Origin of the sequence: Shewanella sp. 5_MG-2023, from assembly GCF_030547465.1 — a bacterium.
GTDB lineage: Bacteria > Pseudomonadota > Gammaproteobacteria > Enterobacterales > Shewanellaceae > Shewanella.
The window spans coordinates 57672-115342 of record NZ_JAUORC010000016.1; the positions used below are offsets into that span (position 1 = coordinate 57672).

The 57671-nt window shown below is 39.1% G+C and carries 49 protein-coding genes (2 of these 49 cut by a window edge); 35 read left to right on the top strand and 14 right to left on the bottom strand.

Translation table 11 applies throughout. The annotated features are described in order from the left end of the window. The 3 genes from nrdA to ubiG form a co-directional block, all read right to left on the bottom strand. A protein-coding gene (gene nrdA, locus Q4557_RS11110) for a class 1a ribonucleoside-diphosphate reductase subunit alpha (RefSeq protein ID WP_303412699.1) crosses the window boundary here: on the bottom strand, nucleotides 1–2174 show its 5' portion. The gene continues 115 nt to the left of window position 1, outside the view; only the first 2174 of its 2289 coding nucleotides appear in the window; the start codon lies at nucleotides 2172–2174; the stop codon falls past the left edge of the window. 463 nt (nucleotides 2175–2637) lie between these two features. Beyond that, nucleotides 2638–3306 (bottom strand): HAD family hydrolase, encoded by a 669-nt coding sequence (locus tag Q4557_RS11115; RefSeq protein WP_303412804.1) that lies wholly within the window; start codon nucleotides 3304–3306, stop codon nucleotides 2638–2640. A 149-nt stretch (nucleotides 3307–3455) separates the two neighbouring features. Then, entirely contained in the window at nucleotides 3456–4181 is a 726-nt protein-coding gene (gene ubiG, locus Q4557_RS11120; protein ID WP_102439817.1) for a bifunctional 2-polyprenyl-6-hydroxyphenol methylase/3-demethylubiquinol 3-O-methyltransferase UbiG, read from the bottom strand. A gap of 356 nt (nucleotides 4182–4537) precedes the next feature. Between ubiG and gyrA the strand changes: the two genes are divergently transcribed. Then, nucleotides 4538–7240 carry a DNA gyrase subunit A gene (gene gyrA, locus Q4557_RS11125; RefSeq protein WP_102439818.1) on the top strand — a complete coding sequence of 901 codons (2703 nt, stop codon included), beginning with the start codon at nucleotides 4538–4540 and terminating at the stop codon, nucleotides 7238–7240. 80 nt (nucleotides 7241–7320) lie between these two features. Here the strand turns inward: gyrA and Q4557_RS11130 are convergent, their stop codons facing one another. Then, a complete protein-coding gene (locus Q4557_RS11130) occupies nucleotides 7321–8466 on the bottom strand; it encodes a serine hydrolase (protein ID WP_102476835.1) in 1146 nt (381 codons plus the stop codon). Nucleotides 8467–8777: 311 nt separating this feature from the next. Between Q4557_RS11130 and serC the strand changes: the two genes are divergently transcribed. Then, nucleotides 8778–9869 carry a 3-phosphoserine/phosphohydroxythreonine transaminase gene (gene serC, locus Q4557_RS11135; protein WP_102439820.1) on the top strand — a complete coding sequence of 364 codons (1092 nt, stop codon included), beginning with the start codon at nucleotides 8778–8780 and terminating at the stop codon, nucleotides 9867–9869. A 109-nt stretch (nucleotides 9870–9978) separates the two neighbouring features. On the opposite strand, the gene Q4557_RS11140 is transcribed toward serC, so the two are convergent. Then, complete coding sequence (locus Q4557_RS11140) at nucleotides 9979–11169, bottom strand: amino acid aminotransferase (RefSeq protein ID WP_303412704.1); 1191 nt, start codon at nucleotides 11167–11169, stop codon at nucleotides 9979–9981. Between the two features lie 423 nt (nucleotides 11170–11592). Here Q4557_RS11140 and aroA point away from each other — a divergent pair, with 423 nt between their 5' ends. The 11 genes from aroA to Q4557_RS11195 all read left to right on the top strand — a co-directional run bounded on the left by aroA (nucleotide 11593) and on the right by Q4557_RS11195 (nucleotide 22529). Next, nucleotides 11593–12873, top strand: a complete 1281-nt coding sequence (gene aroA, locus Q4557_RS11145) for a 3-phosphoshikimate 1-carboxyvinyltransferase (RefSeq protein ID WP_102439822.1) — start codon at nucleotides 11593–11595, stop codon at nucleotides 12871–12873. A gap of 175 nt (nucleotides 12874–13048) precedes the next feature. Continuing rightward, entirely contained in the window at nucleotides 13049–13726 is a 678-nt protein-coding gene (gene cmk, locus Q4557_RS11150; protein ID WP_102439823.1) for a (d)CMP kinase, read from the top strand. Between the two features lie 92 nt (nucleotides 13727–13818). After that, on the top strand, nucleotides 13819–15507 hold the full coding sequence (gene rpsA, locus Q4557_RS11155) for a 30S ribosomal protein S1 (RefSeq protein ID WP_277869102.1): 1689 nt from the start codon (nucleotides 13819–13821) through the stop codon (nucleotides 15505–15507). Between the two features lie 72 nt (nucleotides 15508–15579). After that, nucleotides 15580–15867, top strand: coding sequence for an integration host factor subunit beta (gene ihfB / locus Q4557_RS11160; protein WP_076536501.1), 288 nt, complete (start codon nucleotides 15580–15582; stop codon nucleotides 15865–15867). Between the two features lie 122 nt (nucleotides 15868–15989). Further along, the gene (locus Q4557_RS11165; protein ID WP_102439825.1) at nucleotides 15990–16289 is read left to right on the top strand and encodes a LapA family protein; all 300 of its coding nucleotides are present in this window, start codon (nucleotides 15990–15992) and stop codon (nucleotides 16287–16289) included. A gap of 1 nt (nucleotide 16290) precedes the next feature. Continuing rightward, on the top strand, nucleotides 16291–17451 hold the full coding sequence (lapB, locus tag Q4557_RS11170) for a lipopolysaccharide assembly protein LapB (protein ID WP_102476829.1): 1161 nt from the start codon (nucleotides 16291–16293) through the stop codon (nucleotides 17449–17451). A gap of 27 nt (nucleotides 17452–17478) precedes the next feature. Next, nucleotides 17479–18174 carry an orotidine-5'-phosphate decarboxylase gene (gene pyrF, locus Q4557_RS11175; protein ID WP_102439827.1) on the top strand — a complete coding sequence of 232 codons (696 nt, stop codon included), beginning with the start codon at nucleotides 17479–17481 and terminating at the stop codon, nucleotides 18172–18174. Between the two features lie 86 nt (nucleotides 18175–18260). Then, nucleotides 18261–19064 (top strand): SDR family oxidoreductase, encoded by an 804-nt coding sequence (locus Q4557_RS11180; RefSeq protein ID WP_303412712.1) that lies wholly within the window; start codon nucleotides 18261–18263, stop codon nucleotides 19062–19064. Nucleotides 19065–19091: 27 nt separating this feature from the next. Then, nucleotides 19092–19643 carry a DUF2058 domain-containing protein gene (locus Q4557_RS11185; protein WP_102439829.1) on the top strand — a complete coding sequence of 184 codons (552 nt, stop codon included), beginning with the start codon at nucleotides 19092–19094 and terminating at the stop codon, nucleotides 19641–19643. A 112-nt stretch (nucleotides 19644–19755) separates the two neighbouring features. Beyond that, nucleotides 19756–20556 (top strand): CLCA_X family protein, encoded by an 801-nt coding sequence (locus tag Q4557_RS11190; protein ID WP_303412715.1) that lies wholly within the window; start codon nucleotides 19756–19758, stop codon nucleotides 20554–20556. A 215-nt stretch (nucleotides 20557–20771) separates the two neighbouring features. After that, nucleotides 20772–22529, top strand: coding sequence for an acyl-CoA dehydrogenase C-terminal domain-containing protein (locus tag Q4557_RS11195; RefSeq protein WP_303412717.1), 1758 nt, complete (start codon nucleotides 20772–20774; stop codon nucleotides 22527–22529). A gap of 66 nt (nucleotides 22530–22595) precedes the next feature. On the opposite strand, the gene dacB is transcribed toward Q4557_RS11195, so the two are convergent. Next, nucleotides 22596–24047 carry a D-alanyl-D-alanine carboxypeptidase/D-alanyl-D-alanine-endopeptidase gene (dacB, locus tag Q4557_RS11200; RefSeq protein WP_303412719.1) on the bottom strand — a complete coding sequence of 484 codons (1452 nt, stop codon included), beginning with the start codon at nucleotides 24045–24047 and terminating at the stop codon, nucleotides 22596–22598. Nucleotides 24048–24507: 460 nt separating this feature from the next. On the opposite strand from dacB, the gene pssA reads away from it, so the two are divergent. The 5 genes from pssA to Q4557_RS11225 all read left to right on the top strand — a co-directional run bounded on the left by pssA (nucleotide 24508) and on the right by Q4557_RS11225 (nucleotide 29503). After that, nucleotides 24508–25821, top strand: a complete 1314-nt coding sequence (gene pssA / locus Q4557_RS11205; RefSeq protein ID WP_303412721.1) for a CDP-diacylglycerol--serine O-phosphatidyltransferase — start codon at nucleotides 24508–24510, stop codon at nucleotides 25819–25821. A 77-nt stretch (nucleotides 25822–25898) separates the two neighbouring features. Further along, entirely contained in the window at nucleotides 25899–26669 is a 771-nt protein-coding gene (locus tag Q4557_RS11210) for a tRNA-uridine aminocarboxypropyltransferase (RefSeq protein ID WP_102439847.1), read from the top strand. 44 nt (nucleotides 26670–26713) lie between these two features. Further along, the gene (locus Q4557_RS11215) at nucleotides 26714–27037 is read left to right on the top strand and encodes a hypothetical protein (protein WP_102439834.1); all 324 of its coding nucleotides are present in this window, start codon (nucleotides 26714–26716) and stop codon (nucleotides 27035–27037) included. Between the two features lie 179 nt (nucleotides 27038–27216). Next, entirely contained in the window at nucleotides 27217–29223 is a 2007-nt protein-coding gene (locus tag Q4557_RS11220; protein ID WP_303412724.1) for an ATP-dependent DNA helicase RecQ, read from the top strand. A 1-nt stretch (nucleotide 29224) separates the two neighbouring features. After that, nucleotides 29225–29503 carry a hypothetical protein gene (locus Q4557_RS11225; RefSeq protein ID WP_102439836.1) on the top strand — a complete coding sequence of 93 codons (279 nt, stop codon included), beginning with the start codon at nucleotides 29225–29227 and terminating at the stop codon, nucleotides 29501–29503. A 112-nt stretch (nucleotides 29504–29615) separates the two neighbouring features. On the opposite strand, the gene eco is transcribed toward Q4557_RS11225, so the two are convergent. After that, entirely contained in the window at nucleotides 29616–30179 is a 564-nt protein-coding gene (gene eco, locus Q4557_RS11230) for a serine protease inhibitor ecotin (RefSeq protein ID WP_303412726.1), read from the bottom strand. A gap of 201 nt (nucleotides 30180–30380) precedes the next feature. On the opposite strand from eco, the gene Q4557_RS11235 reads away from it, so the two are divergent. Continuing rightward, a complete protein-coding gene (locus tag Q4557_RS11235) occupies nucleotides 30381–31355 on the top strand; it encodes a GGDEF domain-containing protein (protein WP_303412807.1) in 975 nt (324 codons plus the stop codon). On the opposite strand, the gene Q4557_RS11240 is transcribed toward Q4557_RS11235, so the two are convergent. Together Q4557_RS11240 and Q4557_RS11245 are read right to left on the bottom strand one after the other, a co-directional pair. Then, complete coding sequence (locus Q4557_RS11240; RefSeq protein ID WP_303412728.1) at nucleotides 31352–34096, bottom strand: bifunctional acetate--CoA ligase family protein/GNAT family N-acetyltransferase; 2745 nt, start codon at nucleotides 34094–34096, stop codon at nucleotides 31352–31354. The two genes, Q4557_RS11235 and Q4557_RS11240, sit on opposite strands and share 4 nt — an antisense overlap. A gap of 19 nt (nucleotides 34097–34115) precedes the next feature. Continuing rightward, complete coding sequence (locus Q4557_RS11245; protein WP_102439839.1) at nucleotides 34116–34913, bottom strand: LysR family transcriptional regulator; 798 nt, start codon at nucleotides 34911–34913, stop codon at nucleotides 34116–34118. Between the two features lie 195 nt (nucleotides 34914–35108). On the opposite strand from Q4557_RS11245, the gene Q4557_RS11250 reads away from it, so the two are divergent. Both Q4557_RS11250 and Q4557_RS11255 read left to right on the top strand, forming a co-directional pair. Further along, nucleotides 35109–35594: a magnesium transporter gene (locus Q4557_RS11250; RefSeq protein ID WP_102439840.1), complete on the top strand. Its 486-nt coding sequence runs from the start codon at nucleotides 35109–35111 to the stop codon at nucleotides 35592–35594. Continuing rightward, nucleotides 35591–36664 (top strand): HlyD family secretion protein, encoded by a 1074-nt coding sequence (locus Q4557_RS11255; RefSeq protein WP_102439841.1) that lies wholly within the window; start codon nucleotides 35591–35593, stop codon nucleotides 36662–36664. The genes Q4557_RS11250 and Q4557_RS11255 overlap by 4 nt, the downstream gene beginning before the upstream one ends. A gap of 138 nt (nucleotides 36665–36802) precedes the next feature. Here Q4557_RS11255 and Q4557_RS11260 read toward each other — a convergent pair whose 3' ends face one another. From Q4557_RS11260 to Q4557_RS11270, 3 genes are all read right to left on the bottom strand, one after another. Beyond that, nucleotides 36803–37459, bottom strand: coding sequence for a YgjV family protein (locus Q4557_RS11260; protein WP_303412732.1), 657 nt, complete (start codon nucleotides 37457–37459; stop codon nucleotides 36803–36805). 296 nt (nucleotides 37460–37755) lie between these two features. After that, entirely contained in the window at nucleotides 37756–39012 is a 1257-nt protein-coding gene (locus tag Q4557_RS11265) for a Y-family DNA polymerase (protein ID WP_102439842.1), read from the bottom strand. A 40-nt stretch (nucleotides 39013–39052) separates the two neighbouring features. Then, nucleotides 39053–39460 carry a LexA family transcriptional regulator gene (locus Q4557_RS11270; protein ID WP_102476820.1) on the bottom strand — a complete coding sequence of 136 codons (408 nt, stop codon included), beginning with the start codon at nucleotides 39458–39460 and terminating at the stop codon, nucleotides 39053–39055. Nucleotides 39461–39868: 408 nt separating this feature from the next. Here Q4557_RS11270 and Q4557_RS11275 point away from each other — a divergent pair, with 408 nt between their 5' ends. After that, a complete protein-coding gene (locus Q4557_RS11275) occupies nucleotides 39869–40273 on the top strand; it encodes a hypothetical protein (protein ID WP_102531371.1) in 405 nt (134 codons plus the stop codon). A 166-nt stretch (nucleotides 40274–40439) separates the two neighbouring features. Next, the gene (locus tag Q4557_RS11280) at nucleotides 40440–41252 is read left to right on the top strand and encodes a RecX family transcriptional regulator (RefSeq protein WP_303412738.1); all 813 of its coding nucleotides are present in this window, start codon (nucleotides 40440–40442) and stop codon (nucleotides 41250–41252) included. Nucleotides 41253–41286: 34 nt separating this feature from the next. Here the strand turns inward: Q4557_RS11280 and Q4557_RS11285 are convergent, their stop codons facing one another. Then, nucleotides 41287–41466, bottom strand: a complete 180-nt coding sequence (locus Q4557_RS11285) for a DUF6435 family protein (protein WP_102476817.1) — start codon at nucleotides 41464–41466, stop codon at nucleotides 41287–41289. 281 nt (nucleotides 41467–41747) lie between these two features. Here Q4557_RS11285 and Q4557_RS11290 point away from each other — a divergent pair, with 281 nt between their 5' ends. Beyond that, nucleotides 41748–42719, top strand: coding sequence for a bile acid:sodium symporter family protein (locus Q4557_RS11290; protein WP_241905018.1), 972 nt, complete (start codon nucleotides 41748–41750; stop codon nucleotides 42717–42719). 35 nt (nucleotides 42720–42754) lie between these two features. Then, complete coding sequence (locus tag Q4557_RS11295; protein ID WP_303412743.1) at nucleotides 42755–43483, top strand: DUF4937 domain-containing protein; 729 nt, start codon at nucleotides 42755–42757, stop codon at nucleotides 43481–43483. A 51-nt stretch (nucleotides 43484–43534) separates the two neighbouring features. Here the strand turns inward: Q4557_RS11295 and Q4557_RS11300 are convergent, their stop codons facing one another. After that, nucleotides 43535–43963: a hypothetical protein gene (locus Q4557_RS11300; protein WP_102438617.1), complete on the bottom strand. Its 429-nt coding sequence runs from the start codon at nucleotides 43961–43963 to the stop codon at nucleotides 43535–43537. A 365-nt stretch (nucleotides 43964–44328) separates the two neighbouring features. Here Q4557_RS11300 and Q4557_RS11305 point away from each other — a divergent pair, with 365 nt between their 5' ends. The 10 genes from Q4557_RS11305 to Q4557_RS11350 form a co-directional block, all read left to right on the top strand. Next, entirely contained in the window at nucleotides 44329–45081 is a 753-nt protein-coding gene (locus Q4557_RS11305) for a hypothetical protein (RefSeq protein ID WP_303412745.1), read from the top strand. A gap of 43 nt (nucleotides 45082–45124) precedes the next feature. Next, the gene (locus Q4557_RS11310) at nucleotides 45125–45814 is read left to right on the top strand and encodes a pseudouridine synthase (RefSeq protein WP_102438621.1); all 690 of its coding nucleotides are present in this window, start codon (nucleotides 45125–45127) and stop codon (nucleotides 45812–45814) included. A gap of 199 nt (nucleotides 45815–46013) precedes the next feature. After that, nucleotides 46014–46316: a YkgJ family cysteine cluster protein gene (locus Q4557_RS11315; RefSeq protein WP_303412749.1), complete on the top strand. Its 303-nt coding sequence runs from the start codon at nucleotides 46014–46016 to the stop codon at nucleotides 46314–46316. Nucleotides 46317–46619: 303 nt separating this feature from the next. Further along, on the top strand, nucleotides 46620–47003 hold the full coding sequence (locus Q4557_RS11320) for an STAS/SEC14 domain-containing protein (RefSeq protein ID WP_102476814.1): 384 nt from the start codon (nucleotides 46620–46622) through the stop codon (nucleotides 47001–47003). 181 nt (nucleotides 47004–47184) lie between these two features. Further along, on the top strand, nucleotides 47185–48408 hold the full coding sequence (locus Q4557_RS11325; protein WP_303412754.1) for an EAL domain-containing protein: 1224 nt from the start codon (nucleotides 47185–47187) through the stop codon (nucleotides 48406–48408). Beyond that, nucleotides 48395–51781, top strand: a complete 3387-nt coding sequence (locus Q4557_RS11330; protein ID WP_303412757.1) for a PAS domain S-box protein — start codon at nucleotides 48395–48397, stop codon at nucleotides 51779–51781. The genes Q4557_RS11325 and Q4557_RS11330 overlap by 14 nt, the downstream gene beginning before the upstream one ends. A gap of 111 nt (nucleotides 51782–51892) precedes the next feature. Then, nucleotides 51893–53182, top strand: coding sequence for a site-specific integrase (locus Q4557_RS11335; protein ID WP_303412759.1), 1290 nt, complete (start codon nucleotides 51893–51895; stop codon nucleotides 53180–53182). A 355-nt stretch (nucleotides 53183–53537) separates the two neighbouring features. Next, on the top strand, nucleotides 53538–54890 hold the full coding sequence (locus Q4557_RS11340) for a site-specific integrase (RefSeq protein WP_303412762.1): 1353 nt from the start codon (nucleotides 53538–53540) through the stop codon (nucleotides 54888–54890). Further along, nucleotides 54887–56434: a hypothetical protein gene (locus Q4557_RS11345; RefSeq protein ID WP_303412764.1), complete on the top strand. Its 1548-nt coding sequence runs from the start codon at nucleotides 54887–54889 to the stop codon at nucleotides 56432–56434. The genes Q4557_RS11340 and Q4557_RS11345 overlap by 4 nt, the downstream gene beginning before the upstream one ends. Then, nucleotides 56431–57671 carry the 5' portion of a hypothetical protein gene (locus Q4557_RS11350; protein ID WP_303412766.1) on the top strand. 1195 nt of this gene lie beyond the right edge of the window, so 1241 of the gene's 2436 nt are visible here — the first part of the coding sequence; the start codon lies at nucleotides 56431–56433; its stop codon lies off the right edge, out of view. Before Q4557_RS11345 ends, Q4557_RS11350 begins: the two co-directional genes overlap by 4 nt.

Below are 57671 nucleotides of genomic sequence, written 5' to 3' on the forward strand. Positions count from 1 at the left end.
CCAAGCTTATAAGCGGTGAGCAAATCTTTCAGTAAGGTTTGCATAGGCACTTTTTGATTATCAAATCGTGTCGGGTCGTAATTGGTATTTGATGAGATTGCTTGGTCCACAAACTTCTGCATCAAACCGACTAACTGTAAGTAACCCTCATTATTCGGCATATTCCAAAGTAATTCATACTTATCTTTAAGTTCATCAAAGTCAGGTACAACTTGCTTTAATTGACCATCTTTACTGGCTTTAACACTGATCAGGCCACGTGGTGGTTCAATGCCATTGGTTGCATTAGAAATTTGCGATGATGTTTCAGACGGCATTAATGCCGAAAGAGTGGAGTTACGCAGGCCGTGCTGTTTAATATCGGCACGTAAACCTTCCCAATCCATGTGTAATGGCTCGTCACAAATTTTATCCAAGTCACGTTTATAGGTATCAATGGGTAAAATACCTTGAGCGTACGTTGTTTCATTGAACAAAGGACATGCGCCTTGCTCTTTTGCTAAATTGTTTGATGCTTTCAATAAGTAAAATTGAATTGCTTCAAAGGTTTTATGGGTCAAGTTATTACCTGAGCCATCAGAATATTTCATGCCATTCTTAGCAAGGTAATTAGCGAAGTTAATCACACCTATGCCTAGAGTACGACGATTCATAGAACCAAGTTGCGCTGAAATGATTGGGTAATCTTGATAATCAAGCAAGTTATCTAATGCACGTACTGCTAAGTCAGCTAATGGTTCTAGCTCTGATAAATCTTTGATAGCACCAAGGTTTAATGCTGATAATGTACAAAGGGCAATCTCACCATTTGGATCATCAATATTCTTCAACGGTTTAGTTGGCAAGGCGATTTCTAAACAAAGGTTTGATTGCTTAATTGGCGCAACTTGCGGATCAAATGGGCTGTGAGTATTGCAGTGATCAACATTTTGAATGTAGATTCGGCCTGTTGATGCACGCTCTTGCATCATCAATGAAAATAATTCAACTGCTTTAATCTCTTTACGACGAATGCTTAAGTCAGCTTCATACTGAAGGTATAGACGTTCAAATTCGTCTTGATCAGCGAAGAAAGCGTCGTATAAACCTGGCACATCAGATGGGCTGAATAGGCTGATGTTTTGACCTTTGATTAAACGTTGGTACATCAATTTGTTTAGCTGTACACCGTAATCAAGATGGCGAACACGGTTGTCTTCAACACCACGGTTATTTTTAAGTACCAGTAACGATTCAACTTCTAAATGCCATAACGGGTAGAATAGGGTAGCTGCACCACCACGTACGCCGCCTTGAGAGCACGATTTAACCGCTGTTTGAAAGTATTTGTAAAATGGTAAGCAACCGGTATGGAATGCTTCACCACCGCGAATAGGGCTACCTAATGCACGGATACGACCGGCATTGATCCCAATACCTGCGCGTTGACTAACGTATTTTACAATTGAAGATGCGGTCGCATTGATAGAGTCAAGGCTGTCGTCACATTCAATTAATACACATGAGCTAAATTGACGTGTCGGAGTACGTACACCTGCCATGATTGGGGTTGGTAAAGAAATCTTAAATGTTGAAGCCGCGTCATAAAAACGTTTGATGTAATCTAAACGGGTGTCTTTTGGGTAACGCGCAAATAAACAAGCTGCCACTAAAATATACAGGAACTGAGCACTTTCATAAATTTCGTTAGTGACGCGGTTTTGAACTAGGTATTTGCCTTCAAGCTGTTTAACTGCAGCATAAGAAAAGTTCATATCGCGCCAGTGGTCAATATAACCATCTAAAATGGTTAATTCTTCTGACGTGTAATCTTCTAAAATATGCTTATCGTATTTGCCAAGTTCAACCAAGCGAGTGACTTGATCAACTAACTTCGGTGGCTCAAATTGGCCAAAAGCTTTTTTACGTAAATGAAAAACAGCAAGTCTTGCAGCGAGGAATTGATAATCAGGCGCTTCTGGTGAGATTAAGTCTGCTGCTGCTTTAATAATGGTTTCGTGGATTGCTTCAGTTGGAATACCGTCAAAGAATTGTAGATGAGAACGTAATTCAACTTCTGAGACTGAAACGTTTTTCAATCCTTTAGCTGCCCACTCGATAACGCGATGAATTTTGTCTAAATCGATTGTTTCGCGTTCGCCACTGCGTTTTGTGACTGTCATATTGCTGTTCATTAAAAAAGCCTTGATTGTAAAATAGTTTGCGTGATTTAAATTTTGGATCTTTTTTAATCGTCTCGTTTACGATCGCCATTAAATCACAATACGTTCCCTTGTAAGTTGATCATCCATAAGCACTAACAACGTAATATATCCAAGAAATACGAGTGTTATTTGAAGACCCAAAGCAGAAAAAGCCTTGTGTCTTGTTCTGATGTCACACACAAGATATGGTGTTTAATAAAAACTTACATACAAGATAGTGAGGTTTGGGGCGATTTGCAAGCAGCAATTTAGTGAATAAGTTGTGGATATCTTATGTATAGTGGCCAATGTTAGTGAAGGCTAACCTGCTAGGTCAAAATACACGATATTTTGTTGGTTAAGATTAATATTTAGCCGAAAAAAAACGTGAGCTCGATCGCTACAATATTCGGCGATCGATTGTTTTGTTAACAAAATTATTTGCTATTTATATTTAAGATTTGTTAAGGAAAGCCTGATGTAAGTCGGCAACCTTGCTGAACTGAAAATCACTCGGCCATTCATTGGGTTTATCTTGCTCTGACAAATAACCCCATAATGCGATAGCGCCTTTCATCCCAGCATTACGGGCGGCAATTAAATCCCTTTCAGCATCACCTATATATAGGATGTCCTGTGGCAGGCAATTAATTTGCTGGGCAGCAAGTAACATTGGCGCGGTATGTGGTTTGGAGTGCTGGGTGGAGTCACCACTGATAATCGAAGTGAGTTTGTGCTCGATGTTTAAGGCCTTAACCAATGGCCGAGTAAAACGGGCTTGTTTATTAGTAACAACACCATAAGGGATGTCACGTTGCTCTAATAACAACAGAAAATCATCAAAACCGCTAAATAATGATGCTTTTTCACCATTGACCCGTTGGTAATGCACTAACAAAGCTTGCTGAACTTCGATTTGTAACTCATGGGAAAGCTCAGGTATACCGGCTTTTACAAGCGCCAAACTACCATGGGAGGCAGCAGAGCGTAAGTTATCAATACTTTTACTAGCGATACCGCGCTCTTGCAAACTTAAATTTAATGCATGGACAAGATCTGGGGCTGTATCAGCTAATGTACCGTCTAAATCAAAGAGTACACCTTTAATCTTGTTCATAGTTATCCTAAGCGTGCTGAAGTTATTAGCGATTACTTAATCCGATTATGAATTAAGTGAAGGATTAAAGTAGTAATGTCACTGATTCACTGAGTATTACTACTTTAATATTGTTCTACTATTTATGGCTGGCTATTAAAGATGACGATGTGATACTAATCAGCTTTTTGGGTGGCGATCATATAATTAACGTCAACTTTATTCGTGTACTTATATACACCCGTTAAAGGATTAAAGCTTATCCCAAGAGCATCACGGCAATGAAGCTCTGTTTGGTCAACCAAATTGATTAACTCAGACGGTTTAATGAACTTACTGTGGTCATGCGTGCCAACTGGCAGCATCTTTAAAACATATTCAGCGCCAACAATTGCTTGAATATATGACATCAGGTTACGGTTAATGGTTGAAAAGAACACATAACCGTTAGGTTTAATCATATCGCAGCATGCTTTAATCACTGATAATGGGTCAGGGACGTGCTCTAACATCTCCATGCATGTGACCACATCATAATAGCCTTGATGTTGCTGTGCATGTTCTTCTGCGGTCATGGTTTGATATTGGATATCGATGCCAGTTTCTAATGCATGCAGTTTAGCCACTTCAATTTGCGCTTCACCCATGTCTAAACCTGTTACATTGGCACCAATTTTAGCCATGCTTTCTGACAAAATACCACCACCACAACCGATATCTAATACTTGCTTACCAAAAATACCACCACTGGTTTGATCGATATAATTAAGGCGTAATGGGTTAAGTTGATGCAAAGGCTTGAAACTGCCATTAGGATCCCACCAAGACTGGGCCATTTGGGCAAATTTTTCTATTTCTTGATGATCTACATTTTGCGGCGTGGTTTGTTCTTGGTTAGACATGTCGAGAACCCATTAATTATTAGTATTTATTGCAGGTATTATAACCATTGGATTGAATAAACATAGTGAGATGAAGCAAGATTTCACTTTGGTTGACGGAATATTGCTCAATGTCTGCCCATAAAAACGACATCAGTTTTTTATGGGGCAATTTATCAAAATGAAATACGCAAATAATGTAATAGAGATTGTTGAATTTAATGATTTTTTGACAGCTTTTATCCTCGCGTTAATATTTCCTTGTTCTAGGGTCTAGCCTCTTTAAATATCTGTGTTAGAATGCCAAATCACGTTTTTGAGCTACACAATAAAATGGAATAATTATTGTGCGCTAATTTTAGGGGAACGAGCAGTTTATGACTGATCTGGCATCATCAATTTCGCCAATTAACATCGAAGACGAACTAAAGAATTCATATTTAGATTATGCAATGAGTGTAATCGTAGGTCGTGCATTACCTGACGTTCGTGATGGGTTAAAACCTGTTCACCGTCGTGTGTTATTTGCCATGAACGAGTTGAAAAACGACTTCAATAAGCCTTATAAAAAATCAGCTCGTGTTGTTGGTGACGTAATTGGTAAATATCACCCACATGGTGACACGGCCGTGTACGATACGATTGTTCGTATGGCACAACCATTCTCAATGCGTTACACGCTCGTTGACGGCCAAGGTAACTTTGGTTCTGTTGATGGCGATTCAGCAGCGGCGATGCGTTATACCGAAATTCGTATGCGTAAGTTGGCACATTCTTTATTAGCTGACTTAGAAAAAGAAACCGTAGATTTTGTACCTAACTATGATGGTACTGAATTTATCCCAGCGGTTTTACCTACTCGTGTACCAACATTATTAATTAATGGTTCGTCTGGTATTGCGGTTGGTATGGCAACAAATATCCCGCCACATAACATTTCAGAAGTGATTAAAGGCTGTTTAGCATTAATTGAAGAACCTGAGTTATCTATTGAGCAATTAATGGATTACATCCCAGGTCCTGATTTCCCGACAGCAGCCAGCATTAATGGTCGTAAAGGGATCATTGACGCGTATAAGACCGGTCGTGGTCGTGCGATTATGCGCTCAAAAGCTGAAATTGAAGACAATAATGGCCGTGAGCGTATTATTGTTACTGAAATCCCATATCAGGTTAACAAAGCCCGCTTGATCGAAAAGATTGCTGAGCTTGTTAAAGATAAAAAGATTGAAGGTATTACTGGTCTACGTGATGAATCTGATAAAGACGGTATGCGCATCGTTATCGAGATCAAACGTGGCGAAGTCGGTGAAGTTGTTTTAAACAACTTATATGCGCAAACTCAAATGCAATGTTCTTTTGGTATTAACATGGTGGCATTGACCAATGGTCAGCCTAAACTGTTTAACCTGAAAGAAATGCTAGAGTGCTTCATTCTTCACCGTCGTGAAGTGGTGACGCGCCGTACTGTATTTGAATTACGTAAAGCCCGTGAACGTGCTCATATTCTTGAAGCATTGGCTATTGCATTAGCTAACATCGATCCAATCATTGCACTAATTAAAGAATCGCCAACCCCTGCGGAAGCGAAAGTAAAATTAGTGGCACAAGGTTGGGATCTTGGTAACGTTCAAGGCATGCTTGAAAAAGCCGGTGATGATGCTGCTCGACCTGAATGGTTAGAGCCAGAGTATGGTATCCGTGAAGGCAAGTACTTCCTGACTGAGCAACAAGCACAAGCTATTCTTGAGCTACGTTTACATCGCCTAACAGGTTTAGAGCACGAGAAGATTCTTTCAGAATACGAAGAGTTACTTGAGTTCATTGCAAGCTTATTATTCATTCTTCGTAGTCCTGAGCGCTTGATGGAAGTGATCAAAGAAGAATTAGAAGAAATGCTTGAGCAATACGGCGACCCACGTCGTACTGTTATTAACCAAAACGAAGTTGATATGAGTCTAGAAGACTTAATCAATGAAGAAGATGTAGTCGTAACACTTTCTCATATGGGTTACGCCAAGTACCAACCGTTAACTGACTATCAAGCTCAGCGCCGCGGTGGTAAAGGTAAAGCTGCTACTAAAGTAAAAGATGAAGATTTCGTCGAAAAACTATTAGTTGCCAATACCCATGATACGATTTTATGTTTCTCTGATTTTGGTAAAATGTATTGGTTGAAAGTTTATCAACTACCACTGGCAAGCCGTACCGCTCGTGGTCGCCCAATCATTAACTTATTACCATTGTCAGATGGTGAGCGTATTACTGCAATTCTACCTGTTCGTGAATATGCAGATGACAAATATATTGTTATGGCTACCGCTCACGGCACCGTGAAGAAAACCGCATTAACGGCTTACAGTAACCCACGTGCGAACGGTATTATTGCCGTTAACCTTAAAGACGACGATCAACTAATTGGTGTTGATATTACTGACGGTAGCAACGACATCATGTTGTTCTCAAACGAAGGTAAAGTGGTTCGCTTTAACGAAAAAGTACGTGATTCAGAAACCGGTGAAGTGAAGAAAGATCCTGAAACTGGTGAAGACATGATTGCGATTCGTCCAATGGGCCGTACAGCAACAGGTGTTCGTGGTATCAAACTTGAAGATGGTCAGAAAGTTGTTTCGATGATCATTCCGAAAGTAGAAGGTGATATTCTAACTGTCACTGAAAACGGTTATGGTAAACGTACTGATTTAGCTGAATATCCAGCTAAGAGCCGTGGCACTAAAGGTGTGGTTTCAATCAAAGTAAGTGAACGTAATGGTGCTGTAGTAGGCGCAGTTCAAGTTACTGAAACTGACGAAATTATGCTAATTAGTGATAAAGGCACCTTGGTTCGTACACCATCTGCTGGCGTGTCGTTGATTGGTCGTAACACCCAAGGCGTAACGATTATCCGCACTGCAGAAGATGAGAAAGTCGTTGGCTTGCAGCGTATCGAAGAAATTCAAATGGATGAATCTGAACTTGATGCTGAAGCAGAAGGTCAAACAGTAGAAGGCGAAGTAGTTGCAACTACTTCTGATGCTGAAAACCCTGCAACAGATACACCTGCACAAGATGACGAATAAGTTATTCTAGTGACAAAAAAGGATGCCAATTGGCATCCTTTTTTATTGCTTGTCATTTATAGATGATAATGACGTCCGAATTAGTTTTGCTGTTTAAATACATCATGCCAAAAAGCAGAACTCAATTTAGCAATAACTCTCGACTCACCATTCAATAGCATTACCATGCCGATATTCAGCTCGGGAGAATAGGAAATTTCAGCAACATAACCCGCTACCCAACCAGCGTGATAAATTAATGGCCGGCCTTCAAACTCATATACCCGCCATCCTTTGCCGTAATAAGCATTATCAAGGTAGGTACGCCAATCTCGGCGGCGAAGCTCCTTGGTTGTTTTAACGCCTGGCGTCGTCACATCATTAATCACAGCGCTTGAAAGTACAGCAGGTTTCTCGCCTAAGTTGGCGATTAACCACTTGGACATATCAGTAATGCTCGCATTGACGCCTGCCGCTGGAGCCAGTTCATAGTAGTTTGGTTTTACTGATACTTTTTTAAAGCCTGATTTAGTCTTAATGTGTGGCTCTGCGCGATTTTTTTCCGCCATAAATGCTGTATAGCCTGTTGAGGCGTTATTCATCTCTAGTGGCTTAAAGATGCGTTTTTCAATGTAGTTCTCGTAGCTTAGGCCACTTTTTTGCTCAATGGCAGATTCGATAAATGAAAAGGCTACATTCTGGTAGCTATAGCAAACGCCAGGCCTGCACATTGGGGTTATTTCTGAAAACTTATTTAGAATTTTATCCTTGCTTACATTGGCATTGACTAAGTTATCGTAGCTATTTGGCATTAAGCCTGTGCTTTGACCGATAATATGGCCTAGGTTAATTTTCTGACTGGCTTTAGGATCAGCTAATACAAAGCTTGGAAGATAAGCATTTATCGGTTGTTGCCAGTCAAGTTTATTTTCCTGGACTAACATACTGGCCAGAGTACCTGCAAAGGTTTTAGATACAGATGCAAGTCGAAACACCGTATTGGCATTTACATTTAAAGCGCTACCTTTGCTGCGTTTACCGTAATAACTGAGCTTTAGAATCTTGTCGCCTTCGACAATAACAAACGCACCGCCCGGGACTTTGTTCTTTTTAAGTTGCTGATGAAATTTTTGCTTAAATTTATCAGATACGCCGTTATAAATTGAAGCATGTGTTGGCTTACTGACAAGGACAGTGCTTATTGCTAAAGAAAGCGTGCCTACGATAAAAGCCGATTTTGAAAACATGTAAATATCCATGACCGCGTTACGGTATTTATTATTCTAGTTAACACTGACACAAGGCCAATCTCTAAAGAGACTATAACCTAATGCTTTAGTATGACTATTGTTGTGTAATTTTTCTCACTTTACTAGTGATAAATAGCACTTAGTTTTTAAAATAGCGTTGTCGTTTATTGTCATTAACTAGCAATAAAGCTCGACAGAATCAGCATTGATGATTAATTTTCATTTTAGCTGCCAAACAGTTGCGATATACTGCTGAGAATTCGATACATTATGAATGTGTTAACTAAAAACGATATAAGGACAATGCTGTGAGCGCTATTTATAATTTCTGTGCTGGACCTGCCATGTTACCTCAAGCTGTGATGCAAAAAGCGCAGCAAGAATTAATTAACTGGAATGGCTTGGGTGTGTCCGTAATGGAAATTAGTCATCGTAGTAAAGAGTTTATGGCGTTAACCCAACATGCCGAGAAAACCTTACGTACCTTGATGGATATTCCAAAAAACTATCACGTTTTGTTTATGCATGGCGGCGGACGAGGTCAATTTACCAATGTTGTTAATAATTTCTTAGGTGACAACGGTAAAGCCTTGTATTTAGTTAATGGCCAATGGTCAACGGCTGCGGTAAAAGAAGCGATAAAACTGGTTGGTGAAAACAACATTGATCAAGTCAATATCATTGAAAATATCGATGGTTTAAATCAGGTGGTGCTGCCTGACTTTAGCGCGCATAGTGACGATTATCGTTATTTGCACTTTTGCGCCAATGAAACCGTTGATGGCATCGAAATTTTTGATGAAATTGAGTGTCCTTGGCCAGTCGTGGTTGATTTGTCTTCAACCATTATGTCGCGAAAAATCGATGTCAGTAAGTATGGTTTGATTTACGCTGGCGCTCAAAAAAATATCGGCCCTTCAGGCTTGTCTATCGTGATTGTCAGAGATGATATGTTGCAGCTACCCAGTTTGCCGCAGTCATCGATTATGGATTACCGTATCGCACAAGCCAATGACTCGATGTTCAATACGCCACCCACGTTCGCCTGGTACTTAGCTGCCGAAGTGTTTGACTGGTTAACATCAGTAGGCGGCGTAGCTGCAATGGAAGCATTAAATCAGCAAAAAGCGCAAATGCTGTATGACTGTATTGATAACAACCCGTTTTATACCAACGGTGTTTGTAAGCAAAACCGTTCACGGATGAATGTGACATTCCAATTAAGCGATAGTAGCTTAGATAGTGAGTTTTTAGCCCAAGCTGAGCAAGCAGGCTTGGTCGCCTTAAAAGGTCATAGAGTAGTAGGCGGCATGCGTGCCAGTATTTACAATGCTATGCCGTTAGCGGGTGTGCAGGCGCTGGTTGACTTTATGCAAGCTTTTGCTAAGCAGCATAGCTAAAGCGATACCAAGTTACATTGTTGAGCTTTAGTTCTACAGAATAAAAAGCGAATAATGAGCAGTCATTATTCGCTTTTTTAAACGCAATTATTGGCTTACAACCAGATAGTTAAAGAATTATTGCGATTGATTTTGCAAGGTAACCAACATTTGTTTCGCTTATACCCGCAATACTCATACGGCTTGAGCCGACCATATAAATGCTATGTTCTTTTTTAAGGGTTTCAACTTGCTCAGCATTAATCCCTAAGAAAGAGAACATGCCTTTTTGGTTAGCAATAAAGCTGAAATCTTGTTTAACCCCTTGTTCTATTAATTTGTTGACCAACATTTGTCGATTGCCATTAATGCGGTTGCGCATAACGGTTAACTCATCTAACCATTGCTGCTTTAATTGTGCGTCACCTAAAATGGTTTCAACAAGGGCAGCGCCATGAGCTGGCGGCATTGAGTAAATACAACGCACTACATACAAGAGTACAGAAAAAGCAATATTCGCCTTAGTACTATCTTTAGCCATAATGCTACAAGCACCAATTCGTTCACGGTATAAACCAAAGTTTTTAGAACATGAACTACATAAGATCATTTCTTCAACTTGAGCGGCCATTTGACGAACGCCGTAAGCATCTTCATCAACGCCATCACCAAACCCTTGATATGCCATATCAATTAATGGGGTAAAACCTTGCTTAGCGGTAATGCTGATGACTTCATCCCACTGGGCATTGGTTAAATCCATGCCGCTTGGGTTATGACAACATGCATGTAGTAGTACCACATCGTTACTACCGATCTTATTTAATGCCGCTTTCATTTCATCAAATTTTAGAGTTTTTGCATCGTAATCATAATATGGGTAAGTTTTTACAGTGATGCCAGCGGCTTCAAATAAGCCAGTATGGTTAGCCCAGGTTGGATCGCTCACCCATAACACGGCATTAGGATTACAGCTTTTAATAAATTCAGCAGCAACGCGCAGGGCACCTGTGCCACCAGGCGTTGATACCGTTCGGATACGGTCAGCAATTAATGCACTGTGAGCTTCGCCAAATGCTAGTTCTGTCATCAAAGTATTAAACTGAGGAGAACCAGTAGGGCCAATATAAACCTTAGTCGTTTCAGACTCAGTGCGCAGTCGCTCTGCTGTCTTTACACAATCAAGAATAGGCGTATTGCCGATTGGGTCTTTGTAAACACCAACCCCGAGGTCAATCTTCTGTGGGTGAGTGTCTTGGCGGTACTGAGTAAGTAAACCAAGAATGGGATCTGCAGGCATTGCAGTTAACGCGTTAAACATGGCCATTGACCTTATAGTATTAAAAATAAAAGTAGGGTTTTGTTTAGCATAACGTGGTTTAAATACTGATTGAAATGGCTATTTCTAGAAACTACCTAAAATAAAGATTTTACTTAGTTTAAAGTTTACACTTTTACCAAAAAAGTCATTTATTTGCTTAATGAAGTTGGCTGTTTGGGTCATATAAATGGCCGAGTTGCGCTTTTTTTACGCAAATAATTCAAGTTCAGCGTAAAACTGTCATTTAATTTCAGTTATCCCTTGAATCATTGGCTGCAATCAGTAAATTTGTATTCAAGAATAATTTATTAAGTTTATACCATCTAATTCGTATAGATAAATTGACAAAGACGTCATTTTCTCTTTAGCCCATACACATTTATTCTTCCGTAGCAGGGAGAAGACATTTAAGAAGAACTTGTAATGAAACAATTGCGTCTTGATCCGATCCAAAAAGTAAATGGCGTTGTCAATATTCCTGGCTCTAAGAGTATTTCGAATAGAGCGCTGTTATTAGCAACCTTAGCCGAAGGCAGAACCACGCTAACAAATCTGCTTGATTCAGATGATATTCGCTATATGTTGGCATCATTAAAGCAATTAGGCGTTGATTACCAATTATCTGAAAATAACACCGTATGTGAGCTACAAGGCTTAGGTAAGCCTATTACGGCGGAACAAGCGCAAAGCTTATTTTTAGGTAATGCGGGAACAGCAATGCGGCCTTTATGCGCGGCATTGACACTGGGCAGTGGCGAGTTCACCTTAACGGGCGAACCACGTATGGAAGAGCGTCCTATTGGCGATCTTGTTGATGCACTACGTCAACTCGGTGCTGAAGTGAGCTATCTTAAAAATGATGGTTTTCCACCGCTGACGATTAATGCCAATGGTTTAAATGGCGGTGATGTTGAGATAGCGGGGGATTTATCCAGTCAGTTCCTCACAGCTTTGTTAATGGTAGCGCCATTAACCAAAGACACGGTTAATATCACCATTAAAGGTGAGTTAGTGTCTAAACCATATATTGATATCACTATCGCACTAATGGCCCGTTTTGGTGTTGAAGTGATCAATCATGACTACCGCCGTTTTGAAATACCTACAGGTCAGAAATATGTTTCCCCAGGTAAAGTGCTAGTTGAAGGCGATGCATCCTCTGCTTCATACTTTCTTGCTGCTGGCGCAATTCAAGGCGGTGAAGTCAAAGTGACCGGTGTCGGTAAACTCAGTATTCAAGGCGATGTTAAATTTGCTGATGTACTCGAAAAAATGGGCGCAGACATCGAGTGGGGTGACGATTTTATTATCGCGCGCCAAGCAAAATTAACCGCGGTTGATTTAGACATGAATCACATTCCAGATGCGGCAATGACCATTGCAACTGCGGCATTATTTGCCGAAGGCACCACACGTATCACAAACATTTACAACTGGCGCATTAAAGAAACCGATCGTCTTGCAGCAATGGCCACTGAATTACGTAAAGTCGGTGCAACCGTTGACGAGGGTCATGACTATATTACCGTTACGCCACCAGCTGTTTTAAATACAGCAGCAATTGACACTTACAACGATCACCGAATGGCGATGTGTTTTTCAATGCTGGCTTTTGCTGATTGCGGTATTACCATTAATGATCCAGATTGCACCTCTAAAACCTTCCCAGCCTATTTTACTGAATTTGCACGTATCGGTGAGTAAAGCGCTTGGTTTAAGTCTTAAATATGACGGCAGTCAATATACTGCCGTCATTTGATCTTGATTGAATATCGTAAATTTTCTCCAGTATTTTGCTGTAAATTGTTGTACAATGCCGCCCGCTCATTTTGATGAACCTTTTTATATTCATGGAAGATTGTTTTTTTCGGAGGAATTTATGTCTGAACGTGCTCCAGTAGTCACAATCGACGGACCAAGCGGTGCAGGAAAAGGGACCATATGCCAACTCGTCGCTGAGCGACTTGAATGGCACTTACTAGATAGCGGCGCTATCTATCGTGTTTTAGCCCTTGCAGCCATTCATCACGATGTTGAATTAGAAAATGAAGAGGCGATCACCTTACTTGCTTCTCATTTAGACGTGCAGTTCTTAGCGGGCAGTGACCTTGTAAAAGTCATTTTAGAAGGTGAAGACGTTTCAACCAGTATTCGTACTCAAGAATGTGGTAATGCAGCATCTAAAATCGCTGCTTTACCTCGCGTAAGAGAAGCATTACTGAGACGACAACGCGCTTTTTGTACTGAACCGGGTTTAGTCGCCGATGGGCGTGACATGGGAACAGTGGTTTTTCCTAACGCACCCGCAAAAATATTCCTAACTGCATCCGCAGAGGAAAGGGCGCAGCGACGCTATAAACAGTTGCAGGACAAAGGCTTCGATGTTAATATCGATCGCCTTTTATCTGAAATCATTGAGCGTGATGAGCGCGATATTAATCGCTCTGTCTCACCTTTAGTGCCTGCAGATGACGCGCTAGTTATTGATACTAGTGGCATAGGTATTAATGAAGTGCTTGAGCTTGTGCTTGAACACATCAATAAAAACTTAAGGTAATTTCTTAATTCTGAGAATTTATCAAACAACATTTATATCACGGAAGATGTAAATCAATTAATTGACTCCACATCTAGGATGGATGGTGGTTTATAAAAGAAAGTAATCATAAAATGACTGAATCTTTTGCTGATCTATTTGAACAATCCCTAAATGAACTTGAGTTCCGTCCTGGTTCTATCGTACGCGGCGTAGTAGTACGCATCGAAAACGGTACTGTACTTGTTGACGCTGGTCTTAAGTCTGAAAGCCCTATCTCTGCTGACGAATTCAAAAACGCTCAAGGTGTTTTAGAAATCGCTGTTGGTGATGAAGTTGATGTTGCACTTGACTCTGTTGAAGACGGTTTCGGTGAAACTCAATTATCTCGTGAAAAAGCTAAGCGTCACGAAGCTTGGATTGTTCTAGAAAAAGCGTATGAAGATGCTGAAACTGTAATCGGTATCATCAATGGTAAAGTTAAAGGTGGTTTCACTGTTGAATTAAACGGTATCCGTGCCTTCTTACCAGGTTCTCTAGTAGACGTTCGCCCAGTTCGCGATACTGCTCACCTAGAGTACAAAGAATTAGAATTCAAAGTTATCAAACTTGACCAGAAGCGTAACAACGTTGTTGTTTCACGTCGTGCTGTTATCGAATCAGAAAGCAGTGCCGAGCGTGATGCTCTTCTTGAGAACCTTCAAGAAGGTCAAGCAGTTAAAGGTATCGTTAAGAACCTTACTGACTACGGTGCATTCGTAGACTTAGGTGGCGTTGACGGTCTTCTACATATCACTGATATGGCTTGGAAGCGCGTTAAGCACCCATCTGAAATCGTTAATGTTGGTGACGAAATCAACGTTAAAGTTCTTAAGTATGACCGTGAGCGTACACGCGTATCACTAGGTCTTAAGCAACTTGGCGAAGATCCATGGTTAGAAATCAGCAAGCGCTACCCAGAAAGCACACGCTTAACTGGTCGCGTAACTAACCTAACTGACTACGGTTGTTTCGTTGAAATCGAAGAAGGCGTTGAAGGTCTTGTTCACGTTTCTGAAATGGATTGGACTAATAAGAACATTCACCCATCTAAAGTTGTTAACTTAGGTGATGAAGTTGAAGTTCTAGTATTAGACATCGATGAAGAACGTCGTCGTATTTCTCTAGGTCTTAAGCAATGTAAGACTAATCCATGGGATGATTTCGCTACTCGTTTCAACAAGGGCGATAAAGTTTCTGGTAAGATCAAGTCTATCACTGACTTCGGTATCTTCATTGGTCTTGACGGTGGCATCGATGGTCTTGTTCACCTTTCTGACATTTCTTGGAACGGAACTGGCGAAGACGCTGTTTCTGAGTACAAGAAAGGCGACGAAATCCATGCAGTAGTACTTTCAGTTGACCCTGAGCGCGAGCGTATCAGCTTAGGCGTTAAGCAAACTGAAGACGATCCTTTCAATGCCTACTTGGCAGATAAGAAGAAAGGTACTATTGTAAATGGTGTAGTTACTGCTGTTGACGCTAAAGGCGTTACAATTGAACTAGCTGAAACTGTTGAAGGTTACCTTCGCGTTGCAGATATCTCTCGCGAGCGTATCGAAGACGCATCTACAGTATTCGCTGTAGGTGACAAAGTTGAATCTAAGTTCATGGGCGTAGATCGCAAGAATCGTTCTATCAGCTTATCTATCAAAGCGAAAGATGAAGCAGATGAGAAAGAAGCTATGGCAACTATTAACAAGCAAGAAGATGCTGTTATTAGTAATGCAATGGCTGAAGCGTTCAAGGCAGCTCGTAAGTAATATATCGCCTGTTGTTTGGGGAGTTCGCTCCCCATTAGGCGACTGTTTTGGCTTGATTATAGAGGGTAAAGGATGACTAAATCCGAACTGATCGAAAAGCTTGCCACTGGGCAGTCGCAGTTGTCGGCTAAAGAAGTGGAAAGTGCTATTAAAGAAATGTTGGAGCAAATGGCAACAACATTAGAAGGCGGGGATCGTATTGAAATCCGTGGCTTTGGTAGTTTTTCTCTTCATTATCGTGCACCACGTGTTGGTCGTAATCCAAAAACTGGAACCTCAGTTGACTTGGAAGGCAAATATGTACCGCACTTTAAGCCAGGCAAAGAACTGCGTGAACGTGTCGATGCGGTTAATGTTTAATTAACGCTTGATTAAAAAGCCTCCTTTTGGAGGCTTTTTTGTATCTATTGCACTGCAAAGCTGGTTACTTTAGCAAATATCTTGGATAATCAATTATATTGCGACGTTGAATGGAGACTCACGTGAAATCATTTATTGCCATTGTTATTGTTGGTTTATTCTTTGTCCTAGCTTTACTTTTTGGTGCTAAGAATGAACAAATTGTCACTGTAAGTTATTTTATTGCAGAAGGTCAGTATCGTTTACCCGTCGTACTCGCTGTTGTTTTTTTCAGTGGTTTTGTCATAAGCTGGTTATTTGCTGCTTATTATATTTTAAAATTCAAAATCATATTAAGAAAAAACAAAAAGCAAATTGCCCAATTAACAGAGCAACTGTTAGAACAACAATCTCAACCAATGTCACAGGATACTGTAGCGTAATATGCTTGAAATCCTCTTTCTGTTATTACCTATCGCGGCCGGCTATGGCTGGTATATGGGTCGAAGAAGTATAAGACAGAATCAAAAACAACAAAGTAAAAAACTAAGCCGTGATTATTTTACAGGGCTTAATTTTTTGTTGTCTAATGAATCAGATAAAGCGGTTGATTTGTTCATTACCATGCTAGATGTTGACGATGAAACCATAGATACCCATTTATCTTTAGGTTCATTATTTAGAAAGCGCGGTGAAGTAGACCGCTCCATTAGAATACATCAAAACCTCATCGCTAGACCAAGCCTGACCACAGAGCAACGCGATATTGCCATGATGGAGTTAGGTAAAGACTATTTAGCCGCCGGCTTTTACGATAGAGCTGAAGAAATCTTTATTAATCTTGTTAGTCAAGATGATCACAGCGAAGAAGCTGAAACTGCATTAATATCAATTTATCAAGTCACTAAAGAATGGCAAAACGCCATTAATATTACTAAACGCCTAAGTCGCAAACGCCAGCAAGTTTTAAAACATGTAACCGCTCATTTTTATTGTCAACTCGCTGATGAAGAATCTGGAAACGCTGAAAAAATCAAATATCTCCAACAAGCCATTAAATTAGATGATAAATGTGGCCGTGCCTGGTTAACGCTAGCGAAGATATATCTTGATGCTAACCAAGTAAGCCTATGTAAAAAAAGCTTAGTCGAGTTAAAACTTGCCGATATAGAGTTATTTGCTGATGCCATTGGTATTGCTAAGCAAGTCTACCGCGACAGTAACGATCTTGAAGGTTACCAAACCTTGCTTCAGCAAGCTTTACAAGAAGGCGCTAGCGCGTCAGTAATTATTGCGTTAGCTCAGCATAAAATTCAGCAAGGCTTTAGTGAAAATGCCGAAAAAATGGTGCTCGATCATTTGTATCGACATCCAACAATGAAAGGTTTCCAACATTTAATGCAATTGCATATCAAGCAAGCTGAAGATGGCCAAGCGAAACAAAGTCTTTCAATGCTTGAAAAGTTAGTAGAACAACAAATTAAATTTCGTCCTAGTTATCGTTGTAGCTCATGCGGTTTCCCTGCACACAGCCTTTACTGGCATTGTCCATCATGTAAAGAGTGGGGAAGTATAAAACGCGTAAAAGGGCTAGATGGCGAATAACTGATTTTTTATATTACTGGAGTGAACATGGCAGATAAACCGATTGTAGTGGCCTTAGATTATGACAATAAAAATGAGGCGCTTGCTTTAATCGATAAACTTGATCCTACTATGTGTCGTTTAAAAGTAGGCAAAGAGATGTTTACTTTATTCGGCCCACAACTGGTTAAAGATATCCATGACCGTGATTTTGATTTATTTCTGGATTTAAAATTCCATGATATCCCTAACACTGTGGCTAAAGCGGTATCAGCAGCTGCCGATCTCGGTGTTTGGATGACCAATGTCCATGCAAGCGGCGGTTTAGCCATGATGCAAGCTGCTAAAACGGCATTAGGGAATTATGGTAAAGATGCGCCATTATTAATCGCCGTGACAGTGCTGACTTCTATGAGTGATGAAGACCTCGCGCTATTAGGGATCAATGTGCCAGCTTCAGAACATGTTAAACGCCTAGCAGCGTTAACACAGCAAGCAGGCCTAGATGGTGTAGTGTGCTCAGCTCAAGAAGCAACTATGCTAAAACAAACATTTGGCGGAGACTTTAATTTAGTCACTCCCGGCATTCGCCCCGTTGGCGCTGATGTTGGTGATCAGCACCGTGTTATGACGCCACCAAAAGCAATTGCGGCTGGTTCAGATTATTTAGTAATCGGTAGACCCATTACTAAAGCGACAGATCCATTAGCGTCGTTACAGGCAATCGTTAACTCGCTTAAATAGCAGTTAATAGCGAACATTTTCGCCAGCACTAGCCTATAGCAGCGCAACTTTTAAACTGATTAATAACACACATGCAGGAGCATAAAATGTTTAATTATCAAGGAAAGAATGTCGTTGTTATAGGTGGCACCAGTGGTATCAATTTAGGTATAGCGTGTGCTTTTGCAAAAGCGGGGGCCAATGTGGCTGTTGCCAGTCGTAACATGGATAAAGTCAATACTGCGCTAGCTTTACTGCAGCAAACCAATCCCAAAGGTAAGCATATTGGGGTCAGTTTTGATGTCAGAGATTCAGACGCAGTTGCATCTGGTTTCAATAGCATCGCTGATCAATATAACACTATTGATATACTCATCAGCGGCGCTGCGGGTAATTTCCCTTCAAGGGCAAAAGATCTCTCCGTTAATGGTTTTAAATCAGTGATGGATATTGATTTATTAGGTAGCTTTCAAGTCATTAAGCAAGCTTACCCTTTGTTGACTAAAGGCAATGCGAGCGTGATACAAATCTCTGCACCTCAGGCTTACGTGCCAATGGCTTTGCAAGTGCACGTATGCGCTGCTAAAGCCGGCGTTGATATGTTAACTCGCACTTTAGCAATGGAGTGGGGCGTTGAAGGGATACGGGTAAACTCGATTGTACCTGGCCCAATCGAAGAGACAGAAGGTTTTGATCGCTTAGCGCCCAGTAAAGCTTTAAAATCAATGATAGCAGACAGTGTGCCATTAAAGCGCAATGGTCAAATACAAGATATTGCCAATGCAGCGTTATTTTTAGCTTCTGACATGGCCAGCTACATCACAGGCACCATTTTGCCCGTCGATGGCGGTTGGTCTTTAGGTGGCGCAGGCGCTGCAATGGATGCATTAGCAAAACATTTACCACAGTAATATGAACAATTTTTATAGGTGATTTAAATGGCAAACGCATTACAAGAGCAGCTGCTAAAAGCAGGACTTGCCAGTAAGCAAAAAGCGCGCGATGTGAAAACACAAAAGCGTAAACAAAAGAAAGCGAAAATAGATGATGGCAGTGCAGCGTTAAAGCAACAAATTGCCCAGCAAAAACTTGAACAAGCAGCGAAGGACAAAGCCTTAAACGAGCAGCGCTTTGCTGAAGCGTCAGAAAAAGGTCAGGTACGTGGTTTAATCACTGAATTTACTAAGTTTGCGATTAAAGCACCTGCAGGCGGCGAGATAAAATTTAACTTTACAGTTGAGAATAAAATTTTATCTGTTTATGTGGATGAAAAACTACAAGGCCAATTACAAACGGGTGTTGTTGGTATCGTGCGTTTTGAAGACAAAAGTTATATTGTGCCCCATAAACTTGCTGAACGAGTTAACTTGTTGGTACCTGAGTGGTGTGGGTATTTATGGCAAGAATCTGCTGATAATCAAGTTGAACAGGCCAGTGAAGAAAACGATCCTTATGCTGATTACGCTATTCCTGATGATTTAATGTGGTAAGGTTTTTTAACCCAAGCTAATGCTTGGGATAAAACAGAAATAAATGCCTCATGAAGAGGCATTTTTTATTGCAGATATTTACATAGCTGTAAAATAAATTTTGAGGTGATGTTTGTTAAAAACAGCCCGCTATTTTCGAAATGGAGCCGATTACCGCTCTGGTGAACAAGCTAATTTTATTGATATCAAACAGTGTTTTGGCCTCAATCATATCAGTGTGGGTAAATGGGTAACCAAAGAAGAATCTGATCTTGCCGCTAATTTAGTATTTGATTCAATGGCAGATTTATCGCAAATACTGCAAATACCCACAGAGCTTATTGGCCTTCGTAAAACGCTAAATTTGTTATTCGGTCGTGGTGGTCAAAAAGGTGTGCAGGCCCATTATTCTCCGCTAACTCGCGAGTTAGCTCTTGCTAAAAATGCGGGCGCGGGGGCTTTAGCCCATGAGTTTTGGCATGCATTTGATCATTATATTGTCGATAAGGCTTTTGATGTATCACCCCGGTTTTCATTTAAAAAATATCAATGCGCCAGTGACTTGTGGCTAAATGATTCACTATTAAAGTCTCATAAGCTTAATGACAATTTATCTGCTTTGTTTAAAGTGGTGTTGTTGTCTGATGATGGCGAACAGCCCAGTGAGTATGTCACTAATGCAATCAAACTTGATAAGCAGCAAGGCTGTTATTATTTTTCTAAGCCCACAGAACTGATGGCACGGGCATTTGAATCGGCGATTGAAGCTTGTAGTGATATACAAAACAATTACTTAGTCTCTGGTACATTAAAAAAGGATTTGGCGACACAATTGATGTTTCCAGCAGCGCAGCACAGATCGCAAATATTCTCAGCGATGATCGATTATTTTGCTTTATTAGGCGCAGCCTTTGAGCGCAAGCTTAATAATTAAATCGCTTATTTGTAAGATCCAAATCTTTGCCTATAAATTGTACTCTTTGTAGGCGTTCTTTATACTAAATTACTTATTTATCAGTATTTAATATGCTTTTATGTTTGTTCTATCACTAGAAATTAATCAATAACAATACTAGATTAATCTTGTATTTAGTGCGGTTTTTGTATAAATTGAAACAACTGTTTTAATTATCTGTTTAAGAGCATTCTATGAACCCTTACCAAGCCCCTTTAAAGGACATGCAGTTTTTGTTAGAAAACGTATTCGATGCGACGAATACTTGGCAGTCGATGCCAAATATCGCTGAGATGGTTGATATGGACACTGCTGTTGCTATTTTAGATGAAGCAAGCAAGATTAGTCGTGATTTGATTCATCCTATAAATAGAAGTGGTGATGAGCAAGGGGTTAGGCACCAAGATGATAAGGTCATCACACCAGATGGCTTTAAAGAAGTTTACCAGCAGTTTTCAGAAGGCGGTTGGGTAGGTTTATGTGGCGAACCTGATTTTGGTGGCATGGGAATGCCAAAAATGTTAGGTGTTTTGGTTGATGAAATGAATTACAGCGCATGTAACTCATTTACCCTGTATAGCTCATTAACTGCTGGTGCTGCGCTGTGTATTAATGCACACGCGACAGATGAATTAAAAGCTAAATATTTACCTAACTTGTATTCAGGTCAGTGGTCTGGTGCCATGGACATGACAGAGCCGCAAGCAGGTTCTGATTTACGCAATATTCGCACCAAAGCCGAACCACAAGATGATGGTAGTTACTCGATTACTGGTAGCAAAATTTTCATCACAGGTGGTGACCATGATCTTACTGAAAACGTTATCCACTTAGTGTTAGCGAAACTTCCTAACTCTAAAGGTATTTCATTATTTCTAGTACCAAAAATCACGGTTAACGATGATGGTAGCTTAGGTGGGGCTAATGGTGTGACGGTCGGCTCTATTGAACACAAAATGGGCTTAAAAGCATCAGCGACGTGTGTAATGAACTATGATGGTGCCAAAGGCTTCCTCGTTGGACGTCCTGATCGCGGCCTGGTTTGCATGTTTACCATGATGAACTACGAACGTTTAGCTATTGGTATCCAAGGCCTTGGTAGTGCTCAAGGCGCTTATCAGATGGCTGCTGATTATGCTAAAGAACGTGTGCAAGGTATTGCAGCAGGTGGTTCGCCAACAGGCAGTGCGGCTGACCCCATTATTGTTCATGGCGATGTGCGCCGCATGTTATTAACCATCAAGTCGGTTACCGATGCTGGCCGTGCGTTATCAGTATTTACCGGTAAACAATTGGATTTAGCAAAGCATGCTGAAGGTGATGTTCAGGCAAAAGCAGCCAAGTATGTGGGCTTACTGACACCGGTTTCAAAAGCGTTTCTAACTGACCGCGGATTAGACGCCACTATCATGGCGCAACAAGTATTTGGTGGGCATGGTTATATTCGTGAAACTGGTATTGAGCAGTTTGTGCGTGATACCCGTATTGCACAAATTTATGAAGGTACGAACGGTATCCAAGCAATTGATTTCTTAGGCCGTAAAGTCACTGGTGATAACCTTGCTACTTTGAATGCGTTTGTGGCAGATATCAATGCTGATTTAGCGGGCTTTGAGCATGTTTCTGAAGCTGACAGAAAAGCTATCAGTTCACGCTTTGATAATTTGCTGACATTAGCAAACTACATCAATGACAACAAGCTTACTCAAGCAGCATTAATCAACGCCAGTGCGGTAGATTTCTTAGATGCCTTTGGTTATATCCTATATGGCTATTACTCATTACTCATGGCAGAGCGTGCAGTTGGTCATGATGACAGCAGCTTTAGTGAGCAAAAGCGTTATGTGGCTAAATTCTATATGGATAAAATTTTGCCAAAAGCAGATTTTCATATTGCTCAAGTCAGTCAAGGTGATGATGCAATAATGGCTATGCCAGCAGAGTTATTTTAAACACCAATTGGTTCAATTTTCTGCTTGAGAAAGAGAGTTAAAGCGCATAGTTTACAATGCGCTTTTTTATGGCTGTAAATCATATAATCTTCGCAGTAATAGCGCGCTAAAAGGGGCTAGTCTTGTTTGTTTTGCATCAGGAGTGAGTCCATTTTCTATAATCACAAAGGCATAGTGTTTACCATTTTTTGCCTGAATAAATCCCGCTAAGTTTTCAACCCCTAGCATGGTGCCTGTTTTTGCTGATATTGCCGCTTTCAAAGGCGGTTTATTGAAATGTTGTTGGTATTTTAAGGTGCCGCTTTTACCAGATATAGGTAAAAACTCAGTTAGGTATTGAAAACGTGTATCGCTGTCGATGAGTTGCAGCACAGATAACATTTGTGCTGAAGTCAGTAAGTTATAACGAGACAAGCCTGAGCCATCAACGAGATTGGCATCATTAAATGGTAAGTTCAATTCGATTAAAATCGATTGTAATGCTTTAGCGCCCATAGTAAAGCCGTTAATATCAAGACCCTCTATGTTATCGCTGTTAAACGTTTGCCGGTAAAAATCTTGGCCAATGTTTTTTAATAAGCTATCGGCAATTAAATTATCTGACTTTTCCAGCATGATCTTTAATAATTTGGGTAACTTTTCAGACTGATGCGTGGCTAACAACTGCGCGCTAGGCGGGATGCTTTGCTTACTTATGATCAAATTAGCGTAATTGACTTGCTTGTCATTGAGTATGGCTTTGACCACATCTTTGGCATAGCGAGACGGGTCATTAACAGCAACGGCTAAACTTATAGTTTGATTGCCTGGGTAACAACCTGAAATTCGATAGCGATTGCCGTCAAAGCGTTGCATGTGTAACTCGCAAAATTGCGCCTTAGCTTGAGTAACGTCTATATTAGGTTTAAAAACCGCCTTGGTGCTGATTTCAACTGGGTATTGTGCATCTATTATGATTTCAGATGCGTTATCTGCTAGTGGACTTAGGCTTGCTCTGACACAGTTTTTATCAATAATAAAATCGGACACTGGCGCTGCGTAACAAATACCGAGGTCATCCCATACCCAGCCAGGTGCTCTAAGACTTTCACTGGTCGGTGATACTAAGATCACATTGCCATTTATATGTTGTATATCCTTAGTTTTAAGTGTGGTGAGTAGTTGTTTTAGTTGTTCACGAGTAAAGCTAGGATCACCACTAAATTTAATATACACATCACCATTGAGTTGCTGCTGTACTACAACTCCATCAATATATACTTGGGTTTCATAATAAAAATCAGTACCTAATTGCTTTGTAGCTGCAACGGCAGTAAGTAGCTTTTGGATGCTCGCGGGTTGCATTAATGTCTGCTCATTAATGCTGTAAACACTGCTGTTTTTTTCAATATCCCATATATTTATAGCCAGTTGTGATTGAGGAGGCGCAATATGTTGCATCACATTGGCTAAGTATTCATCGGCCCACACAGGTAAGCTAAATAAAGAAACAATTAATATACGTATTAGTAAATACATAACTAGCCAGTAGTAAAAGTTTGAGTCTCTCTAAAATACGTGATCTAACGGATTATTACAGTGATGAAGCGATAAAAATTGATGTTAGACCTTAGCGTCAGTTTTTGTGTTTGTTTTTTGCTCAACATAATTGATTTTTATTTATTCAAACAAGATAGCGTAGGTTGTTTTTTCTACAGGCCTTAACAATCACTTTAAAAGTTTGATCCAAAATCGTTCACTTGAGCCTCATAAACCCATCAAATAGGGCTATAACATCAGAAAAGCCTTGCTCATAAGCCGCTAAGTCGGTAATTTCTATATCCTAATATTTTTTGTTATTCAGTTAAAACGATGACAAAGTATAAATTTTAAGTGACAGTATTTATTATTCAAAATTAGAAACAAACGATAAATACTTACCTAGTCAATTTATATCGACGTTAATAGCATTTAACTGTTTAAGTTCAAGGAGGTTGCCTTGCTGGATAAGCTTGGTGGTATCGCATTACAAAATGAATCGTTAAAGTGGTTATTAACCCCGGTTCAATTTAAACAAGAATTGTTAACTCGCATCGCGAATGCTACGAATGTGATATATATTGCTGCGCTTTATTTAGAAGATGATGAAGCGGGCCGAGAAGTTCTTGAGGCGTTACTTGCAGCTAAAGCTGCTAACCCAGAGTTAAAAATAGTTGTCCTAGTGGACTACCATAGAGCTAGGCGTGGCCTAATTGGCCATAAAGGTGATAGTGGTAATTACATCATGTACCGCAAAGCCATGGCTGCTGCGAAGGCACCTTTTGACATCTTAGGTGTACCAGTTAAGTCTCGCGAGTTTTTAGGGGTATTACACCTTAAAGGCTTCATCATTGATGATGCAGTAATATTCAGCGGCGCTAGCATTAATAACATTTACTTTAAACAAAACGATAAGTACCGTTTTGATCGTTATCATGTGCTGGAATCTGCTGAGCTTTCTCGCAGTATGGGTGAGTTCATTGAGCAACATCTAATTAGCGATCCGGCTGTTTGTCCGTTGACTCAAGACAGCAGCGACGAAAAATGCCCTGATAAAAATGACATGCGCACCTTTAAAACTCGCTTATCACGTTCAGATTATCAGTTTGAAAGTACCCGTATTGGCAATCGTGTTACGCCGCTTGTAGGCTTAGGCCGCAAGAAGAATAAGTTAAACGAAGTGGTGATAAAATTGGTTGATGAATCAACCGAGTCACTGTTTATCTGTACGCCGTATTTTAACCCACCAAACTCTTTAGTGAGAGCGTTGACGCGTCATTTACGTAATGGAAAGAGTATTGATATCGTGGTGGGTGATAAAACCGCCAATGATTTTTATATCCCACCAGAGAAAGATTTTTCTACCATTGGTGCATTGCCTTACATGTACGAACAAACCTTACGTAAGTTTGTAAAACGTCAGCAATGGGCGATTGAAAACGGTCAGTTACGGATCCACTTATGGAAAGACGGTATCAATAGTTATCATTTAAAAGGGATTAGTGCTGATGGCAAAAAGCATCTCATCACTGGTTCTAATTTAAACCCAAGAGCGTGGGCGTTGGATTTAGAAAATGGTTTGTTATTGCATGATGACAGTGGTGTGTGGAAGCAAAGTTTTGAGGCGGAACAAGAATTTATTCTGCAGCATACCGAAAAACTGTTCCATTATAGTCAAATTGAAACCGTGCAAAAGTATCCGGCTCCTGTGAAAAAGATTATGACCAGGATAAAGCGCTTAAAAGCTGACCTTTTACTAAAAAGAATTCTATAGTAACTTCATCACCCAATTGGGTGATGAATTTTTTTGAACGTTATAAACTATAACGTGTAACCGAGAATAATCCCATGTTGGCGTTACCTCCTGAGCAGCAACACGCAGTTCATCGTTTGTATCAATACCGAAAATCTATTTCAACTAAACCATTTGCTGCCAGAGGGAAAAAACTCATTCGCTGCCAGTGGTGTTTATTAGGAGAAATTTTCTGTACCTGTCAACATAGACAATATATCAATACTGAAGCCCACTTCATGCTAGTCATGTATGATGATGAAGTGCTAAAGCCAACCAACAGTGGCCGTTTAATTGCTGATTTAGTCCCTAATACTAGCGCTTATTTATGGTCTCGTACTGAGCCCAATAAACAAATGATTGAAGCGATCAACGACCCCAAATATCAGCCAATGCTGATATTTCCTGAGCAGTATGCCCAAGAAGGGCAAATGGTGGTTAGTCATCCTAGTCAATGTGACAATGCCGCCACTGGTAAAATACCGCTGTTAATTTTATTAGATGGTAGCTGGCGTCAAGCGATCAAAATGTTTCGTAAAAGCCCTTATTTACATAGATTGCCATTGTTTTCTTTTAGTCCTGAAACCTTAGCTAATTACGAATTAAGAAAAGGCAGCCATGATTTTCAGCTATCAACTGCTGAAGTGGCAGCTCTGGCCCTTGAAGCCATCGACGAGCCATTAAACTCCAAAGCATTGAGCTCGTGGTTTAATTTATTTGTTGAGTCGTCGTTACTGGGTAGAAATCGTCGTTTAAAAGAAGATATCATTCCGATTGAAAGTTATATTCAGCAGTTTGAACAAGCAATGCTAAACGCAGCGGCTAAATAGCGTTTAAATACCATCATAAAAGCAGCGGATGCGAGTGTTACTCTATGTTAGAAAGTAAGTTGATTGTGTTATATCGTCTAGAGCCCGGTTGTTTGGGCCCCGATGGTATGGAGCACATACAAATATTTTGTGATTTAGCACAGCAAATGCTGGCAAGCCTTGATACTGCAACATGCCAATGGTTTTTAGAGCCACGTTACAACAAACAACTCGATGAAATGGCGTACTGTCTAGCCAATAACATGTTATCTCGTGAGCAAGCCACTAAATTTATGGTTCGCTTTGGCGATGATTTAGAGCAAGCTCAAGAAACCTTCGAAGACAAATTAACCTTGTTAATCAATCAATACCTATCACGTAAAGGCTAACCGACCTTGTTTATTTCAACTTTATGCTCCGATATTACTGTTTATTCTTTTGATGAATAAAGCCGTGTTCACCTCGGGTAAGTATTTTATAAGTTATTGTTTTATAAGCTTCAGAGTTTCAATTTTATTCGTGTTAGCGTATAATTGCCTTCGCTTTAATCATCAATCTAGGCTCCAGTATGCAAACTCCATCGTTTGATAGTCCTTCGCCATTACTACATGACAACGCCGATTTAATTCAAAAGCTCGAGCAGCAATTTGGATTTAATCAGTTTAGAGAAGGGCAAATTGATGTAATTAAACATATTTTGTCAGGAGCATCTTCTTTAGCCATTTTTCCTACAGGCTCAGGTAAATCACTGTGCTATCAATTTAGCGCCTTACAACTGGCTAATGTCACCTTAGTGGTATCGCCATTGCTTGCGTTAATGAAAGATCAAATCGCTTTTTTAAATGCTAAGGGAATAAATGCCGCCAGCATAGATTCAAGCTTAACCTTTGAGCAAACACAGCAGGTTATGCGTGATGTTCGCCGCGGGCATACAAAAATTTTAATGGTGTCAGTTGAGCGTTTTAAAAATGAACGTTTTAGGCAGTTTCTTAGCAGTATTGATATTTCATTATTAGTCGTTGATGAAGCTCATTGTATCTCTGAATGGGGCCATAACTTCAGGCCTGATTATTTAAAAATCCCATCTTATGTGCAGCAATTTAGTATTGCCCAAGTGTTGTTATTAACCGCCACAGCCACTGAAAAGGTAAAGCTGGATATGGCCAACCGTTTTGCTATTTTGCCTGAGCAAGTGGTACAAACGGGTTTTTATCGCAGTAATTTAGATATCAGTATCAAACCTGTTGTTGAAGCCGCTAAGCAATCGGAATTAGTCAACACAGTATCGCAATGCACAGGTGCTGGGATTATCTACGTGACCTTGCAAAAAACGGCAGAAGATATCGCGGCTTTTTTAAGTGCTAACAATATTCAAGCCACCGCTTATCATGCAGGACTTGATTCAGAGCTCAGAAATCGCATCCAACAGCAATTTATGGACGGCCAAATCAACGTAATTGTTGCCACAATTGCCTTTGGTATGGGAATAGATAAAAGCAATATCCGTTTTGTGGTTCATTACGATTTACCGAAATCTATCGAAAACTACAGCCAAGAAATCGGCCGTGCAGGCCGAGATGGGCAATTGTCTCATTGTATTACGCTAGCTAACAAAGATGGCTTAAATACCATTGAAAACTTTGTTTATGGCGATACGCCAGAACCCTCAGCGATTACCAACTTAATAGAACATATTAGCGCTGAAGTTGAACATGGCCGCTGGGAAATGCAAGAGTATGCGATTTCAACTAGCTGTAACATTAAACAGTTGCCGTTAAAAACCCTGTTAGTTCAACTTGAATTAGCCAACGTGGTGCAACCAAGCTTTGCTTATTTTGCTGAGTTTAAGTATCAATTTTTGATTGATAAACAGCAGTTGCTGGCCAGTTTTGATCCCCAGCGCCAAGCGTTTCTGCAGCAAATATTTGAGCATACTCGTTTTAAGAAAATATGGGGTCAACTAGATTTCGATAGCTTATATCAGCAATATGGTGCAGACAGGCAACGGGTAGTTTCGGCGTTAGACTACCTAGCAGACAAACAATATATCCAGTTAGAAACCAAAAAAATAACCCAAGTGTTTAATGTTGATATCAATGCTTTAAGTAATCCAAACCTTATTGTAAGTTTGTCTGATTACTTCCAAAGTAACGAAGTCAAAGAGATAAAACGTTTAAATCAGCTTATTAGTTTTTTTGAATCAACTGAGTGTATTACTGCTAAATTGGCGCGTTATTTTGATGATCAGCAAGCACCTAGTCATTGTGGTCATTGTAGTGTCTGTCGTGGGCAGATAGCATTGTTGCCGCAACAGGCATTAGCGCCAATCACTCAATTAGCGTCATTGCAGCAGTATCTTAATGAGTTTTGCACTCATATGAACGCAAAAGGCATTATGCCGATATCTGTAGCGGTTCAAACTAAATTTTTAGCAGGTATTAGTGTGCCGATTTTTACCCGCAACAAAGTAAAGCAACTGTCAGGTTTTGGTTATTGCAGTCAGTATCGATATCAAGACATCGTTGATTATATCAATCACATAAACGGTAATAACTCAGATATGGGACCAGGTTAATATGAAGAAGAAAGCCGTAGATGCACTACTTAAAAAGCATGAAAAACTTAACCATATTGAAGGGGTTAAAGTTGTTTCCCATACTCAGCGTGAAAAAGAAGAGTGGGTTTACCATACCTTGATGTTAGCGGGTTACGATGTAGCATTTAAATTTAAGCGTACTAAAAAATATAAGAGCTTGCAGGATCAACTTGTGAGTTTAGTGTATTACCCTGAAGAGCATACTGTGGCTGGATTTAGCGTAGAGATTATGCAGGTTGTTCGGGTTAAACGTTGTTAAATTATTACTTTGGATCCAGTTAAATATTAAACAGCGTTAGCAGATGCACCATGGTTATTTGGGTTATCTGCTGACGCTTTGTTATAACGCTGTTTAGCCATGGTCCCACACATTAATTTGAATAGTGGTAATCACCTTTAGCTTGCCAAATACGGTATCTTAACGTTGCATCTTCAGGTAGGTAAAATATTTTTGGTAAACGGCTATCATAATTGATGCTCAAGCTTTGTCCCATTGGCACAAATTTAGCCGTTTTAGGTTCATTACACATCATCATCGTACTTGGCCCTACCGTTATACTATCGACGCTATAAAACGGATATCCCCAGCCTGATAAATTCTGCTCGACCAATTTGCCACTTAGTCTATGGTGATTACAATCTACCAGCTTATTTTGGCCAATTTGAATTTCAATTTTATAACTCGCCTCATCATCACGCTGTGCTAATTCAAGTATATGTTGCACTTGCTTAGTCGCTGGCTTTGGAAACATCTTTATATTGTCAATTAGCTGATAATTTTCATGAGTATTTTTATGCATGGTTATCATTGCGGGTTGACTAAATTGGTTAGGCACAGGGTTAGTGGCATAAGCGGGTACTATTACTGTCGACGATACGCTTAATAACGTTGCCATAGGTAGTTTATTTAATTGGTTTTTTAGTAAAATTTTCATATGGTTTCTCTTATGTAAAATGTTATTGTTATGATTGTTATTGTTTTAAACGTATCAAATGCGTAAAAGGGTTATATTTTTTAAATTTAATTTTTTAGCATTTAAGTATAGCGTTACCTTTGCTGGGCTTACATTGACTTATATAAATCATAGGACGTGAAATTGAAGACGAGTTTAGAAAATTCTGCACAAATACTAAGAATGGCAGTGCCGCAAATGTCCGCGCTGCATATACCGGTTACCCCAGAAAATTATGCCATTTGGTATCAGTATTATGCGGAAACAAATTTAGACTTAAAACGTGCGATCGATGGTTTAATTGCCAATAAAGTTGAGTTTACCGCCGCGGTCAATCAAGGCCTTTATAACAACTTTATTCAAGAGCAGTCTCCAGAAGTCATTGATAATGTTCAAATTGAAACCAAATTACTCATCAATAGCTTATACAGTAAGATCAGTCAGCTTTCTTCTGGTACTAGTGACTTTTCATCGAGCTTACATTCTTTAAACGAGGAACTGCAGTCAAATCCAAGTCCACAATCACTTAACGAGTTAATCGTCAATATTAGTTTTGAAGTGGAGAAGGTGCTATTAAACAACGATTTAATGAAAGCCGACATAGACTCTCTGGGTAATGAATTAACGACTTTAAAAGATGAAATGACCAGTTTAAGTAAAGTGGCAATGACCGATGAATTAACCTCGTTAAATAATCGCCGTGCCTATGAGGTGTTTGCTTTAGAGCAAGTCAGTTTGTTTAGCCATAGCAATATACCTTGTTGCCTATTAATGATAGATATCGATTTCTTTAAAAAATTCAATGATACTTATGGTCATCTAGTTGGCGATAAAGTGCTGGCATTTGTGGCTTTTGCATTAAAACAAACGGTAAAAGGTAATGATTTCGTTGCCCGCTATGGCGGTGAAGAGTTTGTGATTTTATTGCCTAATACTGAGCTACAAGATGCCTTAACGGTGGCTGAGCAAATTAAAAATCGTATTGCAGATAAGCAGCTCACCATTGGTAAAGAAAAAAAGCAGCATTTAGGCAATATCACAGTATCGATAGGGGCTGCTGAAATCCACCCTGGAGATGATAGTGATACCTGGTTAAGTCGCGCTGATGAAATGCTGTATCAAGCGAAATCATCAGGTCGCAACTGTGTTAAAGGCTAATGTTTATCGGCAGAGTCTATACCCGCTTTAGCTTGCGGGTTAGCTTCACATTGGGGCAAGTCCATATGCATCTTAATCAGGTGCTCATCCATATCAAAAGATACCGTAAAGCCAAGCCCTTTGGCGAGGTTTGCCATACTGCGGTTTTCAAACATGGTAAAGCCCGCTAACACAGGAGTATTAGTGGTTTTATAATAGTTAATCAGTTTTTCTAATAGCATTTTACCTAAACCAATTCCTTGATAGTCGCCGCGCACCGCCATAGCAAATTCTGCTTCTGTATTATCAGGATCAGTCGATGCTCGCACCGCACCTAAGGTGATTGCCTCACCATTTTCATCTTCTGCAGTGGCGATAAATGCCATTTCTCTGGCGTAATCTATTTGTGTTAAAACCGCCATTTCCTCATGGGTCATTTTCGAACGAACGCCAAAGTAGCGTTTATAGCGATCTTCATCACTGAGTGAGTTATCAAAGGCTAAATGCTTTGGCTCATCCTCAGGAAGAATGGGCCTGAGCATGACCTTCAAGCCATTTTTCAAGGTGGCCTTTTGTTCTAACTCTTTTGGGTATGGCATGATCGCTAAGCGCGCTTTGGGATCAATATCTGTACAATTGAGCTTCATGTTAACGTCAAGCAGGGTAATGATTTCACCTGCGGCGAGCACTGGGTTAAGGTCTAAAGAAGCGATTTCAGGGCAATCGATAATCAGGTGCGATATTTGGGTTAGCATCACACACAGTGCGTTCATGTCTAAACCAAGAGGTAAATGTCTGTCTCTAAGTTTGTGAGTTTTCAACGCCTGAATGACCATATAGCGCGCCAGTGCCATATTAAGTGGCGGTAGGGCAACTGCAGCATCACGTGTCGGGTCCCATTCTGAGCCGCCTTCACCAAGGCAAATTGCAGGGCCAAAAACAGGATCATTAATCACAGAGACCCGCACTTCTTGAGCGCCAGCGGTTAATGCCATTTTTTGCACTATCATGCCATTGATTTCAGCGTCAGGGTTGGTGTCCTTAACTCTGGAAGTAATGGATAGCGCTGCCTGATACACTTCTTCAGCATTATTGAGGTTTAGTACCACACCGTGCACATCAGATTTGTACATCAAGTCAGGGGATTGGACTTTTAGTGCCACAGGAAAGCCCAACTTGGTGGCGATATTAACGGCTTGCTCTGCGCTACTGGCAAACTCTGTATCTATGGTATTTAAACCGTAAGCTTTTAAAATGTCACTGGCTTCATGGGTTTCGAGAATAAAACGATTATTGGCTTGGGCTTTTTGTAATAAATTCCGCGCTGTATTAGTGTCAGTGGGAATATTATCTGGAATAGATTGCGGCACTTCTTGCAATAGTTTTTGATTACGGCGGTATTCGACCATATGCATAAAGGCTTTTACTGCGCCTTCAGGGGTTCGATAAGTCGGAATCCCGGCTTTACTAAATCGCTTTCTTGCGGTGTAGGCTGAATCCTCACCACTCCAATTGGTTAAAATATTTAACTTGTTTCGATTTGGATGGCCCTTGATGACATCAATTAAACTCTGGGCGATTTGGTCACTTTCTTCTAATGCTGATGGTGAATGCAGCACTAAAATAGCGTCCATTTCTTGGCTATCCATCAATATAGTTAGTGCTTGGCTATAACGTTTACTGTCAGCATCACCGACAATATCTATTGGATTTTGACCAGACCAGGTTGTTGGCAATATGCGATTTAATTGAGTGATGGTGTCATCTGACAACTGTGCCAGTTTACCGCCTTTAATAATGAGTTCATCAGCGGCCAATACTGCAGGGCCGCCGCCATTACTGATTATGGCGACTCGCTCACCTTTTAATGGCGTGGAGTGGGCCAAACTTTCAACTGCGGCAAACAGTTCAATTAAGTCATGCACCCGCAACATACCACCACGCTTAAAGGCGGCATCGTAGACGGCATCATTGCCGCCTTTACCGCCTGTGTGCAACATAGCGGCCTTAACGCCTTCAGCACTGCGACCCGATTTAATCACAAATATGGGTTTATTACGGGCTGCTGCGCGCGCTGCGGATAAAAAATGACGCTTTTCACTAATAGAATCAATATAAAGCATAATGGCGCTGGTGCGGCTATCACGACCTAAATAATCGAGCAATTCATCAAAATTTATATCAGATGCATCACCTAAAGATATAAACGATGAAAAGCCGATGTCTTTATTATTAGCCCAATCCAGCACCGTAGTACAAATGGCGGCAGATTGTGACACAAACGCAATTTTGCCTTTTTTAGCGCCGGTATGCGCTAGGCTCGCATTAAGACCAATGGTGGGAATAATCATCCCTAAACTATTTGATCCCAATATTCGCATGCCGTAACGTTTTGCATTTTGCAGCGTTTGAGTTAACAGGCTAACACCATGTTCATCAAACTCATCAGCCATGCCTGAGGCCATAATTATTGCGATTTTACAGCCAAACTGCGCCAATGTTTCGACGATATCAGGTACGCGACTGGCGCGAGTACATATCACGGCTAAATCGGGTTTAATGGGCAGCGATTCAATATTGGGATAAGCCAATACGCCCATAACGGCGGAATATTTAGGGGTTACGGGCATAATGGGCCCTGAAAAGCCGCTGGCCAATAAGTTTTTCATCAACACGCGTCCCGCGCGCTTTTCACTATTTGAGGCACCAATAACGGCGATGGAAGTGGGTTTAAATAATGTGTGAATACTTCTTTGGCTCATAATACCCTCAGCATAATCATTAACGCGTGGTAATTGCTTGTAATAAGACGTTTTTACATATCTCTGATAGCCATACTATTTTAGCTTCATGGCGCCGCGATGAACTACAAATAATCGCCATGTCTATGGCGACTTCTTTTTTGTGCAATTCAGCATCGATTTTAAAATTATAGGAGTAATGATCGGCCAGTAATTGGCGATGTAAACTATAGTTGTCGGTAATGATTGTCGGATTATGGTTTTCATTTAATTCACGAAAATATTCAACATGTTCATTTAAATCATCAACTAATAGCTTTACAAATTCCCCTTGCTCATTGCCCACTTTAGTAACATAACCAGAAGCCACTTTTTTCTGATACAGCTGCTGCGGTCTGTCTCGCAATGATTGCACGCCGATATCAATGGAGCCATCGATCAAGCCATCATTACTGGATTTTCGCCATTGTCTTAACTCTATGGTGGCATTGGTTTGTTTGCGTAATTCATTGATTAGGCTTTTACCCATTAATACCATCAAGGGTTCGCCTAAGTGCACCGAAATGAACTGCAGGTTTTTAGGGTCAAAGTATTCTGGTTCTAGGGCTAAGCTAATTTGCTCGATAGAACTTTGGATTTGCGGGGCGATTTTATCGGCATAACTGGTGGGTTGTAGGCCATTAGCGGTGCGAATAAATAACGGGTCGCTTAGTTCTTCACGTAATTGAGCCAATACTTTTGAGACAAATGATTGTGAGCGGCCCAGTTGCTTGGCGGCTTTTTGGGTCGAGCCTGATCTATACAGGGTGACAAACACATTCAGTGCATTCAAATCCATGAGATACCGATAAATAAGTGCAATTTAACAATATATTACACTATAAATTCGAAGCGTACATTGGGACTAAAGTAAATAGTTCATTTGGAATATCGGTTATTCCGTTATCACAGTGAGTTATTGCTAGTATTCAGCTCATATACAGCGAGACATTGTTACTCTCCCTGTTAAATATCTCATGTTTTTAGGATCTTTATGACTGAATTACCTGATATCGACACGGTTCAACCATCATTGAGCAATAAGTTATCTTTCTATGTGCGAAAAATGACCACATTTATTTTATCGTTATCGGTTATCGGACTTTTAAGTTATGGCTTCTCATTACTCACTCAAATACACGGTAAGCAATTACCTGAAGGCTACTTTGTTAATGGCTACCCCAGCATTTTAACCCTATTAGATTCTGAATTTTTTATGGGCTTTGTGTTTGTGGTCACCATTTTGATCATTTGCTATGTACTGCTGTTATTTTGGAAATTACATGAAGTTGCAGTTCATAAGGCAGAAGCCATGTCGAGTGCCCATACCCAAATTGTGTTTGCTTTATCTTTATGTGGTTTGTTTATTGATAAGACCTGGTGGGTACTGGCGATAATCATTGCTTTTGGGCGCTGGGATGTCCTATCTAAACGGTTATCAAGCATCATTAGTAATGGCATCAAAGGAGTTAAATCATGAAAGAGATCATGTTGCCTTATGTGTTAATTATATGGCTCTTAGTCAAATTAGGGGTCATTCAATGGAACCTTACTAATGCGGTACGCACCATTGGTTTAGGAATGTTTATTGCTTTTTCATTGTTTACTGGCCATCGCTTTTGGTCACCCGCTGATTTAACCGATAGCTCAACCATTAAAGCGCCTCATGCAGTGCTAAGTCCACTCATTGGTCAGGAAGTTGAAAACGTCTATGTGACTCATAACCAAATCGTTAAAAAAGGGGACTTGATTTACACCTTAGTATCAGTGGATAGCACGGAACAAATCAAAGCCCTTGAAGCCAGTAAAAATGCAGTACAAGCGCAGCACGCTGCCGCAATCCAACAAATTAACGCTTTAAATGTCAGTATCAATAATGATGAGCGTAATTTAGCGCGTCTAACGGCCTTAAAAGAGCATGCAAGTCAGGTGGACCGCGATAATTTACAAGCGCAGATTGATGCCAATCGTGCCCAAGTGGCTGCCAATATTGCCCAGTTGGGCGCGCAAACAGCGCAAATGCAAGCTATTGAGGCTGATATTGAATCGGCTAAATGGACAGATTCACGTCGTGAAATACGGGCTCAATATGATGGGCAGCTTGCCATTACCAATGTAACTGAAGGCACCCGCTTGGGTAATATGCACTTGTTTGATACCAGTAAGAAATTTTTAGAAATGCGCATTGCCGATCAATCATATCGCTATATAAAACCTGGGCAGTTTGCCGAGTTCTATGTGGATGCTTATCCGGGAGAAATCTTTAGAGGCAGAGTGCACAGCATTACTTCAGGTACGGGCGAAGCCATGATTAACCCCATGAGTGGCAGTCAACATGTGCGCCAGCATGTGGGTAACAATGGCGGCTCTCATGGTCGTACAGTCGTTATTGAGTTTGAAGAACCTGAAGGTTATTCATTACCGATTGGGGCAACCGGCTCAGCTTGGATTTCTGCTGAGAAACCCCATCCAGCATTGGGCTTTATGGATATCATTGGCGCGGCGACTGTTAGGCTTAAAGCGTTAAAGTCGTACCTTAATGCGCTTTAGTGAATGCGTTCTAGTGAATGTGCTTTCGTTGCGAGTCATTGGTATTAGCATTAGCAGAGTGAGTAATATGACTCGCTCTTAATTGCTTATTACCACAGGGTTTACTCATCCTAACTGAATTGATTCAAGCTAATTACTTTAACCTTTAGACAATGCCACTTGTGTTTCATTACAGCTTTCAAGGGCACTATTTTGCTCAAAGTTTTGGTTGAGCTGGTCGTTATAGTAGTCGCTAAATTCGCGCATAAGCCCTAGTGCCAATATTGCTATTGTCATTACTTGGTAGAGTATTCCTGACCATGACATCAAATATATTGAAATCATCAGGTTTAATCCATTACTGGCAACCATAGCTAACCTTAGTTGACTGCCCGCTAAGAAGAATAAACTAAAGCTCATTACGACTGCAGCGATAACCGCGCACCATTCACTCCAATGCTCAGCCCATAGAAAACCCTGCGTCATGGCAATAATACTAAAGCTGAGTGACATGGCTAAAGGTGATGTTAACCAGGCAGTCGATGCAAGATTTTGCTGGTTATTGCTATTCAAACTTTGACATAAACGAAAGCGAATAACATTAACTAGTTGGTTTGCCATGCCGAGAAAGCTGCCTAATAAGCCTAAATGGATTGCGGTAAGTACTGACGCTATCATATTGCCATGAATAAATTTGCAGTCTTGTTGTTGGCTATTTGCCCACCAGCCAATGGCCATTGAGACAAAGCCAATAAGCTGAAAGTAAAATAGGGGCTCGGCAATAAACTGAAAATCAAATGCGGAAAAATCTAACACAGGCAAGCACAATCCAAGAAAATTAAGGATGCGTATTGTCGTTTTTTTCAGCAATAACACAATGGCTAAAATCGCATAATAGCCTCGCTCATGTGATTAGATATAAAACTGTGAACTGGAGAGTGTTTTTTGAACAGCTAGAGTTGGCTAAGTTGTATTTTTGTTGAGCTTAAGATCGATTAATGTACTGTTTGGGTTTGATATTAGTTGTCCATTTTACGCTAATTTAAAGCCACAACTAAACCTGAACCAAGTCAGAATAAAAACCAGCACACGCAAATCAATTTATCACCAATTTAGCCACAGTGGATTTGCGGAATATCTTGCCAACAGCTGGTGTATTGCGGGGTTAATAGCTCACGGCGCATATGCCATTTACCTCCAATACCTTGGGCGGCGACAAATATTGCATCACTACCGTAGCGTTGATTTAACTTATCAAAAACCTGCATCAAGGCAGGATCTTTTACTGGGGCAAATAAGTCTGTTTGCAAATGTTTGACCGGTGATAAATCTAACAATCCAATCCCGATTTTATAGTAGCGAGTATTGGGGTTATAAAGCTTACGGGCAATTTCTGCTGCGTAACTGATGATTTCACGGTTGTCATTAGTTGGATATGCACAGCGGTAATGATATTTAAAGCCATTAGGCTGTTCATCATAAGGGGAGTTACTGGCAAAGATCAGTATGGTGCTAGCCACAGAGCCTTGCTTTCTGGCTTTGGCTGCCGCGATACCAGCATGCTTACTGAGCGCCTGTAATAATGAGTCTATATCGCTAATACGTTCACCGACACTACGAGTTGAAAAGATCTGCTGTTTATCTGCTCTGGCGCTATCCCAGCCTTTACAAGCCTCGCCATTGAGCTCTCTGACTGTACGCTCGATTTCAATACTAAATTGGCTACGAGCAATGCCTGGTTGTAATTTAGCCAGATCCAGTGCGGTGGTGATCCCCATGGCATGTAATTTGTTACCGATCCGCGAACCGATCCCCCACACATCGGTGACTTTCATTGTCGCTAAAATGGCATTTCTTTGCTCAATGGATTGGATATAACATACCCCGTTATAGCCCTGGAGCTTTTTAGCGGCATGATTGGCCACTTTGGCAAGGGTTAAGGTGGCAGCAATACCGACACACACAGGTAAGCGGGTTTCTTTCCATACCGCGCGGCGGATCATAGCGGCATGGCTTAATAAACACGGGATCGCAGGGTAACAATGTTTAAATGACAGAAATGACTCATCAATAGAGTAAATATGTTGCTCAGGTGCAAAGCGGCCAATCACTTCCATCATAGAGTGAGACAAAGAGGCATAAAGCTCATAATTGGAGGAAAGCGCAATCACGCCTGCTTTTTCACAAAAATCGCGCACTTCAAAGTAAGGACCAAATTTACCCACTCCTAATGCTTTTGCCTGGCGGTTAGCCGCCACAATGCAACCATCGTTATTGGACAGCACCACGATAGGACGGCCACGCCACTCTGGGCGAAACACTTGCTCGGCGCTGCAATAAAAAGAGTTGGCATCAACGAGTGCATACATAATTTAACTGTCCGTTAGTCGTTAGTTTAATCCGCTAACATTAGTTATTAACTAATATAGGGCTTTGGCGATGACAACGGATTGAACGGATCACCACGCCTTCAACACTGAAGTTGTCATACTCTTGTATCGTGACACTCTGGTGAAGATCATTTGCCGATAATAATAATCGCCGCTTGATATCAATGAGCTTACAGACAAAGTTGCCGTTATAGTTTGCCACTATCACATCATGGTTTTCGACACTGACATGGCGATCCACAATGAGAATATCCTTATCAAAAATGCCGATTTTCTCCATAGAGTCGCCGCTAGCTTGGCCAATAAAAGTGGCACTGGGATGTTCAATCAATAGCTCATCTAAACTTAATGGCAGTTGCCGATATTCAGCAGCAGGACTTTCAAAACCAGTAATACCGGCACAAGCAAAAATAGGAATAACCTTCATAACAATCGACACCCAACAACACTGTATGTTTATACAGTATTATAGCTGTCCCCGTAAAATTGGCAATAAATTCCGTAAGGTTGTCGAATAAGCGTGCGAATTGTTGGTTATTTAATCTGTTATGGGTCATTGAGGGAATGCTTTGCTGAGTGAGCTGAACTAAACAGCATTGCTAAGTACTAAATTATGAGCAAGGTAAGCGTGAGTGTTTAAGATTGAGTGGCGACTATTATCGAGCTGCTGTCGAACCATTAGCCGAAAATAACCTAATAAGCATTCTTTAAGGAAAAACGTTAAAAGTTAATTGTTTGTTCAGCTTACGTTTAGCTTACGTAGGTAAAATAGAGGCAAGTTTAAAGCTTATTATCAGTATCAGAATTCAGTTGTTCATCAACGGGAGTAAACATAATGAAAAAAGTATTTATCATTTCAATGTTAGCAATATTATCTTTTGGCGCGAGCGCTAGCCCATCGACTCAAAAGCCCGTTGTCATTCAAATTCAGGATTCATTCACGCAAATCAATAGTGCTTTAAGCTGCTCAATTGTATATGCCCACACTCCGATGACTTCACAGGCCGATTATTATAAAGGAGTGGTCTACGAACGCTATTCAGATCTTGTTGAACAACTCGTGTTATCAGGCCAGTCAGAAGAGGGCGCAAGACAAACAGCGATTGAAAAAATTGTCATGCAAACACAAACCATTGAACAACAAATCAATGATACTAAAAGCGGTGGAAAAACAGAGTTAAAACAACTGCTGCAACAAACGGCTAAAAAGAATGATTGTGTCCACTACGCAAATAATTAAGATGTACGGTCACAATTAAGATGTACGGGCATAGTTAATATTCATAAAGCGATTAATATTTACCACGAATAAAGCAGACATTTTACCGTGGCAAGAACTTCTAGTTCTGAACAGAGTAGTGGTCTGCTAAACTGCCTTTGTCATTTCTAATCAATTAAAATTTTTTATGCAAAGTAAGCCACTTCGTCAAGCCAAAACAATCGAGAATGTTTTCAACAGTGCCTATTGGCACCTTGGTCAGCAAGATTTTACTATCAATGAAATTCGCACCAAGCTTGAGCGTAAAACCGATAACCAGCAATGGATTGACACTGTTCTCGCTAGACTCATTGAAAGAGGCTATTTGAAAAATGATTTTGATTTTGCCGTTCGCTATTGCGAACTGGCCTTTAGTCATGAGACGGCTAAAGGCGCTATCAAACGTAAATTACAATTAAGAGGCGTATCAGTTGCTGAAATTGATACCGCAATTGAACAAGTCATGCATGAGCAAAATGTCGATTCATTTGAAATGGCGACAGCACGATTGCAAAACAAATTTGAACACTTTCATGGCACTAATAAAGAAAAAGTTTATTCACAGATGACCACCAAAGGGTTTTCTCGCGCTGAAATTGATTACGCACTATCACAACACCCTCAAGTTGACACCCTGCGCAGTAAATTAGCCATAAAAGCAGACAAGGCTGACCTGAAGTCTGAAATTATCAAGTTGTATAATAAAGGCAAAGGCAAAACGCTGATCTTGCAAGAATTAAAACAGCGGCTTCTTGATGTCAGTGATTTCGAAGAGCTGATATACCAACTAAGCCTAACAGAAGAGTTAGACTTTTATCTCAGTTGTAAAAGTCAGCTGGCTAAAAAGCGTTATGACTTATCCGACTATAAAGAAAAGTCCAAAGCCTATGCTTACTTATCTCGAAAAGGCTTTGATAGTGATGAAATAAAAGAGGCCATGACTTTAGATGATGATGCATAGCTTCTGTCTATTTAAACTATTTGGAGTTTTAAAGCTACTTACTAGCTTGTCGTTGTGCTAATTCAATCTGTTGCCAAATACTCTCTGCTGCAGAGGAAAGGCTAGCGTAACTTTTTATATCCCCCTTTCTTTGTGCCTGCATGGCTTGTTCTTGCGTTAAATCATATTGCTTGCGTAAGTTTTTAATGGGATCTCGTTTGAATATGCCAAACATAGGTGAATCCTGTTAGAAAGAAGATGCATAGTTATACGCCTCAACGAGGAAATAGTTTATAAAAGTGCAATTTTAATGGTCGTAAGTTTATATATTGGCTGTTAAATTAAATTGCTGTTGGTCATGCTTGCTAACAGTGTTTGAGCCCCTAGGTTCGCTTTTCATTCGGCACATCAAAAAGTCGTGAAAAAAATTCAACCTAAGAATCATTGCAGTAAAGAGATTTTTTAATAAGCTTACGTTTTTAAGTTGTTAAGGTTAAATTTTTTGATATGAATATAATGAGTAAATTAAAACAAGAATGGTTTTTAGTCGCTATGGTTGCAGCGATTGCATTGGCTATGGTGTCAGCTGATGTGGGCAAGTCTGGCGGGATATTACAGCTTGATCAAGTAACGGCTATTGGTATTGCCATGGTGTTTTTTTTACATGGGCTTAACCTGTCACCTAAGGCAATAAAAGCGGGCGTTACTAACTGGCGACTACACCTTTATATTCAATCGGCCACTTTTATTGCTTACCCGATCCTGTGGCTACTTTTTGGGGATTCACTTTTAGCCTTTATGCCTGCAGCGCTAGCGTTTGGTTTTTGCTATTTATTCGTATTGCCAAGTACCATATCTTCTTCAGTAGCAATGACAAGCGTAGCCAAAGGCAACATACCTGCGGCAATTTTCAATGCATCGCTTTCAAGTATTATAGGCGTTTTTATAACGCCATTATTTATTCAGCTGTTTATGAATCTCGATGGCGCTGAATTAAACCTGATGGATTCGGTGTTTTCTATCGCCAAACTATTATTAATTCCAATGATTGTTGGCCAGCTTTTAAGGCCGTTATTACTGCGCTTTATAGAGAAACATAAATCCGTGATAAACAAAGTAGACAAAATCGTCATCATCTTAATTGTTTACAATGCCTTTTGTGATTCGGTTATTAATGGTATTTGGAGTGAATTTTCAGCTTGGTTACTGCTGTATTGTATTGCCATTTGTACCCTAGTGCTGTTGTTTATGGTGCATGGGATCCAATGGGGCGCTAAGCGATGTCAATTTAATAAGGAAGATGAAATCGCCGCGGTGTTTTGCGGCACTAAAAAAACCTTGGCAGCTGGTGTACCGATGGCGCAGGTTATTTTTGGATCTGATCCCGCATTGGGAATGATTTTGTTACCCATCATGCTGTATCACCCAATACAGATTTTTTATTGTGCACTGTTAGCTAATCGCTATGCAAAGCGATTAGCAAAATAATGTAACTGATTAAATTCAATGCATAAGGATGGGTAATGACAATTTTAAAACTAATTAGCTGCACTGTAGATGATGATAATGTTGCCGCTTTTACAGCAAGCCAATGTGCTTGGCAGCAATTAGAAAATTGTAGCGGATTTTTAGCACAAGCGGGTGGCTGGCGCGCTGATTTAAATAAACTACCTTTGCAAAATTATGCTGCACCGTTGCATGATAAAAACATAAATACCGCCGTGGTTTTCGGGTTTTGGCAGTCAGTTGAAGATGTTACTGCCTTCATGCAAACTACGCACGATCAAATATTTACCACTAATCATCAGGGTAAAACCTACCAAACCTGCCAGGTTAAGTATTTTGAAATGTTGCCAACATCGTCAAACTTAGTTGTGGCTCACCTCAACTCAGAGATTATCAGCATTAGTCATTATGTGGCTGATTTAGCGCAAATGGCGCAACTGCAGCAACTTTACTTTGACAACTACTCATCAAAGGGGTTGATTGATTGCCAGCTTTTAAGGCTTAGTCGCTCACTTAAGTCACAAGCTAGTGCCCAAGAAGATACAAACGTAGAAGCAAAAGTTGAGTTCATGCTGGTTTGCTGGTGGAGCAATCAACAAAAAGTTGTTTTAATGCAAAATAAAATCCAGCCAAAGCAAGAACAACAAGGGCAGTTAACAGCGTTATCTGAACAGGTTATTAAGCTAGAGGCGAAATGGAATGTGCAAGCAAGAGCTATTGAAATAGCTAAGGATATAGCAGACTGATATTCAACAGCCTGCCTAATTTTAATAAAAAGTCACCGGTAAATAAAAAGTCTATTTGTATTCAATAATACGAGCGATATAGCTAAATTTACCAGAGTCATTGCGATAGTTTCGGTACAAATCAACTGAGAATGCCTTTGGTTTATCTTGATCAATTTTTACGGCAATTTTATCACTTAACTTATCTATATTAGATTCATTATAAACATAGAATTTGTTCACTTTTTCAAGCCCAAGCTGTTTAGCTTTGTGGCTTGTGGTATAAATTTCGCTATAAACGTCTTTGACAAATCCTTGATAGGTAACGCGTTCAAAATTAGCATTTTTATCAACAGTGATAAGAATATCAGTTTGCTCATCTAATGTTATTAACTGCTCCATTGCTGAGTCTAATTTATGATGGGCTGCTTCGTTCAATGTCTCTGCAGAAACACCTGCAGATAGTGAAATAAGTAATGCTGCAACCAATGTCTTTTTCATTCTATTACCCTAAATTTTTAATTCGTAAAATATGTTTAAAATCACCTAAAATTAGGCCGATAACTACTGTTTTAAGTTTTTACGATGATTTGTTTAAATACATCATAATCAATCATTAACGCTGTGCTGAATGCCATATGAAGGATTGAATCCTACATATATAGGCTGTGTTTAATGAGCTGGTTGATATTTAGACCATAGGAATTAAACGTTAATGATGTTGGAGCTGAAATAACCATGAATGTTGACTTAATTTTAAAGCTTTGAAAGCAAGCATGATGAAGCTAAGGTTTTACTATTTAACCTATAAAAACAATGCTATCGTGTCAAAATGAGGTGATATTAGATATTGGAGTAGTAGTTAAATGGATTCAAAAATTAAGCTCGTTGCTTTTAGCGTGTTGTGTTTGAACCTTGGCGGTTGTGATCTCATCGACGGTATTTTACATCCCGGAGACGATGATGAAGACTCAAAAATAGATAAAAACTTTAGCAGTAATGCTCAACAACTAGGTTTATCAGAGACAACGGTTAAACGTTTATGTAATGCTACCGACAACATAAGCATTCATTGTGTCAGCAATTACAATGACGAAAGTGCCCTTGAACTAAGAGTAGAATACACGTTTAATGATGTGTTATTAAAAAATAGTTCTGCCAAAAGTACCAATGCTAGCCGAGTAATTTTTCATTTGCCTGCTGATGGTGCGATAGCAAAAATCGAGTTTGAAAATAGTCGAATTTATGATTTTGATAGTGGTTATAGCTACACATGGTCTGAGCCTGAAGATTATAAAATCGCAAACTTAGCAGACTCAAGTGAAGATTCAGTACTTGCCTTAGACAATGCCACAAGTATAGAAGAAGTTTCAGATTCAGAGCTATCGATTTTGTCTAATGCCGCATTCTCTAATGATGAGTATTCACTAACGGAAGCACAAGATATCGTAATCAAATCTAAAACGATGTTGTTTCCAACTTTAAATGTTGATGTAACGAGCACAGGTATTGTAGAACCTATAGATGCTTCTTTTGCCATGTTTACCGCTGGCCACACTGCAATTTTATCAAGTTACTCTTCTGCGTTATCGACCGCAATTGAACAAAGCTGGAATTAAACGAGTTATTTGAAGCGATTATTGGCAATTGTATTAGGACCTTATGCGTTTAGATAAATTTGTATTAAGAAGTACTGCACTGACTAAAACTCAGGTGATAACCGCAATTGAAGCAGGGCAAGTTTGTGTCAATCATGGGGTTATCAAGGATGTAAAACACCAAGTCCATGAGAATAACCTCATACAGTTAAATAGTCAGACGTTAACTCCAAGGCCATTTCGATATCTACTTTTGCATAAATCGGCAGACAAGATTTGTTCAAATGTCGATGGACATTATCCTTCATTGTTTAACGATATTGATATCGATAATAAAGACGAATTACATATTGTTGGCAGGCTTGATGCAGATACAACGGGCTTAGTGCTCATTACTGATGATGGCAGATGGTCTTTTAATATTACTCGCCCTGAAATGAGCTGCGCGAAACTATACCGGGTACATTTAGCTAAATCGCTATCAACTCAAGCGATTAAACAGTTAGAGCAGGGGATTTTACTGGACGGTGAAACCAAACCGACATTGCCAGCTAAAATCACAACAGTAAACGAAAGCCAGGTACTACTAAGTATTACTGAAGGTCGCTACCATCAAGTTAAACGTATGTTTTTTGCTGTGGGCAATAAAGTAACCCAGCTTCATCGTGAGCAAATAGGTGAGATAAAATTAAATACTTCCAGTAATCAATGGCGTTACCTTACTGAAGCTGAGGTCAATTCGTTCAATAGCTGATGGATGTTTCATCACCTTGGCTTGTCAATGATAAAACATCACTAAATTGAGTCTTTAAATGACAATTGCGATAGTGAATAACACTTCGTTAAGCTATTATCCGCTGTATATTTAGGTTTAACACTCTATGCTTTACCAAAACGTAAAACATAACCTCAAAAGCCACTTCAAACTTGCCATTACTTATAAGCTGTAAATTATGACTATTGATATCACGACCATTGTTGATCCAGAAATCACTTGTTCAAGTTGCCAAGCATGCTGCTGCAAACTTGAAGTGATGATTATTTCTGACACAGGTGTACCAGAGCAATACATCAGTGAAGACAGCTGGGGTAGCCAAACCATGAAACGATTAGATGATGGATGGTGCGCTGCAGTAGATAGAGAAACGTTAATGTGTACTATTTATGAAAATAGACCGTGGATTTGCCGTGAGTTTGAAATGGGGTCTTATGAGTGTGTACAAGAAAGAACCCATATTGTTAAGCTAGAAAAATAACTTAATTATAGCTTACGAGGCGGCCACAGCCTCAATGAGTGGGGTTGATTATATAAAAAGACAATACTTTTCAATGAGTAACCCGAAGTTCTTCTATATTTTTAACTTGCCTTAAAAATGATATAACCCTTAACAACAATCACAGATTTTATTGTTACAGCTGCTAGATTTTTACAAGTGTTAAAGTCAGTTCTTAAAATAAACCTCTATCAATCAGGTGCTCATTAAAAGCTAACAAAAGCTTTAATTATGCTTAAAAGCTGCTAAATTTAATTATACCCACAATAAACTAAGGGGTTTATTATGTCATCTGTAAAAACACATGGATTGAGTATTGGTATAGAACGGGTTAACGACGATGTGTACTTATCATTAAAGGCGACTGGCACTTTAACTCATAACGACTATTTAGTCATAACGCCATTACTCGATGCGGCGTTAGCTGAGGTAAAACACCCGAAAGTAAACGTGTTTATTGATGGAACTGAACTTGATGGCTGGGAACTTCGAGCAGCCTGGGATGATTTAAAACTTGGCCTGCAACATAATAATGAATTTAAAAAAGTGGCTATTTGGGGTAATAAAAATTGGCAAAATTATAGTGCTAAAGTTGCAGCTTGGTTTATGAGTGGTGAGGTACAGTTTTTTGAAGAAAAAGCAAAGGCGTTAGCATGGTTAGAAAAATAAATCTTTAATAACATACAGTTATTAATAATGATTATTTAAAATTCGTTAATTAATTTAAAGAATACTCGGGTATGTTTGCTGCCTGTAAAATACAAAAAATATAGATATTGGTTTAACGACCTGTTTTTTATAACTGGTCTATACTCATAGTAAGAAATGGACATTCGATGGGTGGAACTGAGTGAAAAAGCAAATTAACTCAATTTTAGTGGTAGATGACCAGCCAATAGTTAGGCGAATTTTCACAAGAAGTCTAGAACAATTAGGATCTTATGAAATTATCGAAGCTGCTGATGGACTGGAAGCTTTTAATTTAATAAAAGAAAAACATTTTGATTTGATTTTCTGTGACTTAAATATGCCGATTAAAGATGGCTTATATTTGCTTCAAAGACTGATTGAAATTCAATATACAAGTCCTATTGTATTATTTAGTGGGGAAGGTGAGACTTTACTTAACTCTGCTAAAGTATTAGCAACTTACTATCATCTTAATATTCTAGGTGTAGTTCGTAAACCCATCACCGCAACAATGCTGAGTGAGTTTTTGGTTAAAGCCACTAATGCTGATAGCATGCCTCAAACACAAGTCATAGCAACCCTCACATCTAAACAATTAGAGTATCACTTAAATAAAGGTAATGTTCGCGCTTACTTACAACCACAATATAATCTTGACACCATGCAAATTTGTGGCTTTGAAGCATTAGCTAGAATAGTTGATGGTGATAAAGTGATTGCGCCTTCTCAATTTATACATGCAGCAGAAGAAAATAAATTTATTCTACGTATTACCAAAGCTGTTGTTGAAGATGCCATAAAAAACTTTGCTAAATTGGATGTAAAATATCGTTCGTTGAGTTTATCAATTAACATCTCAGGTAAAGTGCTTGATGAAGAGGACTTACCTTTTTGGTTAGAAGAAGTAACCAGTAAAAATAAAATATCTTGCAATTCGATTACTTGCGAGCTAACTGAAACTGCAATCCCTTCAAACCCATCAGTGATGATTGTAGCTTTACTGAGATTACGCATGATGAAATTTAAACTATCAATCGATGACTTTGGTACAGGCTTTGCCTCACTAGAACAATTACATATGTTACCTTTTCATGAACTGAAAATAGACAGATGCTTTGTTGAAAATATTGTTACAAATACTAAGTCTCAAGCTTTGTTTACACGAAGTATTTTACTTGCCAATGATCTTAAAATGACAGCGATTGCAGAAGGTGTTGAATCAAAAGAAACTGTAGATGTAATTAAGAAACTGGGGTGCAATATTGCTCAAGGATTCTATTTCTGTAAACCTTTTCCAGCCAATAAAATAATAACGGTTATTAATAAGGAGGGGCTTGATTACGGGGTAAAATTTCAAAGGGAATTAACATGTGAACGGACTTAAAAGGGTTGGTTCCATTTTTATAATATATGGGGTTTTGTTACTTGCTGCTATTGTTGTTTTAGCTGGCCATATGATAACACTCACTTTTTTCGCTACATGTTGGCTGCTAATCCTTTATCTACATTTAAGTAAATTGAATAAGCATGAGCTAGCTATTATCGAAACTCCAACTACCCATTGTAGGAAAGAAGTCATTCCTGAAAAACTGAATAACGACCTAATAGAGAAAATATTTTATGTTTTTAATAAAAATGTTTTATCACAATTAAGTAAAGACGGTTATATTCTAATAGACAAAGACGGTGTTATTTTGAATGTTAGTGAACGAGTGGAAAGGATTTTGGTCTGTTGTAAAGACGACATAATAACAAGCCATTTATCACTATTTTTGTTTTTTACGGAACCTACTCATCAAAAATCAACTGACACTATGATTGAGCGGATTAAAAAACTAGTGAGTAAACCTGAAAAGTTATATTTTTTAAATAAAGTTGGATTATATATCCCTATAGAAATTTCAATTAGTAAACTACCACATGAAAATGAAACATTGTACCTCGCACTAATAAGAGATATCACCGCGGAACAAGAACAATTACAACGCGAAATAGATTTGTATGTAAAACTATTTAATAAAGAAATGATTTACAAATCAGCTTTTAATCAAGCTGCAATTGGTATCGCAAGAGTAAATGTTGATTCATACATTGTTGAAGTTAACCCAATGCTATGCAAAATTTTTGGTTACAGCGAGAAAGAGTTTTGTAAGTTATCAATAAAAGACTTGACTGTTGATACTGATATAGAAAAATCAGAGATGCTAATTAGGCAACTGCTTCGTAAAGAAATTTATTTTTTTAACCTAGATAAACAGTATGTTAGGAAAGATAAAAGTGAGTTTTGGGCTAACATATCAGTATCATTAGTGTGTGATAATGTCACAAACCAACCTATTTATATGATCGCTGTAATTGAAGATATATCAGATAGAAAAAATATAGAAACAGCGCTAATAAATATAAGTAAAGAAAGAGAAGAGCTATTAGCCGGACTCACTATCGCATCAGAGGCAGGAGGTGTAAATAATTGGTCGTTAGATTTAGTTACGAATAAATTAAAGTGGGATGAAGGTACGCGACTGCTATATGGGATCAATTTAGACCAACAGCTTGTTTACCAAGATTGGCTTAATGCTGTTCACCCAGAAGACGTTGAAGAAATTAAACATCATATCTTAGCTGCTATTCATAACATCTGCTCTTTTAAAATTGAGTTTAGAGTTTTTAACCTTGAAACCAATGAGTTAGTTTGGGTTCGGTGCGCGGCGAATGTATCTTGTAATGAAAATAATAAACCCACAATGATGTTTGGCATCAATATTGATATTACCCATGAAAAATTAATTCAAATCGAGTTAGAAAAAGAAACCCAAGCGGCAAAACATGCTAACGAAGCCAAATCTAGATTTCTAGCAACTATGAGTCATGAGATCAGAACACCAATGAATGGTGTAATCGGTATGATTGATTTACTCAGACAAACTCACTTAGATACAGAACAAAAGCGTATGACGGCAACCATAAAGGATTCTTCGTTTTCGTTATTAGATATTATTAATGACATTTTAGATTTTTCAAAAATTGAATCGGGACAAATTGAACTAGAACTGACATCAGTAAGCATTCTTTCTTTAATAGAAAGAGCTGTAGATGCACTCTGTATCAATGCAAATAATAAAAATATACAGCTATATATTTGTCCTGATTTAAAAATCCCAGATAAAGTTAAAATTGATGCCGTACGCTTCAGACAGATAATTCTTAACTTGGTAGGCAATGCGATAAAATTTTCAAGCTTAGAAAGAAAAGGTGTTGTGGTTATAAAAACAAGATTTGATTGGATTAGTGTTTCTTTGGTTGTTGATGTCATAGATAACGGTATTGGGATCTCAGAGTTACAACAAAAAAAATTATTTACACCTTTTATTCAAGCTGACACATCGACTACAAGAAAATTTGGTGGCACAGGTTTAGGGTTAAGTATTTGTAAATCATTTAGTGAATTAATGAGTGGTGAAATTAAATTAACAAGTCAATTAGGAAAGGGCAGTTGTTTTAGACTGTCAATTCCTATAACTAAAAATAAAAATACGAAATATGAATTTGAACATTTAGATTTTAGTGAATACCGTTTTTATATTATTCATGAATCAAAAGAACTTTCGAAGTGTTGTCAGGACATTATAGCCCAATTAAACCCTTTACATGTCAGCCAAGTTGGAATTGATAAGCTAGAGAATTTGTGCGCCATAAAAGATGAACAAGTTGTAGTGATTACATCTGCAGTCGATAAAACTAATATTTTAGAATCAACAAGCTTAAAAACAATAATTTTAAATCCACATCAGATAAAAAATAATGGTTACATTGATCCACTGACCTATGTCGTCAAGTGTGAGCCGTTAAAACCCAGCGACTTAATCCATGGTTTAGCTATTTTATGTGAACTTGAAAGCCCAACACTAGATCTAAACAAAGAAATAGAGGAAAACCATAGGGTAGAGGTAGCGCTTAAAGTAGATAAAAAGCGAAATCGTAATCTGATTTTAGTCGCAGAAGATGAGCCAACGAATAGATTAGTATTAAGTAATCAATTGGAAAGTCTAGGATATGAACATGAAATAGCAGTAGATGGAAATGCTGCATATAAATTATGGATAACAGGCAGGTTCAACTTAATACTTACTGATTGTCATATGCCTAATATGGATGGATTTGCGCTAACAAAAAAAATCCGTAAAGAAGAAAGTCGCAAAGGGCTAAGCCCAACGACGATTATTGCAGTAACTGCCAATGGGCTTGTAGGTGAATTTGAAAATTGTATTAGGGCAGGGATGAATGATTATATTGCTAAGCCTGTTGAATTAAAAATGCTCAAAATTGCCCTAAGTAAATATATGAGTCGGGACAAAAACACACAAGCTATAGGGGAGGTTGTAGATTGTACTGAGCGCCATAAGGCTAATGATAGTATTGATTTTAAGCACTTAATTAAAATTATCGGTACCAATGATAAAACAATAACTGACGAAATTTTATTAATGTATTGGAATAGTGTTACCCAAGACACTAAAAAATTGATTGAAGCAGTAGAGGAAGGGCAATCTGATTTGATAAGAACCAGAGCGCACGCATTGAAAGGGATATCGTTTTCGACAGGTGCTGCTGTTATTGGGGAAACGTTTAAATGGATTGAGCAAAACGCATCAAAAATTGACGATATCAAACAAAAACTGCATACAATTGAGAGTGAAACACTAAGAATAAAGGACTTATTAGTTAAACGTGGAATTTTACAAATCAAAGATTCGTAAGCAAATAATGGGATTGTAGTAGTAAAATATTGATTTTAATGCCGATAAATAACGTTATCGGCATCATGATAATGCTAGAATAAGTACATGTTTTAATTAGATATAAAATATATGGATTACACTCTACCACCAGTATTACCGCTTTTTGACTCTGCTGACTTCTTACTTGAAGGTAATAGTGTCGTTAATCAATACATCACTCAAATTTCTCTTGATAATGTAACTGATGCCGGTTTAATTATTGAACATTGCTCTGATTGGTTATATGAGCAACGGCATAGTGAAAATAACTATAAAGCCTACCGAAGTGAATTAACCACATTTCTACATTGGCGTTTTGATGTGGCTGTAATATCGCCAATAATGGTAACTAGAAAAGATATCGCCAGGTATATTGCATACTGCGAAACACCTCCCAACGAATTTATTGGTTATTTTAATGTGCCACAATTTAAGCTAGAAAAAAGCATAAATGAAAGAATACCAAATCCACAATGGCGGCCATTTGTAGGTAAAAAAATACTTGGAAAACCACAACCATATAGTTTGAGTGATAACGCACTAAAAACCAAAGTAGCAATAGTATCATCTATGTATAGCTATTTAATTAGTGAAGAATACACAGAGAAAAATCCTGCACAATTATGGCTCAAATACAGTCGTTTTGCTGTTAAGAAAAAATACATAAAAGATGACGATGATAATCATCATGCTTTTACTGAACTACAATGGTCATACGTGGTTTCTACAGTTTCTGAGTTAGCAATATCGCAGCCAGAAAAACATCAACGTAGCTTGTTTTTAATTAATTTACTCTATAGTTGCTATCTTAGAATTTCTGAAATCAGCGCTAGAGCTGGATACTCGCCATTAATGAGTCAATTTAAAAAGAATCCGCATACTGGTATTTGGTATTTTTATGTACCATTTTCTAAAAGTGGCAAAGCAAGAAATATTGCTATTTCGAAATCACTACTAACAGGTCTTAAATCCTATAGAGAATATCTAGGCCTGTCAGCATTACCAAGTGCCAATGAAACGCATCCGATTTTTGTTAGACATAAAGCCGCTGGTCATGGTCGAGATTCTGGAATGCTAAATGCTAACCTAGGGATAAGACAAATTCGTGAAGAAATTAATACCTTAATAAATCTCGCAGCAGATAAAGCGTTTGAAGATGGTTTTGATTATGACAGTCAACTCATGAGGAAACTAACCGCACACAATATTCGTCATACCGGTATAACACATGACATCAATTTAAACCAAAGACCATTATCACATGTTCAAGCTGATGCAGGCCATGAAAGTATTGATACCACGTCACAATATTTACATACTAGCCAGACAGAACGTGATCAAAGTGCACAAAATAAACCATTTAATCATTTAGCTAATTAATGTCATCAAATATGCATATTTAACAGGCAACGCTATGTGAAATCTGAAGATATAATCAAGGTAATATGGCTCAGAATTTAAAATAAGGTCATATTTAAAAGCTATGTTAGTTGTCTAATGTAGCTTTAAAAGCATATAAAAATACCCATACACAACTACGCACAATGTATATTATGTTAAATATCAAGAATATCACTTTTAGTTCATAGGTTTATAATCTTTTTCAATAGCCCCCCCTTATCAGTAACTTATACACACTATCTAAAACACTTGACGTGCCTTATATGTCCTTATACTCTGGTTCATATGCTGAATATTTGTACTGCCAATTTAGTTCATAACGTTGTGGGTTTTTATGTATAAAACGATGTGTTTCAAAGATGAGTTCTGGTACCTATGTGATTCTGAAACGATGTTGCCCCCATTATTGTCGTTTCGCTATTGCGAATACAAACTACGTAAAAATGCATTCAGCACGCAACGAGCTGAGCTACAGGCTGTTCAGTTTTTTTATGAGTTCTGGTTCGATAAATTTAGTGAGACTCTGGATTACTCTCTATACAAATCAGGATTCCAAGATATTGAGCTTTTAATTGATGAGCTAGAGCCGTTCTGGGAATATTTGGTTGCAGGACGAAAATTGAATCTACATGTTTTATTTTCGGGAAATGTAAATACAGACACGAAGAAATTGACGACGCATTCAACTCGATGCTTGGCAGTCATTCGTTTCATTAAGTGTCTAATCGACATCTACGTGGACTCTAGATACACCAACCAGTCTAAAACAGAAATATTAGCACACCGCAAATTATTGAAAATGAAACTAGAAACACCACGAAAGAGTTTCCAGAGATACATCAGGGACAGCGGCTCACAAACAAGCACGCTTCATAGTTTAAGTGCTGATCAATGTGTTGATTTTTCAAAGGTCATTCGACCAAGCACCAAAAAAGCGCAAAATCCACTGAACCCCCAGGTTAGCCAGCCCATACAAATACGCAATTACCTAATGTGGCTGTTGATGCTGCGGTATGGTCTTCGAGTTGGTGAAATTCAGTTGTTGCAAAAGATATCATTTAAACCCTATATGACAGATAGCAGTAAATTTTTGATGATAGTGCAAAACCTTGAAGACAATAACGATACTCGAAGTCAGAAACCTTCCATAAAAACAATGCAAAGTACTAGAAAGATTGATATTACCAGAGAACATTACAATTTAATTTTCGGTGTTTACTACAACAAGTCGAGACCCACAGATGAACAATGTGGCCACGATTTTATTTTTGCATCTTCGGTTAAACCATACCGTCCCCTATCCTATCGCGGCATATTAAAAGAGTTCGAAAGAACTGCAAAATCATTTAAGAAAAATTTTCCTGCGCACTTCAACATCGATTATAGCGATGCAATAACAGCAAACATTACACCGCATTGGCTACGGCACACATGGGCATTTAGTACTTTGGCTGCAATCTACAGCCAAACGAGTGATAAATATATTAACACTAAAGCCGTTAAGGTTTCCGGGATCATGGAAGACAGCATCGAGCAATTAAGAGTGTTAGGTGGTTGGTCGCTAAAATCTAGAATGCCGCAACACTATGGTAGGCGATTTATCCAAAATCAGGCCAATATGTCTTTACTAAACATATTTAACAGTACGTTATACGACAACCTAATTGATGAGGATATTGAATTTTGAGTAATTTAAACAAGAAACTCAGCGGTACATCACCTGTCTCCCTAAGTGCTGAACAAATTCGATTTATTAGCGGGTTAGAGTTACCTAATCGGTTGGTTTTACCAACGAATTCTGATTTCGATACTCAATCAATTAACCCATCTTTAGATGTGTGGGAGTTTAAATATGGCGGCAATAAAGTTAAATTTGACACGGTTTGCCCAAATCAGTTTATAACGGATTTATTGAAATATGTGTGTGTCGTCGATATTAACATGAGGGCTGCACCGATACGGCTCAATAGGTTTAATAATATCAAATCGTTTATATGCGACTTAGAGCTAAGTTCTGATATTTATTTTGACTCTCTTGAAAACCTTGCAAAATCAGAGTTCTATGCTGACTCAATGAAATATTATGATTTAAAACGCACTTGCAGACATCTATTTCGGATAGAAATGCCAAGATTCGCAATACTTGATTATGAAAAACTCGAGGAAGTCACTATTCCATCTGTTAAGAACGCTTTTCTTATCTATCAGGACATTGAGAACTCTTTCCCGTCACATCTAAAGCGACTGATTGGCAAGGGATTGGTCGAGCACTCTACAGAGGAAGGATTAGCCGCCCTTACCGATGCTAAACTTACCGACCTTACAATCCTAGGACTGTCGTATACTACAGGTATGCGCTCAATTCAATTTGATAAACTCCGAGGTTCCTCTTTGAGGCGTGAGGCTCAAAACCCTCGAACGAATTTGGTCCGTTACAGCATCACTGTTCCACTTGCCAAGCAGCGTCGAGTTAACGTTGATGGCGCTAAAATTGCTATTCCTGATTCTATTGGATTCTTGCTCGAGGAATACATGAACAGATTTAATCTTACCAAAGACAGCCAATTATTCACAACAGACAAAGTACGTCTTGGTTCAGATTTAAATGCTAGTTTAAACAGAGGCTTGCTCTTTCTCCAGTCAGACGAAACCAAAATGGCAATTGCCAATAAGGAACTAATCCCAGAACGTTATGTGCTCACGGATTTTAGACATAATGTTGGGCACACAATGGCGATGAGTGGTTCAAGCGCCGAAGAAATAGCATATATTTTGGGGCATTCTTCGACGGTTGCTGCGACATATTACATCATGGCGACACCTGAGTTAGCCATGGTTCAACACAAAGCTTTAGGCTCCAATCCTGTCTGGATGAATATGGTAGGTCTAATGACTACAGGGTATGCAGTCGATAAGGATACGTGGGTTGGACATACAGTTTCTGGAATGTTGAAGGGCAAGCTATTTATAAACATTGGTGGTTGTACTCGCAAGCAAGCTAAATGTCACTTATGCAAGGTTAGGAGCTGTTATGGATGTTTCTATTTTCGCCCATTCAAAAATCTAGAACCACATGAAGAAGTTTATAGAATTTTTAGCGAAGAACTTTTTGAGTTAATAGATGTGACAAACAAATCTGGCTACGAAAATAGTCCTATGATCCGCACCGCAACGGACGCCAGACACGAGGTTAAGTTGGTTATAAATCGCCTTCAAGGAGGTTTGTCATGAAGGAAATTCAAGAAAATTTGACATTATTTATTTCGGAACAAAAAAGTTATTTTGAAACAGTACTAGCCCCGAATGAAAACAACCTAAAATGGGGTGAAGCATGGATATATAATAGGTCAAATAAGGGGTTTCTTATTGGCCCTACCAACGCAGGTGTTAACTTTAAGGAAATCCATATTACTCGCTCGAAAGCTTTGTTCCGAGAGGATGAAAGCTACGAACATATCGTTATCGAGGATGGTAAAACCATTCTAATTGATACGCTGTTTTCTGATTTTACTCAGGCATTTTTAGTTTATAAGCTTAGACAATCTGGCAAGTACCCTAGCGCAGCAAGTCTGGTTGCCCCTTCCCTACTTTTAAAGCGCATTTATGTTCGTTTGTTAATGTCAGGAGTCAAACCATCGCCTTGCAATATATCGTCAGAAACACTTAATGATACTGCTGAATTGCTGGCTACGTTTCGCAAACAAAGTACATTAGCGGACGATCAAACCTATTTAAACGGTATTGCGGAAGTCCTTCGCAAAAAACAAATTACCTATAGCGAACCTGAGTTTATGGTTACGGTTAAACGTCCTCAACGAGCAAGTACCAAGAAGGTTAGAGAGGCTGAATTTGCTGAGGGGCTTGGGGATGAGGAAAATGAAAAGCTAGTTGAGATCCAGGATTTTCTTAATGTTGTAAGTCTTCGAAATCTTGTCCAAAAGGATAGCGAAAAAATAATGTTGAATATGACATTGTTATTATTTGTTACAGCTTGGCGATTTGAAGAATTATCCGGCATAACCATTAATGCATTGAAAAGGCTAGAAGTTGAAGATGAACAAGTTCGTAAGTTACTTAAAAAACGTGGCTTGCATACCTATTATCTAGGTATCGTTTATCAGGGGAAAAAAGGTGCTGGAATGCGTACTCACTGGGTTGAGCCCCTTGCAATAGATTTGGTTGAATTCATTTTCAAGGATACTATAAAGCTAACAAAAAATTTAAGAAATCAGGTTGTTAATTGTCGTGGTAATAACTTTAAAACACTACTCCCTCAAGAGCTAGTCCCAAAAGAATCAACCGTTGTTAATCTAAATGAAGCAGAAATTGAGTTAGCAGGTGTAGTCACACACATTTACGAGTCCACCTCTGATAGCATTAGGGGTTTAAATGATTTGAAGCATTATGCAAAAAAGAAACTTAAAAAAGCTGGCTTTTTACCGCATAGAATCTTTGAGCATCACAAACA

What these genes read in the sequence shown, in the direction of transcription:
- ubiG (WP_102439817.1), bottom strand. Translation starts at nt 4,181, where the DNA reads ATGTCTAACCAAGAACAAACCACGCCGCAAAATGTAGATCATCAAGAA.
- gyrA (WP_102439818.1), top strand. Translation starts at nt 4,538, where the DNA reads ATGACTGATCTGGCATCATCAATTTCGCCAATTAACATCGAAGACGAA.
- Q4557_RS11130 (WP_102476835.1), bottom strand. Translation starts at nt 8,466, where the DNA reads ATGTTTTCAAAATCGGCTTTTATCGTAGGCACGCTTTCTTTAGCAATA.
- Q4557_RS11140 (WP_303412704.1), bottom strand. Translation starts at nt 11,169, where the DNA reads ATGTTTAACGCGTTAACTGCAATGCCTGCAGATCCCATTCTTGGTTTA.
- aroA (WP_102439822.1), top strand. Translation starts at nt 11,593, where the DNA reads ATGAAACAATTGCGTCTTGATCCGATCCAAAAAGTAAATGGCGTTGTC.
- cmk (WP_102439823.1), top strand. Translation starts at nt 13,049, where the DNA reads ATGTCTGAACGTGCTCCAGTAGTCACAATCGACGGACCAAGCGGTGCA.
- ihfB (WP_076536501.1), top strand. Translation starts at nt 15,580, where the DNA reads ATGACTAAATCCGAACTGATCGAAAAGCTTGCCACTGGGCAGTCGCAG.
- lapB (WP_102476829.1), top strand. Translation starts at nt 16,291, where the DNA reads ATGCTTGAAATCCTCTTTCTGTTATTACCTATCGCGGCCGGCTATGGC.
- pyrF (WP_102439827.1), top strand. Translation starts at nt 17,479, where the DNA reads ATGGCAGATAAACCGATTGTAGTGGCCTTAGATTATGACAATAAAAAT.
- Q4557_RS11180 (WP_303412712.1), top strand. Translation starts at nt 18,261, where the DNA reads ATGTTTAATTATCAAGGAAAGAATGTCGTTGTTATAGGTGGCACCAGT.
- Q4557_RS11185 (WP_102439829.1), top strand. Translation starts at nt 19,092, where the DNA reads ATGGCAAACGCATTACAAGAGCAGCTGCTAAAAGCAGGACTTGCCAGT.
- Q4557_RS11195 (WP_303412717.1), top strand. Translation starts at nt 20,772, where the DNA reads ATGAACCCTTACCAAGCCCCTTTAAAGGACATGCAGTTTTTGTTAGAA.
- dacB (WP_303412719.1), bottom strand. Translation starts at nt 24,047, where the DNA reads ATGTATTTACTAATACGTATATTAATTGTTTCTTTATTTAGCTTACCT.
- Q4557_RS11215 (WP_102439834.1), top strand. Translation starts at nt 26,714, where the DNA reads ATGTTAGAAAGTAAGTTGATTGTGTTATATCGTCTAGAGCCCGGTTGT.
- Q4557_RS11220 (WP_303412724.1), top strand. Translation starts at nt 27,217, where the DNA reads ATGCAAACTCCATCGTTTGATAGTCCTTCGCCATTACTACATGACAAC.
- Q4557_RS11225 (WP_102439836.1), top strand. Translation starts at nt 29,225, where the DNA reads ATGAAGAAGAAAGCCGTAGATGCACTACTTAAAAAGCATGAAAAACTT.
- eco (WP_303412726.1), bottom strand. Translation starts at nt 30,179, where the DNA reads ATGAAAATTTTACTAAAAAACCAATTAAATAAACTACCTATGGCAACG.
- Q4557_RS11235 (WP_303412807.1), top strand. Translation starts at nt 30,381, where the DNA reads ATGGCAGTGCCGCAAATGTCCGCGCTGCATATACCGGTTACCCCAGAA.
- Q4557_RS11240 (WP_303412728.1), bottom strand. Translation starts at nt 34,096, where the DNA reads ATGAGCCAAAGAAGTATTCACACATTATTTAAACCCACTTCCATCGCC.
- Q4557_RS11245 (WP_102439839.1), bottom strand. Translation starts at nt 34,913, where the DNA reads ATGGATTTGAATGCACTGAATGTGTTTGTCACCCTGTATAGATCAGGC.
- Q4557_RS11250 (WP_102439840.1), top strand. Translation starts at nt 35,109, where the DNA reads ATGACTGAATTACCTGATATCGACACGGTTCAACCATCATTGAGCAAT.
- Q4557_RS11255 (WP_102439841.1), top strand. Translation starts at nt 35,591, where the DNA reads ATGAAAGAGATCATGTTGCCTTATGTGTTAATTATATGGCTCTTAGTC.
- Q4557_RS11265 (WP_102439842.1), bottom strand. Translation starts at nt 39,012, where the DNA reads ATGTATGCACTCGTTGATGCCAACTCTTTTTATTGCAGCGCCGAGCAA.
- Q4557_RS11270 (WP_102476820.1), bottom strand. Translation starts at nt 39,460, where the DNA reads ATGAAGGTTATTCCTATTTTTGCTTGTGCCGGTATTACTGGTTTTGAA.
- Q4557_RS11275 (WP_102531371.1), top strand. Translation starts at nt 39,869, where the DNA reads ATGAAAAAAGTATTTATCATTTCAATGTTAGCAATATTATCTTTTGGC.
- Q4557_RS11280 (WP_303412738.1), top strand. Translation starts at nt 40,440, where the DNA reads ATGCAAAGTAAGCCACTTCGTCAAGCCAAAACAATCGAGAATGTTTTC.
- Q4557_RS11285 (WP_102476817.1), bottom strand. Translation starts at nt 41,466, where the DNA reads ATGTTTGGCATATTCAAACGAGATCCCATTAAAAACTTACGCAAGCAA.
- Q4557_RS11290 (WP_241905018.1), top strand. Translation starts at nt 41,748, where the DNA reads ATGAGTAAATTAAAACAAGAATGGTTTTTAGTCGCTATGGTTGCAGCG.
- Q4557_RS11295 (WP_303412743.1), top strand. Translation starts at nt 42,755, where the DNA reads ATGACAATTTTAAAACTAATTAGCTGCACTGTAGATGATGATAATGTT.
- Q4557_RS11300 (WP_102438617.1), bottom strand. Translation starts at nt 43,963, where the DNA reads ATGAAAAAGACATTGGTTGCAGCATTACTTATTTCACTATCTGCAGGT.
- Q4557_RS11305 (WP_303412745.1), top strand. Translation starts at nt 44,329, where the DNA reads ATGGATTCAAAAATTAAGCTCGTTGCTTTTAGCGTGTTGTGTTTGAAC.
- Q4557_RS11310 (WP_102438621.1), top strand. Translation starts at nt 45,125, where the DNA reads ATGCGTTTAGATAAATTTGTATTAAGAAGTACTGCACTGACTAAAACT.
- Q4557_RS11315 (WP_303412749.1), top strand. Translation starts at nt 46,014, where the DNA reads ATGACTATTGATATCACGACCATTGTTGATCCAGAAATCACTTGTTCA.
- Q4557_RS11320 (WP_102476814.1), top strand. Translation starts at nt 46,620, where the DNA reads ATGTCATCTGTAAAAACACATGGATTGAGTATTGGTATAGAACGGGTT.
- Q4557_RS11335 (WP_303412759.1), top strand. Translation starts at nt 51,893, where the DNA reads ATGGATTACACTCTACCACCAGTATTACCGCTTTTTGACTCTGCTGAC.
- Q4557_RS11340 (WP_303412762.1), top strand. Translation starts at nt 53,538, where the DNA reads ATGTATAAAACGATGTGTTTCAAAGATGAGTTCTGGTACCTATGTGAT.